The sequence below is a fragment of the Streptomyces sp. TP-A0356 genome, assembly GCF_001417775.1.
Classification (GTDB): Bacteria; Actinomycetota; Actinomycetes; order Streptomycetales; family Streptomycetaceae; genus Streptomyces.
This window is the reverse complement of sequence record NZ_BBZJ01000022.1, coordinates 1-57,671: the sequence shown is the minus strand read 5'-3', so window position 1 is coordinate 57,671 and position 57,671 is coordinate 1. Positions and strand designations below refer to the sequence as shown.

Annotated in this window: 49 protein-coding genes (1 of these 49 running past the window's edge); 35 read left to right on the top strand and 14 right to left on the bottom strand. The window is 71.0% G+C overall.

What is annotated here, in order from left to right; genetic code table 11:
- The 5 genes in view from ASC56_RS23140 to ASC56_RS23120 are tightly spaced (at most 37 nt apart) and all read left to right on the top strand, a layout consistent with a single transcriptional unit that may run on beyond the window.
- Positions 1-873: the 3' portion of a spermidine/putrescine ABC transporter substrate-binding protein gene (locus ASC56_RS23140; protein WP_055493438.1), read on the top strand. The gene continues 375 nt to the left of window position 1, outside the view; only the last 873 of its 1,248 coding nucleotides appear in the window; the start codon falls outside the window, past its left edge; the stop codon is at positions 871-873.
- A gap of 5 nt (positions 874-878) precedes the next feature.
- Positions 879-2,039, top strand: coding sequence for an ABC transporter ATP-binding protein (locus tag ASC56_RS23135; RefSeq protein WP_055493636.1), 1,161 nt, complete (start codon positions 879-881; stop codon positions 2,037-2,039).
- A complete protein-coding gene (locus tag ASC56_RS23130) occupies positions 2,039-2,962 on the top strand; it encodes an ABC transporter permease (protein ID WP_055493437.1) in 924 nt (307 codons plus the stop codon). The genes ASC56_RS23135 and ASC56_RS23130 overlap by 1 nt, the downstream gene beginning before the upstream one ends.
- A complete protein-coding gene (locus ASC56_RS23125) occupies positions 2,963-3,763 on the top strand; it encodes an ABC transporter permease (protein WP_055493436.1) in 801 nt (266 codons plus the stop codon).
- Positions 3,764-3,800: 37 nt separating this feature from the next.
- Positions 3,801-5,219, top strand: a complete 1,419-nt coding sequence (locus ASC56_RS23120; protein ID WP_055493435.1) for an FAD-binding oxidoreductase — start codon at positions 3,801-3,803, stop codon at positions 5,217-5,219.
- Between the two features lie 111 nt (positions 5,220-5,330).
- Here ASC56_RS23120 and ASC56_RS23115 read toward each other — a convergent pair whose 3' ends face one another.
- The 4 genes from ASC56_RS23115 to gabT all read right to left on the bottom strand — a co-directional run bounded on the left by ASC56_RS23115 (position 5,331) and on the right by gabT (position 8,861).
- On the bottom strand, positions 5,331-6,014 hold the full coding sequence (locus ASC56_RS23115) for a phosphatase PAP2 family protein (RefSeq protein ID WP_234377030.1): 684 nt from the start codon (positions 6,012-6,014) through the stop codon (positions 5,331-5,333).
- A gap of 112 nt (positions 6,015-6,126) precedes the next feature.
- Entirely contained in the window at positions 6,127-6,486 is a 360-nt protein-coding gene (locus ASC56_RS23110) for a DUF3618 domain-containing protein (protein ID WP_055493434.1), read from the bottom strand.
- Entirely contained in the window at positions 6,483-6,920 is a 438-nt protein-coding gene (locus ASC56_RS23105) for a phage holin family protein (protein ID WP_199836049.1), read from the bottom strand. The genes ASC56_RS23110 and ASC56_RS23105 overlap by 4 nt, the downstream gene beginning before the upstream one ends.
- Before the next feature lie 606 nt (positions 6,921-7,526).
- Positions 7,527-8,861 carry a 4-aminobutyrate--2-oxoglutarate transaminase gene (gene gabT / locus ASC56_RS23100; RefSeq protein WP_055493433.1) on the bottom strand — a complete coding sequence of 445 codons (1,335 nt, stop codon included), beginning with the start codon at positions 8,859-8,861 and terminating at the stop codon, positions 7,527-7,529.
- Positions 8,862-9,168: 307 nt separating this feature from the next.
- Between gabT and ASC56_RS23095 the strand changes: the two genes are divergently transcribed.
- The 4 genes from ASC56_RS23095 to ASC56_RS23080 all read left to right on the top strand — a co-directional run bounded on the left by ASC56_RS23095 (position 9,169) and on the right by ASC56_RS23080 (position 15,638).
- Positions 9,169-11,295: a hypothetical protein gene (locus ASC56_RS23095; RefSeq protein ID WP_055493432.1), complete on the top strand. Its 2,127-nt coding sequence runs from the start codon at positions 9,169-9,171 to the stop codon at positions 11,293-11,295.
- Between the two features lie 174 nt (positions 11,296-11,469).
- The gene (locus tag ASC56_RS23090; RefSeq protein WP_055493431.1) at positions 11,470-13,137 is read left to right on the top strand and encodes a PucR family transcriptional regulator; all 1,668 of its coding nucleotides are present in this window, start codon (positions 11,470-11,472) and stop codon (positions 13,135-13,137) included.
- A 208-nt stretch (positions 13,138-13,345) separates the two neighbouring features.
- The gene (locus ASC56_RS23085) at positions 13,346-14,791 is read left to right on the top strand and encodes an aldehyde dehydrogenase family protein (protein ID WP_055493430.1); all 1,446 of its coding nucleotides are present in this window, start codon (positions 13,346-13,348) and stop codon (positions 14,789-14,791) included.
- A gap of 184 nt (positions 14,792-14,975) precedes the next feature.
- Complete coding sequence (locus tag ASC56_RS23080) at positions 14,976-15,638, top strand: class I SAM-dependent methyltransferase (protein WP_055493429.1); 663 nt, start codon at positions 14,976-14,978, stop codon at positions 15,636-15,638.
- Positions 15,639-15,743: 105 nt separating this feature from the next.
- On the opposite strand, the gene ASC56_RS23075 is transcribed toward ASC56_RS23080, so the two are convergent.
- Entirely contained in the window at positions 15,744-16,931 is a 1,188-nt protein-coding gene (locus ASC56_RS23075; RefSeq protein WP_055493428.1) for a hypothetical protein, read from the bottom strand.
- Between the two features lie 522 nt (positions 16,932-17,453).
- On the opposite strand from ASC56_RS23075, the gene ASC56_RS23070 reads away from it, so the two are divergent.
- Positions 17,454-19,394: an acyl-CoA dehydrogenase family protein gene (locus tag ASC56_RS23070; RefSeq protein ID WP_055493427.1), complete on the top strand. Its 1,941-nt coding sequence runs from the start codon at positions 17,454-17,456 to the stop codon at positions 19,392-19,394.
- 52 nt (positions 19,395-19,446) lie between these two features.
- Here the strand turns inward: ASC56_RS23070 and ASC56_RS23065 are convergent, their stop codons facing one another.
- Complete coding sequence (locus ASC56_RS23065) at positions 19,447-19,899, bottom strand: lamin tail domain-containing protein (RefSeq protein ID WP_055493426.1); 453 nt, start codon at positions 19,897-19,899, stop codon at positions 19,447-19,449.
- Between the two features lie 199 nt (positions 19,900-20,098).
- On the opposite strand from ASC56_RS23065, the gene dxr reads away from it, so the two are divergent.
- The 3 genes from dxr (at position 20,099) to ispG (ending at position 23,983) form a co-directional block, all read left to right on the top strand.
- Complete coding sequence (gene dxr, locus ASC56_RS23060) at positions 20,099-21,355, top strand: 1-deoxy-D-xylulose-5-phosphate reductoisomerase (protein ID WP_055493425.1); 1,257 nt, start codon at positions 20,099-20,101, stop codon at positions 21,353-21,355.
- Positions 21,352-22,656 carry an RIP metalloprotease gene (locus ASC56_RS23055; protein WP_055493424.1) on the top strand — a complete coding sequence of 435 codons (1,305 nt, stop codon included), beginning with the start codon at positions 21,352-21,354 and terminating at the stop codon, positions 22,654-22,656. Before dxr ends, ASC56_RS23055 begins: the two co-directional genes overlap by 4 nt.
- Before the next feature lie 169 nt (positions 22,657-22,825).
- Positions 22,826-23,983, top strand: a complete 1,158-nt coding sequence (gene ispG / locus ASC56_RS23050) for a flavodoxin-dependent (E)-4-hydroxy-3-methylbut-2-enyl-diphosphate synthase (RefSeq protein WP_055493423.1) — start codon at positions 22,826-22,828, stop codon at positions 23,981-23,983.
- A 46-nt stretch (positions 23,984-24,029) separates the two neighbouring features.
- On the opposite strand, the gene ASC56_RS23045 is transcribed toward ispG, so the two are convergent.
- Positions 24,030-24,482, bottom strand: coding sequence for an ATP-binding protein (locus tag ASC56_RS23045; RefSeq protein ID WP_079102665.1), 453 nt, complete (start codon positions 24,480-24,482; stop codon positions 24,030-24,032).
- A gap of 136 nt (positions 24,483-24,618) precedes the next feature.
- Here ASC56_RS23045 and ASC56_RS23040 point away from each other — a divergent pair, with 136 nt between their 5' ends.
- The 5 genes from ASC56_RS23040 (at position 24,619) to ASC56_RS23020 (ending at position 29,062) form a co-directional block, all read left to right on the top strand.
- A complete protein-coding gene (locus tag ASC56_RS23040) occupies positions 24,619-25,428 on the top strand; it encodes a helix-turn-helix transcriptional regulator (RefSeq protein WP_055493422.1) in 810 nt (269 codons plus the stop codon).
- Entirely contained in the window at positions 25,425-25,682 is a 258-nt protein-coding gene (locus ASC56_RS23035) for a DUF397 domain-containing protein (protein ID WP_055493421.1), read from the top strand. The genes ASC56_RS23040 and ASC56_RS23035 overlap by 4 nt, the downstream gene beginning before the upstream one ends.
- Before the next feature lie 92 nt (positions 25,683-25,774).
- Positions 25,775-26,623, top strand: coding sequence for a GNAT family N-acetyltransferase (locus ASC56_RS23030; protein ID WP_055493632.1), 849 nt, complete (start codon positions 25,775-25,777; stop codon positions 26,621-26,623).
- A gap of 97 nt (positions 26,624-26,720) precedes the next feature.
- Positions 26,721-27,290 carry a GNAT family N-acetyltransferase gene (locus ASC56_RS23025; protein ID WP_055493420.1) on the top strand — a complete coding sequence of 190 codons (570 nt, stop codon included), beginning with the start codon at positions 26,721-26,723 and terminating at the stop codon, positions 27,288-27,290.
- 71 nt (positions 27,291-27,361) lie between these two features.
- Complete coding sequence (locus ASC56_RS23020; RefSeq protein WP_055493419.1) at positions 27,362-29,062, top strand: proline--tRNA ligase; 1,701 nt, start codon at positions 27,362-27,364, stop codon at positions 29,060-29,062.
- A gap of 97 nt (positions 29,063-29,159) precedes the next feature.
- On the opposite strand, the gene ASC56_RS23015 is transcribed toward ASC56_RS23020, so the two are convergent.
- Genes ASC56_RS23015 through ASC56_RS23005 form a run of 3 tightly spaced genes read right to left on the bottom strand, consistent with a single transcriptional unit; the run spans position 29,160 to position 31,124 of the window.
- A complete protein-coding gene (locus ASC56_RS23015) occupies positions 29,160-30,062 on the bottom strand; it encodes an aminoglycoside phosphotransferase family protein (RefSeq protein ID WP_055493418.1) in 903 nt (300 codons plus the stop codon).
- Between the two features lie 55 nt (positions 30,063-30,117).
- Entirely contained in the window at positions 30,118-30,603 is a 486-nt protein-coding gene (locus ASC56_RS23010; RefSeq protein ID WP_234377029.1) for a ferritin-like domain-containing protein, read from the bottom strand.
- Complete coding sequence (locus tag ASC56_RS23005) at positions 30,600-31,124, bottom strand: hypothetical protein (RefSeq protein ID WP_199836048.1); 525 nt, start codon at positions 31,122-31,124, stop codon at positions 30,600-30,602. Before ASC56_RS23005 ends, ASC56_RS23010 begins: the two co-directional genes overlap by 4 nt.
- Before the next feature lie 238 nt (positions 31,125-31,362).
- Between ASC56_RS23005 and rimP the strand changes: the two genes are divergently transcribed.
- From rimP to ASC56_RS22960, 8 genes are all read left to right on the top strand, one after another.
- On the top strand, positions 31,363-31,872 hold the full coding sequence (rimP, locus tag ASC56_RS23000; protein ID WP_055493417.1) for a ribosome maturation factor RimP: 510 nt from the start codon (positions 31,363-31,365) through the stop codon (positions 31,870-31,872).
- A 2-nt stretch (positions 31,873-31,874) separates the two neighbouring features.
- Entirely contained in the window at positions 31,875-32,870 is a 996-nt protein-coding gene (nusA, locus tag ASC56_RS22995; protein WP_055493416.1) for a transcription termination factor NusA, read from the top strand.
- A gap of 127 nt (positions 32,871-32,997) precedes the next feature.
- The gene (locus ASC56_RS38315; protein WP_079102664.1) at positions 32,998-33,309 is read left to right on the top strand and encodes a YlxR family protein; all 312 of its coding nucleotides are present in this window, start codon (positions 32,998-33,000) and stop codon (positions 33,307-33,309) included.
- 147 nt (positions 33,310-33,456) lie between these two features.
- Positions 33,457-36,519, top strand: a complete 3,063-nt coding sequence (gene infB / locus ASC56_RS38310) for a translation initiation factor IF-2 (protein ID WP_079102663.1) — start codon at positions 33,457-33,459, stop codon at positions 36,517-36,519.
- Positions 36,520-36,797: 278 nt separating this feature from the next.
- Positions 36,798-37,091 carry a DUF503 domain-containing protein gene (locus ASC56_RS22975; RefSeq protein ID WP_055493412.1) on the top strand — a complete coding sequence of 98 codons (294 nt, stop codon included), beginning with the start codon at positions 36,798-36,800 and terminating at the stop codon, positions 37,089-37,091.
- 38 nt (positions 37,092-37,129) lie between these two features.
- The gene (gene rbfA / locus ASC56_RS22970; RefSeq protein WP_055493411.1) at positions 37,130-37,582 is read left to right on the top strand and encodes a 30S ribosome-binding factor RbfA; all 453 of its coding nucleotides are present in this window, start codon (positions 37,130-37,132) and stop codon (positions 37,580-37,582) included.
- Entirely contained in the window at positions 37,579-38,484 is a 906-nt protein-coding gene (gene truB, locus ASC56_RS22965) for a tRNA pseudouridine(55) synthase TruB (protein ID WP_055493410.1), read from the top strand. Before rbfA ends, truB begins: the two co-directional genes overlap by 4 nt.
- A 481-nt stretch (positions 38,485-38,965) precedes the next feature.
- Complete coding sequence (locus ASC56_RS22960; protein ID WP_055493409.1) at positions 38,966-39,919, top strand: bifunctional riboflavin kinase/FAD synthetase; 954 nt, start codon at positions 38,966-38,968, stop codon at positions 39,917-39,919.
- 103 nt (positions 39,920-40,022) lie between these two features.
- Here the strand turns inward: ASC56_RS22960 and ASC56_RS22955 are convergent, their stop codons facing one another.
- Entirely contained in the window at positions 40,023-43,334 is a 3,312-nt protein-coding gene (locus ASC56_RS22955) for an SCO5717 family growth-regulating ATPase (RefSeq protein ID WP_055493408.1), read from the bottom strand.
- A 418-nt stretch (positions 43,335-43,752) separates the two neighbouring features.
- Positions 43,753-44,058: a DUF397 domain-containing protein gene (locus tag ASC56_RS22950; RefSeq protein ID WP_055493407.1), complete on the bottom strand. Its 306-nt coding sequence runs from the start codon at positions 44,056-44,058 to the stop codon at positions 43,753-43,755.
- Positions 44,059-44,582: 524 nt separating this feature from the next.
- Between ASC56_RS22950 and ASC56_RS22945 the strand changes: the two genes are divergently transcribed.
- The 6 genes from ASC56_RS22945 (at position 44,583) to ASC56_RS22920 (ending at position 52,077) form a co-directional block, all read left to right on the top strand.
- Positions 44,583-46,088, top strand: a complete 1,506-nt coding sequence (locus ASC56_RS22945; RefSeq protein ID WP_234377028.1) for a PQQ-binding-like beta-propeller repeat protein — start codon at positions 44,583-44,585, stop codon at positions 46,086-46,088.
- A gap of 492 nt (positions 46,089-46,580) precedes the next feature.
- A complete protein-coding gene (gene rpsO, locus ASC56_RS22940; protein ID WP_030177470.1) occupies positions 46,581-46,868 on the top strand; it encodes a 30S ribosomal protein S15 in 288 nt (95 codons plus the stop codon).
- A gap of 323 nt (positions 46,869-47,191) precedes the next feature.
- On the top strand, positions 47,192-49,429 hold the full coding sequence (locus tag ASC56_RS22935) for a polyribonucleotide nucleotidyltransferase (RefSeq protein ID WP_055493406.1): 2,238 nt from the start codon (positions 47,192-47,194) through the stop codon (positions 49,427-49,429).
- On the top strand, positions 49,426-50,805 hold the full coding sequence (locus tag ASC56_RS22930; protein ID WP_055493405.1) for a pitrilysin family protein: 1,380 nt from the start codon (positions 49,426-49,428) through the stop codon (positions 50,803-50,805). The genes ASC56_RS22935 and ASC56_RS22930 overlap by 4 nt, the downstream gene beginning before the upstream one ends.
- A 61-nt stretch (positions 50,806-50,866) precedes the next feature.
- Positions 50,867-51,619 (top strand): 4-hydroxy-tetrahydrodipicolinate reductase, encoded by a 753-nt coding sequence (gene dapB, locus ASC56_RS22925; RefSeq protein WP_055493404.1) that lies wholly within the window; start codon positions 50,867-50,869, stop codon positions 51,617-51,619.
- A 5-nt stretch (positions 51,620-51,624) separates the two neighbouring features.
- The gene (locus tag ASC56_RS22920; protein ID WP_055493403.1) at positions 51,625-52,077 is read left to right on the top strand and encodes a hypothetical protein; all 453 of its coding nucleotides are present in this window, start codon (positions 51,625-51,627) and stop codon (positions 52,075-52,077) included.
- Positions 52,078-52,629: 552 nt separating this feature from the next.
- Here ASC56_RS22920 and ASC56_RS22915 read toward each other — a convergent pair.
- Complete coding sequence (locus ASC56_RS22915) at positions 52,630-53,187, bottom strand: hypothetical protein (protein WP_055493402.1); 558 nt, start codon at positions 53,185-53,187, stop codon at positions 52,630-52,632.
- A gap of 122 nt (positions 53,188-53,309) precedes the next feature.
- The gene (locus ASC56_RS22910) at positions 53,310-53,546 is read right to left on the bottom strand and encodes a hypothetical protein (RefSeq protein WP_055493401.1); all 237 of its coding nucleotides are present in this window, start codon (positions 53,544-53,546) and stop codon (positions 53,310-53,312) included.
- A 243-nt stretch (positions 53,547-53,789) separates the two neighbouring features.
- On the opposite strand from ASC56_RS22910, the gene thyX reads away from it, so the two are divergent.
- From thyX to ASC56_RS22895, 3 genes are all read left to right on the top strand, one after another.
- Positions 53,790-54,530, top strand: coding sequence for an FAD-dependent thymidylate synthase (thyX, locus tag ASC56_RS22905; RefSeq protein WP_055493628.1), 741 nt, complete (start codon positions 53,790-53,792; stop codon positions 54,528-54,530).
- A gap of 212 nt (positions 54,531-54,742) precedes the next feature.
- Entirely contained in the window at positions 54,743-55,642 is a 900-nt protein-coding gene (gene dapA / locus ASC56_RS22900) for a 4-hydroxy-tetrahydrodipicolinate synthase (protein WP_055493400.1), read from the top strand.
- Positions 55,643-55,768: 126 nt separating this feature from the next.
- A complete protein-coding gene (locus ASC56_RS22895) occupies positions 55,769-57,454 on the top strand; it encodes a ribonuclease J (RefSeq protein ID WP_055493399.1) in 1,686 nt (561 codons plus the stop codon).
- Positions 57,455-57,671: the final 217 nt, after the last annotated feature.

The following is a 57,671-nucleotide window of genomic DNA, read 5'->3' as shown; positions in this document are numbered from 1 at the left end:
AAGCCGCAGCTCGCGGCGGGTCAGGACACCGGCCGGGACATCATCGTCCTCACCGACTGGCTGGCCGCGCGGGTGATCCGCCTGGGATGGGCGCAGAAGCTGGACCCGGCGAACCTGCCGCACGCCTTCGCCAACCTGTCCGACCAGTTCCGCGCCCCGGACTGGGACCCGGGGCGGGCCTACTCGTACCCGTGGCAGGGTGTCTCGACCGTCATCGCCTACAACAAGAAGGCGCTGAACGGCATCGAGGTGAAGTCGATCTCCGATCTGCTCGACAACCCCGGGCTCAAGGGCCGTGTCGGCTTCCTGTCGGAGATGCGCGACAGCATCGGCATGACGCTGCTCGACATGGGCAAGGACCCGGCCAAGTTCACCGGTGACGACTTCGACGCGGTGATCGCCCGCCTCCAGAAGGCCGTCGACAAGGGGCAGATCCGCCGCTTCACCGGCAACGACTACACGTCCGACCTCTCCAAGGGCGACCTGGCCGCCTGCGTCGCCTGGGGCGGCGACGTCGTCCAGCTCAAGGCGGACAACCCCGACATCGACTACGTCATCCCGGAAGCCGGCTACATGACGTCCACGGACAACATGCTCATCCCCAACAAGGCGCGCCACAAGGCCAACGCGGAGCGGCTCATCGACTTCTACTACGAGCCGAAGCCGGCCGCCGAGCTCTCCGCGTACATCAACTACGTCTGTCCCGTCAACGGAGGGCAGGAAGAGCTGGCGAAGATCGACAAGGCGGCGGCGGACAATCCGTTGATCGTTCCCACCAAGGCCATGGCAGCCAGGACCCACTCCTTCCGCGCGCTGAGCGAGAAGGAAGACGCGGCCTACGAAGAGAAGTTCGCGAAGCTCACAGGGGCGTGACGAAGATGACGACAGACAACAGCGGCGACGTCCGCCTCTCCGGGATCAGCAAGACCTACGGCTCCTTCACCGCCGTACATCCGCTCGACCTGACCGTGCCGCAGGGCTCCTTCTTCGCCCTCCTCGGTGCCTCCGGCTGCGGCAAGACCACCACCCTGCGCATGATCGCCGGTCTGGAGGAACCTTCCTCCGGTACCGTCCGCCTCGGCGACCAGGACGTGACGCACCTGCCCCCGTACAAACGGCCGGTGAACACGGTGTTCCAGTCCTACGCCCTCTTCCCGCACCTCGACATCTTCGAGAACGTCGCCTTCGGGCTGCGCCGCCGCGGTGTCAAGTCGGTGAAGAAGCAGGTCGAGGAGATGCTCGACCTGGTGCAGCTGGGCGAGCAGGCGCGCAAGAAGCCGCACCAGCTCTCCGGCGGTCAGCAGCAGCGCGTCGCCGTGGCCCGCGCGCTGATCAACCACCCCAAGGTGCTCCTCCTCGACGAGCCGCTCGGCGCCCTCGACCTCAAGCTGCGCCGTCAGATGCAGCTGGAGCTCAAGCGGATCCAGACCGAGGTCGGCATCACCTTCATCCATGTCACGCACGACCAGGAGGAGGCCATGACGATGGCCGACACGGTCGCCGTGATGAACGCGGGCCGCGTCGAGCAACTCGGCTCGCCCACCGATCTGTACGAGAACCCGCGGACGACGTTCGTGGCCAACTTCCTCGGCACGTCGAACCTGATCGAGGCCGAGGTCGACTCCACGAGCGGCGACGAGATCGTCCTCAGGGCGGGCGGCGCCAAGCTCACCCTTCCCGAGGCGCGATGTTCCGCCCCGGCCACGGCGGGCGGCAAGGTGCTGGTCGGCGTCCGCCCGGAGAAGATCTCCCTCACGCACGCCGACGACGCGGGTGAGATACCGGAGGGCCGCAACCGCATCACGGGCGTGATCGCCGACTCCAGCTTCATCGGCGTCTCCACGCAGTACGTCATCGACAGCCCTGTCTGCCCCGAGTTCGAGGTCTACGCGCAGAACATCGACCGCGACACCCGGCTCGTCCCCGGCACCGAGGTGGTCCTGCACTGGAACCCGGCCCACACCTTCGGCCTGGACGCGGCGCAGGACATCGACGCCGGCGTGGAGAGCGTGGAGCCGGAAGAAGGGGTCGCCGCCTGATGGCCGCCGTCACCGAGGCGCCACCCCTGGCGCCGGCCCCGGACACCAAGCCCCCGCGCAAGCGGGGCCGCTGGACGCCGTACTGGCTGCTGCTGCCCGGCATCCTCTGGCTGATCGTCTTCTTCGCGCTGCCGATGATCTACCAGGCCTCCACGTCCGTGCAGACGGGCTCCCTGGAGCAGGGCTACAAGGTCACCTGGCACTTCGCGACCTACTGGGACGCGCTGTCCCAGTACTGGCCGCAGTTCCTGCGGTCGGTCCTCTACGCGGCCGCCGCGACGCTGCTGTGCCTGGTCCTCGGCTATCCGCTCGCGTATCTGATCGCGTTCCGCGCGGGCCGCTGGCGGAACCTCATCATGATCCTGGTGATCGCGCCGTTCTTCACCAGCTTCCTGATCCGTACGCTGGCCTGGAAGACGATCCTCGCCGACAACGGCCCGGTGGTCGGTGCCCTGGGCACGCTGCACGTCCTGGACGTCACCAACTGGCTCGGCTGGACCGCCGGCGACCGCGTCCTGGCCACACCGCTCGCGGTGGTGTGCGGACTGACGTACAACTTCCTGCCGTTCATGATCCTGCCGCTGTACACCTCGCTGGAGCGCATCGACCCACGGCTCCACGAGGCGGCGGGCGACCTGTACGCCAAGCCCATGACGACCTTCCGGAAGGTCACCTTCCCGCTGTCGATGCCGGGCGTGGTCTCCGGCACCCTGCTGACCTTCATCCCGGCCGCCGGTGACTACGTCAACGCCGATCTGCTCGGCTCCACCGACACCCGCATGGTCGGCAACGTCATCCAGACGCAGTTCCTGCGGATCCTCGACTATCCGACGGCGGCGGCACTCTCCTTCATCCTGATGGCCGCGATCCTCATCATGGTCACGCTCTACATCCGCAAGTCCGGCACGGAGGATCTGGTTTAAATGGCCTTCGTCAACTGGCTCAAGCGCCATCTCGTCGTCATCGCGGGACTGCTGACGCTCGGATATCTTCTGCTGCCGAACGTGATCGTCACGGTGTTCTCCTTCAACAAGCCGAAGGGGCGCTTCAATTACGAGTGGCAGCAGTTCTCGCTGGACGCCTGGAAGCAGCCGTGCGGTGTCGCCGACATGTGCGGTTCGCTCTCCATCAGCCTCCAGATCGCGGTCTGGGCGACGATCGGCGCCACCGCTCTCGGCACGATGATCGCCTTCGCGCTGGTGCGCTACCGCTTCCGCGCGCGGGGCGCCGTGAACTCGCTGATCTTCCTGCCCATGGCGATGCCCGAGGTCGTCATGGCGGCCTCGCTGCTCACCCTGTTCCTCAACATGGGCGCCCAGCTGGGCTTCTGGACGATCCTCATCGCCCACATCATGTTCTGCCTCAGCTTCGTCGTGACGGCCGTCAAGGCGCGTGTGATGTCGATGGACCCGAGGCTGGAGCAGGCCGCGCAGGACCTTTACGCCGGCCCGTTCCAGACCTTCGTACGGGTCACCCTGCCGATCGCGGCACCCGGAATCGCCGCGGGCGCGCTGCTCGCCTTCGCGCTCTCCTTCGACGATTTCATCATCACCAATTTCAACGCGGGCTCGACCGTCACCTTCCCCATGTTCGTCTGGGGTTCGGCGCAGCGCGGCACCCCCGTCCAGATCAATGTCATCGGCACGGCCATGTTCATCGTCGCCGTACTGTTCGTCCTGGCCTCCATGGCCATCGGCAATCGCAGAGATCGCCACAAGGCGTGAGCCGCACGGTGTAATGCACTTGTAGGGAGTTGAAATCATGGCCCCAAGCGCCATGACCCGTTGGATCAAGTCTCTTTCCGAAGCACAGCCGGCCCCCTACTGGCTGGAAGACCCCGGCAAACCCCACCCCGAGCCCGCTCTCACCGGCGCCGAGACCTGCGAGCTGCTCGTCGTGGGCGGCGGCTACAGCGGACTGTGGACCGCGCTCATCGCCAAGGAGCGCGACCCGCGGCGGGATGTGGTGCTGGTGGAGGGCCGAGAGGCGGGCTGGGCCGCCTCGGGTCGCAACGGCGGGTTCTGCGCCGCCTCCCTCACCCACGGCCTGGCCAACGGCCTCACCCGCTGGCCGGGTGAGATCCACAAGCTGCAGGAGCTGGGCGCCCGCAACCTCGACGAGATCGAGAAGGCGGTCGCCCGCCACTCCCTGGACTGCGACTTCGAGCGCACCGGCGAGATCGACGTCGCCACCGAGACGTACCAGGCGTGCGAGCTGCGTGACTGGTACGCGGAGATGGAACGCCGGGGCCTCGCCGAGGGCACCGAGTTCCTGGACGCGGAAGCGGTGCGGGAACAGGTCGACTCGCCGACCTTCCTCGCCGGACTGTACGACCGCCGGGGCGTGGCCATGCTCCACCCGGCCAAGCTGGCCTGGGGCCTGAAGCGCGCCTGTGTCCAGCTCGGCGTCCGGGTCTACGAGCACACGCCCGCGCTCACCCTGAAGCCGTACGGCGCCGGCCTCGCCGTACGCACCCCCTACGGCGAGGTCCGCGCCCGCCAGGTCGCCCTCGGCACCAACATCTTTCCCAATCTGCTGCGGCGCGTGCGCTCGTACACCGTCCCGGTCTACGACTACGCGCTGATGACCGAGCCGCTCAGCGCCGACCAGCTGGCGTCGATCGGCTGGCAGAACCGCCAGGGACTCGGGGACTCGGCCAACCAGTTCCACTACTTCCGGCTGTCGGCCGACAACCGCATCCTGTGGGGCGGCTACGACGCGATCTACCCGTACGGCGGCCGGGTGCGCGCCGAATACGACGACCGCCCGGAGACGTACGCCAAACTCGCCGGGCACTTCTTCACCTGCTTCCCGCAGCTGGAGGGCGTCCGCTTCACCCACGCGTGGGGCGGCGCGATCGACACCTGCTCGCGCTTCTCGGCGTTCTTCGGTACGGCTCACCAGGGCAAGGTGGCGTACGCGGCCGGGTACACGGGGCTGGGGGTGGGGGCCACCCGCTTCGGCGCGGAGGTGATGCTCGACCTGCTGGCGGGGGAGCGCACCGAGCGGACCGAGCTGGAGATGGTGCGCAAGAAGCCGCTGCCGTTCCCGCCGGAGCCCTTCGCCTGGACGGGCATCGCGCTCACCAGGTGGTCGCTCGCCCGGGCCGACGCCCACGGCGGGCGGCGCAACTTCTGGCTGAAGACGATGGACCGGCTGGGACTGGGCTTCGACAGCTGACACCGGACAGCGGACAGCGGACAGCGGACAGCGGACAGCGGACAGCTGTCAGCGGACCGGACCGGAGCGGCACATGACCTGACAGGGGACCGGGCCTGATGACACGGTCGGTCAACTGGGACCGGTACGGCGGCTGGGAGTTCCGGAGGACGTTCGGCGGCTGCTTCGGCTGAGGAAGAGCCGCAGCGAGGAGAGCAGCACCCCGCACAGACACCAGCTCGCCAGCACGTCCAGGGGCCAGTGGTAGCCATGGCGGACCAGGCCGTAGGCGACCACGAGATTCAGGACGAGACAGACGACGAGGAGCCCGCGGCGGGCCTGGGGGGTGCGCAGCCAGGGCAACAGGACCAGGGCCGCCGCACCGTAGGCGATGGCGGCCGTGGCCGTGTGCCCCGAGGGGTAGAAGCCCGTGACCGGGCCCATGACCGGTGGGCCCGGCCGGGCGATCGCATCCTTGAGCGGCACGATCAGCGCCGGGAGGCCCGCCATGAGGACCGCCGCCGCGGCGGACGGCAGCCACCACCGGTCCGCATCGGCGCGCCGCGCACGCCAGGCCGCCCAGACCAGGGCCACCGCCAGGACCGGGACGGCGACGGCGATGTCCCCCAGGTCGGCGAGGACTCCGGAGACCCGGTCCGGATGGACCACGGCCCGCCCCAACCGCTCGTCCAGCCGCAGGAGCGGACCCTGGGCGACGACCTGCCAGGTGATCACGAGGAAGGTGATCAGAGGGGCGGTGACCAGGACGAAGGAGAGACCCGCGAGGTCCGGCGAGCGGGCCGGCCACCCGGGCACGGGGGACCTGCGGTCGTGCGCGGCAGGCGCGTGCCCTGAGTGCGGCTCTCGGGAGGTCGACACGGGGGACAGCTTGGCAGGACGACCCGCCCGGAGCGGTCGCGGGTCCGGCTCAGCCCTTCTTGCGGCGGGACGCCAGCCATACGACGGCGACGCCCGCGGTGGCCAGCAGCAACACCGTGCGGTTGCCGCGCGCCGCCCGGCCCGCCTGGGCCGCCGTGTCCTTGACCGGGTCGGGCAGCCTGTCCTGCACCTGGTGCGCGGCGTCGGCGGCCATGGCCCTCAACTCCCCGGCCTTGACGGCGGCCTGCTGCCTGACCTCGGCTGTCTTCTCCTGGACCCGCGCCTTGACATCGGTCCTGGCGGCCAGGGCCTCGACCGTCTGCCCGAGCTCGTGGCGGGTCTGTTGGACCTGCTCCCGCAGCTCGGCGGGGCTGGAAGCGGTCTGCTCGTCGTGCGGCGGCTGGGTCATCGGTGTGCGCTCTCCTTGATCTCGGCCACGTCGGCCTTGACGTTTGCGATGGTCTCCTCAGGCGCGGGCGGGGCGGCCCGGCCGACCTGCTTCTTGCCGCTCATGGCCATCACCGCGGCGATCACGCCCAGCACGGCGGTGACGATCAGGGCCGCGGCCCACACCGGCAACGGCACCGCCAAGGCCGCGATCGCGGTGGCCACCAGGGCCTCCAGGGCCAGGAAGCCGACCACTCCGGCACCGCCGAACAGCCCGCCGCCCTTGCCGTAGCGCCTGCCCTTCTCCTTCATCTCCGCCTGCGCGAGCCTCATCTCACCGCGCACCAGCTCCGTCAGCTGCCGCGAGGCGCGCGTGACCAGCTCGCTCACCGGCTCCTGGTCCGCGCCGTACGCAGTCCGGTCGGGACCGGTGTACGGCTGTTGTGCACTCGACATGACGATCACCTCCTGTCTCCTCGATCCGCGCCGACCGTGCCTGCCGCGCCACGGCGCGCGGAGCGAAGGGGGGCGCGGACGGGCGAGCGGCGTTGCCGGGACGGGTCTCCCACGCGGCGGCATTCATGCCGGCGGTGTCGTCGTTGGCTCGACATCGTCCTCAGGCACCCGGAAAACACAGACCGGCCGCCTCGGAACAGGGGGGGTGGTTCCGAGGCGGCCGGTCGGATCGGTGTGCCGCCCGCCCCGGGGGGTCTGGGGCGTGCGGACGTCCGATCAGGAGATCCGAAGCCGGAGGCTCCGGGTGTGTGCGCGAGGCACGACCAGGTCGAAGCTGGGGAGGCCTCGGCCGGGTGTCACCCACAGTCCCCTGTGGGTGGGTGTATCTCTCATCCGCGTAGAACCTACGGCAGGAAAAACAGCTCCGACAGCCGGAATCGGGTCCCGCCATCCACCTCGCACACCTTCTTCACACCCTCTGACCTCCGTCGTCCCAGCCCCGGAATCCCGGTGGGTGAAAGGGCTGGGACGGGTGGGGCTCCAGGGGTCTGAACCCTGTGGCTCAGCTGCGGTTCTGCCATGTCCCGGCTGTGGTTTCCCGCTGGTTCAGATCCGCGCGAACGCCTGCTCGATGATGTCCAGACCCTCGTTCAGCAGGTCCTGGCCGATGACGAGCGGGGGCAGGAAGCGCAGCACGTTGCCGTAGGTGCCACAGGTCAGGACCAGCAGGCCCTCCTGGTGGCAGGCCTTGGCGAGCGCGGCGGTCGCCTCCGGGTTCGGCTCCTTGGTGGCGCGGTCCTTGACCAGCTCGATCGCGATCATCGCGCCACGGCCGCGGATGTCACCGATGAGGTCGAACTTCTCGGCCATCGCCGTGAGGCGGGCCTTCATCGTCTCCTCGATCTCCTTCGCCCGGGCGTTGAGGTCGAGCTCCTTCATCGTCTCGATCGCGCCGAGCGCGCCCGCGCAGGCGACCGGGTTGCCGCCGTAGGTACCGCCCAGGCCGCCCGCGTGCGCGGCGTCCATGATCTCGGCGCGGCCGGTGACCGCGGCGAGCGGCAGACCGCCGGCGATGCCCTTGGCCGTGGTGATCAGGTCCGGGACGATGCCCTCGTCCTCGCACGCGAACCACTGACCGGTGCGGCAGAAGCCGGACTGGATCTCGTCGGCGACGAAGACGATGCCGTTGTCGGCGGCGAACTGGCGGATCGCGGGCAGGAAGCCCTTGGCCGGCTCGATGAAGCCGCCCTCGCCGAGCACCGGCTCGATGATGATCGCGGCCACGTTGTCCGCGCCGACCTGCTTGGTGATCTGGTCGATGGCCTGCGCGGCGGCCTCCGGGCCGGCGTTCTCCGGACCGGTCGGCCAGCGGTAGGCGTAGGCGACCGGCACGCGGTAGACCTCGGGCGCGAACGGGCCGAAGCCGTGCTTGTACGGCATGTTCTTGGCGGTCAGGGCCATCGTCAGGTTCGTCCGGCCGTGGTAGCCGTGGTCGAAGACGACGACCGCCTGGCGCTTGGTGTAGGCACGGGCGATCTTGACGGCGTTCTCGACGGCCTCGGCACCCGAGTTGAACAGCGCGGACTTCTTGGCGTGGTCACCCGGCGTGAGCTCGGCCAGCGCCTCGGCGACGGCCACATAGCCCTCGTACGGCGTGACCATGAAACAGGTGTGCGTGAAGTCCTGCAGCTGCGCCGAGGCACGGCGCACGACGGCCTCGGCGGAGGCGCCCACGGACGTCACCGCGATGCCGGAGCCGAAGTCGATCAGACGGTTGCCGTCGACGTCCTCGATGATCCCGCCGCCCGCGCGCGCGGTGAAGACAGGCAGCACGGAGCCCACGCCCTGCGCGACCACGGCGGTACGGCGGGCCTGCAGCTCCTGCGACTTCGGGCCGGGGATGGCGGTGACGACGCGGCGCTCCTGCGGAAGTGCGGTCATGGGGGGCTCCCTGGTGATCGTGCGAACCGAACCGGAGGCACCGGCGCACCGGCGGTGCGGCGGACCCAGCTCCGGGAGGGGGGTGATTTTCGGACGCTTGCCTTCTTTCCTCGCAGGCTAGATCGGCTCGGGGAGGCTGGGCATGCTCCATGTGGGTGCCTTGGACGTGCACGCTTGTCCGCAGTGGACATAGCGCGGCGGGACGCGTCACCGTGGGCCCGGCCGCGTATGCGGTGAACTCCCCTTGCGGGGGCGTTAGATTGACTCGCTGATGGTGCACGGAGCGGCTGGTCAGGGGGCAGGGGCGATGAACAGCGACGGGACGCAGGACGCATGGGTCGCACGGGCTGATCCCGTGCCGCGTCCGGCGGGGCCGCCGGACAGCTCCGCGGTGCCGCCGATGCCCACGGTGGCGCCCGGGACGCCCCCGCTGCCGGACGGCTCCGCGTTCCTGGCCTGGGTGCGGGCGCCGCGGCCACAGGCGGCACCCGGCGTGTGGCGCCTCGGGCACCGGCCGCGGCCCGAGCAGGAGCCCGAGCGGACGCCCACGCGGCAGCTGCTCAGCGGGGCGTTGATCGCGTTCCTGGTGGGCTGGCTGATCTGGTCGCTGCTGTGGAACGGCTATCTCGGCGGCTGGTGGGTCGTGCCCCTGGAGCTGTTCACCCCCGACTCCTGGCGCCACAGCAACGACCGCATCGGCAACGCCTTCCTCTGGTACGGCTACTACACGGTCATCGCGCTCACCATCATGATCGTCGTCGGCCGGCTCGGCCGCTGGGGCGAGGTCTGGCGGCGCTTCGGACTGCCCGCCTGGCGCCGCGCCGCCCCCGTGAACGAGCGGCCCCCGGCGCCCGAGGACGACCCCGCCCAGTGGAACCAGCTCCGCGCCGCCGGTGCCCAGGACGCCGCCGACCGGCTCGCCCGAGAGGCGGGCGCCGGGCTCATGCGCGACGTCGACCACGCCCGTATCGCCCGCGCCTGGCAGGGCGTGCTCAGCGGCCGCCACGACCTGGCCACCTTCACCGGCGCGGTCCTCCGGGACGGTGCCGCCGCCTGTCTGCACCCCTCGGGGGAGCGTGATCTGCCCGCCCGGCTCGCCCGGCACGACCTGATCACCGGGCAGGTACGTCTCGGCAGCACCGTCGACGACCCCCGCAACCCCTACGCGTACCGCGGTGCCGGACTCGCCCTCGGCCCCGACCTGCTGGGCACCTCCCTGGTCGCCGTCGGACCCGCCGGCAGCGGGAAGACCAGCTCGCTCGTGTGGCCGCTCGCCGAGTCGCTGTGCCTGCACGCCCTCGCCGGGCGGGCGGCCGTGGTCGTCGTCGGCGCGGCCGGTGCCGGACTCGGTCCGGCGGACGCCTACGACGTCGTCGTACGCATCGGGCATCCCGAATCGGTGTACGACCTCGACCTGTACGGCGGGACCACCGACCCGGACGAGGCGGCGGCGGTCCTCGCCGAGGCGCTGGTGGGCGACCTCGCCGATCCGCACCCCGGGGCGGACAGCCGCCGCTCCACCACCGTGCTCGCCCAGCTCCTCGGGCCGTACCGGGCCGTCCACGGCCGCTTCCCGTCCGTACCGGAGCTGCGCCGGCTGCTCGACGGCGCGCCCGGCCCGCTCGCCGCGCTGCGCAAGGCCCTGCAGGACACCGGGCAGGACTCGCTGCTGCGCGAACTCGACGCGCGCGAGCGGCAGTCGGGGCACCCAGGCGACGTGGGCGGCGTCCTCGCCGACCGGGTGGCGCTGCTCGACCGGCCCGCCTTCGCACCGTTCTTCGACACCTCCGGGAAGTCCCGGCCCTTCTCGCTGCGCGCCTTCGACCACCCGGTGCGGGTGCGGATCGACCTGCCCGAGCGCGGCCATGCCGACGCCTCGCGGATCCTCGCGCGGCTGGTGCTCGCGCAGTTCACGGCCAGCGTCTCGACGCGCGAGGACCGGTCGCTGTTCGCCTGCCTGGTGCTCGACGACGCGACCGGAGTCGTGACCCCCGAGGCCGTCCGGGGCATCCAGCGGCTGCGGTCCGTGAACGCGGGAGCCGTCCTGACCCTGCGCACCCTCGACGACGTGCCCCGGCCGTTGCGTGGACCCCTCCTCGGCGCCACCGGGTGCCGGATGGCGCTGTCCGGGCTCACCCCCTGGGACGGGCAGGACTTCGCCGAGGTGTGGGGCAAGGAGTGGACCGAGACCCGGGACGTCACCGACCGGCAGATCATCGCGGAGACCCCGGCGGGCAAGGCCCTGCACATGCTGCGGCGGGTGATCACCGGGCATGCGCCGACCGCGCGTGCCGTGACGGTCCGGCAGGTCGAGCGCGAGCGGTGGTCCGCGTCGGAGCTGGCGCACGCGGTGCCGCCGGGGCACGCGGTGCTCTCGCTGACGAACGTGAAGGGCGAGCACGCGCCCCCGCTCCTCGTGGACCTGCGTGGCTGAGGCCACCCCTCAGGTTGTCCGGAGATCGGCGCACCAGCGACCGTACGGTGAGGCAGAATCGACATAGGTCGTTCATACGCGGCGGCCAAAGAATCACAGAGATCACACAGATCACACAGTCCGTGGGCCTCACGGATTCCGTGAAGAACCCGTCCGTGCAGACCTGAAGGCCTCATGCCCCCCACGCTCGCCTCGCTCGTCCACCACTCCGCGCTCAAGCTGACCGTGCGCGCGGGCGAGGATCGCCTGGACGTTCCCGTCCGCTGGGCGCACGTCAGCGAGCTCGCCGACCCCGTGCCCTACATGGAGGGCGGGGAACTGCTGCTGATCACCGCGCTGAAGCTGGACGCCGAGGACCCCGAGGCCATGCGCCGCTATGTCAAGCGGCTGGTGGGCGCGGGCGTGGTCGGGCTCGGTTTCGCCATCGGGGTGAACTACGACGAGATACCGAAGGCGCTCGTGGACGCGGCGCGGGAGGAGGGCCTCCCGCTCCTGGAGGTACCCCGGCGCACGCCCTTCCTCGCCATCAGCAAGGCCGTCTCCGCCGCCATCGCGGCCGACCAGTACCGGGCCGTGACCGCCGGGTTCGCCGCGCAGCGCGAGCTGACCCGGCAGGCGCTCAACGAAGGCCCCGAGGGCCTGCTGGCCGCGCTCGCCGGGCAGGTCGACGGCTGGGCGGCGCTGTACGACGCGTCCGGCGCCGTCGTCGCCGCCGCGCCCGAGTGGGCGGCCCGGCGTGCCGCGCGGCTCACCGCCGACGTGGAGCGGTTGCGGGAGCGGCCCGCGCCGGCCAGCTCCGTGGTCGGCGGACCGAGCGGCGAGGACCGGGTCGAACTGCACTCCCTGGGCACCGGGCGGCGCCCGCGCGCGGCGCTCGCCGTGGGCACGGCGGCGGCGCTGGGCACCGCAGAGCGCTACGCGGTCCACTCCGCCATCGCCCTGCTGACCCTCACGACCGAGCGGTCCCGGTCCCTGCACGCCGCCGAGCAGCGGATCGGCGCGGCCGTACTGCGCATGCTGCTCGCCGGGGAGCCGGACCATGCGCGGGCGGTGGCCGGGGACCTGTACGGCGAGCTCCTCGACGCGCCCTTCCGGCTGATCGTCGCCGAGTCGGCGTCCGCGTCGGCGGCCAGGGCGCACGCCGACGGTCACGCGCGCGTGGCGCCCGCGCCGCAGACCGCGGCGGCCCTCGCCGCGGCCGACACGAACGGCGATCCGCTGGACGGCCTCGCCGAGACCGTGGAGTCCGCCGCCGCCCGCTCCGGCGAGGCCGTGCTCGTCGTACCCGACGGGGAGCGGCTGGTGGTGCTCGCCGCGGACGGGGGTGCGGCCGTCGCCGCGTGCCAGGAGTACGCGCCTGCCGTGCAGGCGGCGCGGGCCGCGACGCGGGAGCAGTCGGCCGACGAGGGGGACGAGCTGGTGGTGGGGCTGTCGGCGCCCGCCGGGCCGATCGCCGCGGCGGCCGCCTACAAGCAGGCCGAACAGGCGCTGTCGGTGGCCCGGCGGCGCGGCCGCTCGCTGGTCGAGCACGAGGAGCTGGCGGCCGGGTCGGTCCTGCCGCTGCTCGCGGACGACGCGGTGCGCGCCTTCGCGGACGGCCTGCTGCGCGCCCTGCGGGAGCACGACGCCACCGGGCGGGGCGATCTGGTCGCCTCGCTGCGGGCCTGGCTGTCGCGGCACGGCCAGTGGGACGCGGCGGCCGCGGACCTCGGCGTCCACCGCCATACGCTGCGCTACCGGATGCGGCGGGTCGAGGAGATCCTGGGACGCTCGCTCGACGACCCGGACGTACGGATGGAACTCTGGCTGGCCCTCAAGGCCACGGCCGCGGCGGGGGAGTGAGAGCGCCGAGGGCGTCGCGCACAGCACTTCGGCGGCGGTACGGGTGCCTGGCCCGGAGCGGCTGTCCTCCTGCCGTCGTTCTGCTGTACATCCCGTACTGTCCCCGCACCGCAGTGCTCCTCCCGGGACAAACGCCCCTTCGCCACCCCGGCCCTACCGTGGACCACGAACTTCAGGAACACCCAACCTCGGAAGGGCCGGACCCGACATGACCTCCACCCACGCCTTCTGGCTGGCCGGCCGCCAGGCCACCGGTGAGACCACCTTCGACGTCACCTCGCCGTGGGACGGCCGGCTCGTCGGCCAGGTCAGCGTCCCCACCGAGGCCCAGGTCGAGGAGGCCGTGGCCGCCGCGTACGCCGTGCGGGACGAGTTCGCCGCCACCCCGGCCCACGTCCGCGCCGCGGCCCTCGACCACGTCTCCAAGCGGCTGGTGGAGCGCACCGAGGAGATCGCCCAGCTCATCTCCGCCGAGAACGGCAAGCCCATCAAGTGGGCCCGCGGCGAGGTCGGCCGTGCCGTGTCGGTGTTCCGGTTCGCGGCCGAGGAGGCCCGCCGCTTCAACGGCGGCGAGGCCCAGCGCCTCGACACCGACCAGGGCGGCCAGGGCCGGCTGGCGCTGACCCGCCGCTTCCCGAAGGGCGTCGTCCTCGGCATCGCGCCGTTCAACTTCCCGCTGAACCTGTGCGCCCACAAGGTCGCCCCGGCCATCGCCGCCGGCGCCCCGATCATCCTGAAGCCGGCGCCCGCCACCCCGCTGTCCGGCCTGATCCTCGGCGACCTGCTCGCCGAGACCGAGCTGCCCGCCGGTTCCTGGTCGATCCTCCCCGTCACCAACGACCGTATGCCCGCCCTGGTACAGGACGAGCGTCTGCCGGTCATCTCCTTCACCGGCTCCGAGAAGGTCGGCTACGCGATCATGGACTCGGTGCCGCGCAAGCACTGCACCCTGGAGCTGGGCGGCAACGGCGCGGCCGTCGTCCTCGCCGACTACGTGAGCGACGAGGACCTGGACTGGGTCGCGAACCGCATCGCCACCTTCTCCAACTACCAGGGCGGCCAGTCCTGCATCTCCGTGCAGCGCGTGATCGCCGACGCCTCGGTCTACGACCGGCTGCTGCCGCGCATCGTGGCCGCCGTCGAGGCCCAGGTCACCGGCGACCCCTCCGACCCCGCGACCGAGGTCGGCCCGCTGGTCAGCGAGGACGCCGCCCAGCGCGTCGAGTCGTGGGTCGACGAGGCCGTGGCCGCGGGCGCCACGCTGCTGACCGGTGGCAAGCGGGACGGCGCCTCGTACGCGCCGACCGTCCTCACCGACGTACCGGCCGATGTCACCCTCTCCTGCGAGGAGGTCTTCGGACCCGTCCTCACCGTGCAGAAGGTGGACGGCGAGACGGAGGCCTTCGCCGCGGTCAACGACTCCAAGTACGGCCTCCAGGCGGGCGTGTTCACGCACGACCTCCAGGCCGCCTTCCGCGCGCACCGCGCCCTGGAGGTGGGCGGTGTCGTGATCGGCGACGTGCCCTCCTACCGTGCCGACCAGATGCCGTACGGCGGCACCAAGCAGTCCGGTGTCGGGCGCGAGGGCGTGCGGTACGCCATGGACGACTACACCTACGAGCGCGTCCTGGTCCTGACGGGCCTCGCCCTCTGACCTCACCCCCGGACCGACGGCCGGAGCCCACTGTGCGGGGGCTCCGGCCGTCGGCGTAGGGCCCGTCGAAGAGTGCCGAGAGCCCACCGAGCAGGAGTGGCACGACTTCCGGCAACGAACAGGCGGGAGGGAAGATCGTGATTTCTCCCGGCCCGCCTCGGCGCCGGGAACTACTGTCGCGAGCATGGTCGAACACGATGCCCTCAGTGCCACCAGCCAGGCCTACGACGCAGCTGCCGTCCTGTATGCACAGCTGTTCCGCGACGAGCTGCGTGACATGCCTTTGGACCGTGCGATCTTGAGTGCCTTTGCCGAGGTCGTGCGTGCGAGCGGGGACGGTCAGGTCGCGGACCTGGGCTGTGGACCTGGCCATATCACGGCTCATCTGGACGAGTTGGGGCTGGCGGCGTTCGGCGTCGATGCCTCCTCCGAGATGATCAGGTTGGCTCGAGGGGCATATCCGGCCCTGCGGTTCGACGTGGGCTCCATGGCCGCGCTGAACATCGCCGACGGCGTGCTGGGCGGCGTACTCTCACGTTGGTCCATCATCCACACTCCGCCGCGAGAACTTCCCGCCATCCTGGCGGAGTTCCACCGCGTGCTGGCGCCTGGCGGCCATCTTCTGGTCGGCTTCTGGGCCAGCGACGATCCGTCTCACCCGACGCAGGTCTTCGATCACACAGTCGCGCCGGCCTATCGGTGGTCGCCCGATCACCTCGCCGCGATGCTGCGCGAGTCCGGGTTGGCCGAGGTGGCCCGGATGGTTCGCGAGCCTCGGCCCACGGACCGGCGCCAGTTCCAGGGGATTCACCTGCTCGCCCGTAAAGCCGAGGCGGAGGCTGTCTGACCGTACTCATGACCGCATCCAACCTGCCGGACGGGGAGCCGCCAGGCTCCACGCGGCGACTCGTGATCAGGTCAACAGCTCGAACTCCGGCTCCGGAGCCGGGCGTCAGCCGGGAGCCTCGCTCGGCCGCGCGGCGTCACCGGCCGTACCGCTCCGCTCGCTGGGCCGGTAGCCGTACGCCGCTTCCCGTACCGCCAGGTCGTTCTCCAGCGCGGCGCCCAGCGCGCCCCCCAGTGTGGCCAGGGACGTCACCGCCCAGGCGATCCGCAGATAGTTGGCCGCACCGGCAGGGTGGTGCAACTGGGCCTCGATGACCTTCGGGGGGATGAGGGCCCCGGCGCACACACTGGTGATGACCAGCAGCGCCAGGTACAGGGTCAGCACACCGAGCAGGACGGTCAGCACCGTCGCCAGATTGATCAGGGCCACCCGCTCCCGCACGGCGGGTGACGGCGAGGGGCTGCGCTCCCACAGCCGGTGGGCCACGATCAGGGTGCCGCCGATGGCCAGCACCGAACCCAGGGCGAGCACTGTCATGCGGGGCGCGTTCATGCTGTCGGCGATCAGCCAGATGGGTGGCGAGGTCATGCCGAAGGCGCCCACGCCCAGCGCGGCCACCAGGGAGCGGGAGAGGCCGGCGATCAGCCGCCACGGCCGGTTCGCCCGGACCATCCCCAGCAGCAGCCGCAGGTTGCCCTGGCCCGCGGCCGTCAGGAAGCGCACGGTCTCCTCGTCCTGGACGTAGGCCCGGCCGACCGGTGACGTCAGCTCCTCCAGCTCACGCACCCGGGCCCGGAGCCGTCTGCGCCCGCGGCGCCCGCCGGCCGGCCGATGCCGCCGGTCCTGGCTCTGCCCCTGTGTGACCAACTGGTCCAGGATGCTCGAGGTCGCCTCGATGACCCGCTCATACAGCGCCATGGCACCCAGCGCGGGCACCGAGACGACCCCCACTCCCAGCGTCACGCTCGCATGCGCGGTGACCGGACGCCGTCCCACGTGCAGGGGCAGATCCGTCAGGCACACCGCGAATCGCCAGCCCTCCTCGAACATCACGTCCCGGGCCAGCTGGATCAGATCGACACCGGCCCCGACCACCGATCCCGCGCGCGGATCGGGGCGCGCCACCACCTCCCACTCCACCGTGGGGAAGCGCTCCCGCAACCGGGCCGCGAGGGACTGGGCGACGTCCTCGGCCAGGTCCGATGCCAGTCCGGGGGCCGCGATCAGCCCGACGACGAACCTGTCCCGCGAGGGCTGCGGCCCACCGGACGGGTGTTCCCGCGCAGCGCTCACCCGCCGTACCCCCTCCGCCGCCCGTGGCCGGACGCCGCCCAGTGGCGTCCCCGCCGGGGCGCCGGGCGGGGGGCCGACGGCCCGGCGGATGCCTCACACGTCACCCGCACCATTGTCGGCCACCCGATTCGGGGCCGCCATCGCTGGGGCGAGGGCGCCGAGCCCCGACCACCGGGACTCCCCGCCGGTCGGCGAGCCGTCCGAGCGGCGCCCGGGGCGGTGGCTCACTCGGTGGCTCACTCGGCGATCGGCGGCTTCGCCCCGTCCCGCAGGAACAGCGGAATAACAGGGCGCGGGCCCCGGCGTTCGGGTGGTAGCCGAACTCTGGCATCGGCTGAGGACGAATCCCGCCCGGTCGCTGCGCGAGGACTGGTGGCCTCGCCCCGAATGGGGTACCAACGATCGAGTAGCACCGGTCAGTAACGTACGCCCGCAAGATCGCCGTACGGCACTCTTGGTCGTTGTACGGCATCTTGATCGGTATACGCCCCATTGGACCCGATTCGCGGCGAGGTGAGCCTCATGTCCGCACCAACAGCCCCCACTCCCAAGCCAACCGTCACCGAGCGTGAGGCCCGTCAGGTCGCGGAGGCCGCGCGCGAGCAGGACTGGCGCAAGCCCAGCTTCGCCAAGGAACTCTTCCTCGGGCGCTTCCGGCTCGACCTGATCCACCCCCACCCCCAGCCCGCGGACGAGCACGTCCAGCGCGGCGAGGAGTTCCTCGCCAAGCTGCGGGACTTCTGCGAGACGCAGATCGACCCCGCCCGCATCGAGCGCGAGGCACGGATCCCCGACGAGACGATCAACGGGCTCAAGGAGCTCGGCGCTCTCGGCATGAAGATCGACACCAAGTACGGCGGCCTCGGCCTCACCCAGGTGTACTACAACAAGGCGCTCGCTCTGGTCGGCTCCGCGAGCCCCGCGATCGGGGCGCTGCTGTCCGCGCATCAGTCGATCGGCGTACCGCAGCCGCTCAAACTCTTCGGCACCCAGGAACAGAAGGACACGTTCCTGCCGCGCTGCGCCCGCACCGACATCTCCGCGTTCCTGCTCACCGAGCCGGACGTGGGCTCCGACCCGGCCCGTCTGGCCACCACGGCCGTACCGGACGGCGACGACTACGTGCTCGACGGGGTCAAGCTGTGGACCACCAACGGCGTGGTCGCCGATCTGCTCGTCGTCATGGCGCGCGTCCCGAAGTCCGACGGCCACAAGGGCGGCATCACGGCGTTCGTCGTCGAGTCGGCGTCGGAGGGCGTCACCGTCGAGAACCGCAACGCCTTCATGGGCCTGCGCGGCCTGGAGAACGGCGTCACCCGCTTCCATCGGGTCCGTGTCCCGGCCGCCAACCGCATCGGCCCGGAGGGCGCGGGTCTGAAGATCGCGCTCACCACGCTGAACACCGGCCGCCTGTCCCTGCCCGCGATGTGCGTGGGCGCGGGCAAGTGGTGTCTGAAGATCGCCCGCGAATGGTCGGGGGCCCGTGAGCAGTGGGGCAAGCCCGTCGCGCTGCACGAGGCGGTCGGCTCGAAGATCTCCTTCATCGCGGCCACGACCTTCGCCCTGGAGGCCGTCGTCGACCTGTCGTCGCAGATGGCCGACGAGGACCGCAACGACATCCGCATCGAGGCCGCCCTCGCCAAGCTGTACGGCTCCGAGATGGGCTGGCTGATGGCCGACGAGCTGGTCCAGATCCGCGGCGGCCGTGGCTTCGAGACGGCGGAGTCCCTCAGGGCCCGCGGCGAACGGGCGGTGCCGGCCGAGCAGATGCTGCGCGACCTGCGCATCAACCGCATCTTCGAGGGCTCCACGGAGATCATGCATCTGCTGATCGCGCGCGAGGCGGTGGACGCCCACCTGTCCGTGGCCGGTGACCTCATCGACCCGGACAAGTCCCTGGCCGACAAGGCGAGGGCGGGGGCCAACGCCGGTGTCTTCTACGCCAAGTGGCTGCCGAAGCTGGTCGCCGGACAGGGGCAGATCCCGGGGGCGTACGGAGAGTTCCACCAGGGAGTCGACCTCTCCCCGCATCTGCGGTTCGTCGAGCGCAGCGCCCGCAAGCTCGCCCGCTCCACCTTCTACGCCATGTCCCGCTGGCAGGGCCGCATGGAGACCAAGCAGGGCTTCCTGGGCCGGATCGTGGACATCGGCGCCGAGCTCTTCGCGATGAGCGCGGCCTGTGTACGCGCCGAGCACCTGCGCAGGACCGGGGACCACGGGCGCGAGGCGTACCAGCTCGCCGACGCCTTCTGCAGTCAGTCCCGCATCCGCGTCGACGAGCTGTTCGGCCGCCTGTGGAGCAACACCGACGACCTCGACCGCAAGGTGGTCAAGGGCGTGCTGTCCGGCACCTACGAATGGCTGGAGGACGGTGTCGTCGATCCGTCCGGCGAGGGCCCCTGGATCGCGGACGCGACCCCGGGTCCGAGTCGACGGGAGAACGTCCACCGCCCGATCCGCTGACCCGTCGGGCGGGGTGGATGTCCGCTGTGGTGCGGACGTTCACCCCGCTCGCTCAGCAGTACTTGTCGCTGCCGTCCCGCCTGGTCCACGAGCAGGAGGAGACCTTGGCGCCGTTCGGCTTCGTGAGCGTCGCGGTGTCGCCCGTGTTGTTCCACACGTAGGCCCGGCGGTTCTGGTACAGGTCCGTCGCCGTGTTCGTGCCCCGGCCGGTGTGCACCTTGATCAGCTTGTGCGCGCCGATCTTCACGTTGGGGAACGTGTACTTGTGGTTCGAGGTGTCCTTCAGGATCCAGCCCTTCAGCGCGACCGCCGAGGAACCGTTGTTCCTGATCTGCACCCACTCGGCGTTCAGGCTCTTGTTCGAGCGGTCGTCCTTGCCGGGGCTGTCGAACCAGACGTGATAGATGGTCACCCCGCCGGCAGCCTGCGCCGGAGTGGCCAGGAAGGCCGTGGCCGTCAGGGCCACGGTGCCCGCGAGCGCGGGCAGGGCAGCACGTATGCGCATGGAGATCCCCCCAAGGATGTCTTCCACCGGCCGGTCGTCCGCCGACCCGGAGGCAGTGTTATCACATGAGCTTCACGCGGGCTTCACGAAAGGTGGATCCTCTTCGAACGGTGGCGTGCGCCGCCGGGCGCCCGTTCTGTTCGGAGCTCTGAGGGGGCGCCCTGTCCGCCCCGGGGTGCGGTACGGCAACAATGGAGGGATGAGCGACAGTCCAGCCCCTCTTGCCGACCCCCATCTCGTCTTCGACCCCGTGGACGGAGCGCGGGACGTCGTGATCCTCGGCTCCACCGGCTCGATCGGCACCCAGGCCATCGACCTCGTGCTGCGCAACCGCGACCGGTTCAAGGTCACCGGGCTCTCCGCCAACGGCGGCCGGGTCGGACTGCTCGCCGAGCAGGCCCACCGCCTGCGCGTGCGCACGGTGGCGGTCGCGCGCGAGGACGTCGTACCGGCCCTGATCGAGGCGCTCACGGCGCAGTACGGCCCCGGAGAACCCCTCCCCGAGATCCTCGCCGGACCCGAGGCGGCCACCCGTCTCGCCGCCTCCGACTGCCATACGGTCCTGAACGGCATCACCGGTTCCATCGGCCTCGCGCCCACCCTCGCCGCCCTGGAGGCGGGCCGTACGCTCGCGCTCGCCAACAAGGAGTCGCTCATCGTCGGCGGTCCCCTGGTCAAGGCCCTGGCCAAGCCCGGCCAGATCATCCCGGTGGACTCCGAGCACGCCGCGCTCTTCCAGGCCCTGGCCTGCGGCACCCGTGCCGACGTGCGCAAACTCGTCGTCACCGCCTCCGGTGGCCCCTTCCGCGGCCGGACGAAGGCGGAGCTGGCGGACGTCACGCCCGAGGACGCGCTCGCCCATCCCACCTGGGCCATGGGCCCGGTCATCACGATCAACTCCGCGACCCTGGTCAACAAGGGGCTGGAAGTGATCGAGGCCCATCTGCTGTACGACATTCCCTTCGATCGCATTGAGGTCGTCGTGCACCCGCAGTCGTATGTCCACTCGATGGTGGAGTTCACGGATGGATCGACGCTGGCGCAGGCGACGCCCCCCGACATGCGGGGGCCGATCGCCATCGGACTCGGCTGGCCCGAGCGGGTGCCCGACGCGGCGCCCGCCTTCGCCTGGAACAAGGCCTCGACCTGGGAGTTCTTCCCGCTCGACAACGAGGCGTTCCCGTCGGTGGGGCTCGCCCGACATGTGGGAGAGCTCGCGGGCACGGCCCCGGCGGTGTTCAATGCCGCCAATGAGGAGTGCGTGGACGCGTTCCTGAACGGCACCCTGCCGTTCAACGGGATCATCGATACGGTCACACGGGTGGTGGAGGAACACGGCACCCCTCGTACGGGAACTTCCCTGACCGTCGCGGACGTCCTCGAAGCGGAGACCTGGGCGCGCGCCCGGGCGAGGGAACTGACAGCACAGACGGCAACCGCGGAGGCTCGTGCATGACGACCTTGATGATGATTCTCGGCATAGTCGTCTTCGTGGTCGGCCTGCTGATCTCCATCGCCTGGCACGAGCTGGGGCATCTGTCCACGGCCAAGCTCTTCGGCATCCGGGTTCCGCAGTACATGGTCGGCTTCGGCCCGACCATCTGGTCGCGGAAGAAGGGCGAGACCGAGTACGGCATCAAGGCGGTCCCGCTCGGCGGCTACATCCGCATGATCGGTATGTTCCCGCCGGGCCCGGACGGCCGGATCGAGGCCCGCTCCACCTCGCCCTGGCGCGGGATGATCGAGGACGCCCGGGCGCAGTCCTTCGAGGAGCTGCAGCCCGGTGACGAGGACCGCCTCTTCTACACGCGCAAGCCGTGGAAGCGGGTCATCGTCATGTTCGCGGGCCCCTTCATGAACCTGATCCTCGCCCTGGTGGTCTTCGTCGGCGTGATGATGACCTTCGGTGTCCAGACCCAGACCACCACGGTCGGCAAGGTCTCCGACTGCGTCATCCAGCAGAGCGAGAACCGCACGAAATGCGCGAAGGACGACCCGGCCGCGCCCGCCCAGGCCGCCGGGCTCAAGCCGGGCGACAAGATCCTCGCGTTCGACGGCACCCAGGTGAAGGACTGGTCCACCCTCCAGTCCGACATCCGCGCCCACCCCGGCAAGGACGTCACGATCACCGTCGACCGCAAGGGTCAGCGGGTCGACCTGCACGCCCACCTGATCAAGAACCAGGTCAGCAAGACGGACGGCAAGGGCGGCTACGTCGAGGGCAAGTACGTGTACGCCGGCTTCCTCGGCTTCACCCCCGCCACCGGCATCGTCCAGCAGTCCTTGGGTCAGTCCGTGCAGCGCATGGGCGACATGATGCAGAACGGCGTCCAGTCGCTGGTCTCCCTGCCGGGCAAGATCCCCGCCCTGTGGGACGCGGCCTTCGGCAACGCCCCGCGCCAGCCGGACTCGCCGATGGGCGTGGTCGGCGCCGCCCGGGTGGGCGGCGAGGTGTTCACCCTGAACATCCCGCCGTCGCAGCAGATCGCGATGATGCTGCTGCTCGTCGCGGGCTTCAACCTGTCCCTGTTCCTGTTCAACATGCTCCCGCTGCTCCCGCTCGACGGCGGGCACATCGCGGGCGCCCTGTGGGAGTCGCTGCGCCGCTCCATGGCCAAGGTGCTGCGCCGCCCCGACCCGGGCCCCTTCGATGTGGCGAAGCTGATGCCGGTGGCGTACGTGGTGGCCGGGATCTTCGTCTGCTTCACCCTCCTGGTGCTGATCGCGGACGTGGTTAACCCGGTGAAAATCTCGTAGCCACCCGTGGTTGGCGGCGGCCGGGGAGACTCGCTTCCAGGCCGCCGCCCATCGGGTGTGTCCCCGGACGGTGATGCATCGGCGTCCGATTCGGTGCCGTAGTCTCGAAGCCTGGGAGCCCGTCGTTCCGGGTCCGGATCCTGATCCACAACTTGGGGTTGCACAGCAGATGACTGCGATTTCACTCGGCATGCCGTCCGTTCCGACCAAGCTCGCCGAGCGCCGGAAGAGCCGGCAGATCCAGGTCGGGACCGTTGCGGTGGGCGGAGACGCCCCGGTGTCCGTGCAGTCGATGACGACGACGCGTACGTCGGACATCGGCGCGACGCTCCAGCAGATCGCGGAGCTGACGGCCTCGGGCTGCCAGATCGTCCGGGTGGCCTGCCCGACGCAGGACGACGCGGACGCCCTCGCGACCATCGCGCAGAAGTCCCAGATCCCGGTGATCGCGGACATCCACTTCCAGCCCAAGTACGTCTTCGCCGCGATCGAGGCCGGCTGCGCGGCCGTCCGCGTCAACCCGGGCAACATCAAGCAGTTCGACGACAAGGTCAAGGAGATCGCGAAGGCGGCCAAGGACCACGGCACCCCGATCCGGATCGGCGTCAACGCGGGCTCGCTGGACAGTCGCCTGCTGCAGAAGTACGGCAAGGCCACCCCCGAGGCGCTCGTCGAGTCCGCCCTGTGGGAGGCGTCCCTCTTCGAGGAGCACGACTTCCGCGACATCAAGATCTCGGTCAAGCACAACGACCCGGTCGTGATGGTCGAGGCGTACCGCCAGCTCGCCGCCCAGTGCGACTACCCGCTGCACCTGGGTGTCACCGAGGCCGGCCCCGCCTTCCAGGGCACCATCAAGTCGGCCGTCGCCTTCGGCGCGCTGCTCTCGCAGGGCATCGGCGACACCATCCGCGTCTCCCTCTCCGCCCCGCCGGTGGAGGAGGTCAAGGTCGGCATCCAGATCCTGGAGTCGCTGAACCTGCGCCAGCGCGGCCTGGAGATCGTCTCCTGCCCGTCCTGCGGTCGCGCCCAGGTCGATGTCTACAAGCTGGCCGAAGAGGTCACGGCGGGCCTGACCGGCATGGAGGTCCCGCTGCGGGTCGCGGTCATGGGCTGTGTCGTGAACGGCCCCGGCGAGGCCCGCGAGGCGGACCTCGGCGTGGCCTCCGGCAACGGCAAGGGCCAGATCTTCGTCAAGGGCGAGGTCATCAAGACCGTCCCCGAGTCGAAGATCGTGGAGACCCTCATCGAAGAGGCGATGAAGCTCGCCGAGCAGATGGAGAAGGACGGCGTGGCCTCCGGCGAGCCGTCCGTCTCGGTCGCGGACTGACGTTTCGCGTACGTCCCGGAGTCCCGTCACCCTCGGGTGGCGGGACTCACTCGTTCTCGTGTACTTCCGCCCATACGCATTTGCCCGGGCTGCGCGGCTCGACGCCCCACCGGCAGGCCAGCGCCTCGACCAGCAGCAGCCCACGCCCGCACTCGTCGTCCGCCGGGTCCCGCGGCAGCCGGAGCTCGGGCAGCCGCTCGGTACGGGTGTCGGACACCTCGAGCCTGAGTGCCTCCGCCGTCTCGGTGAGCCGGAGGCGGAAGTCCCGTCCCTGCACATGACCATGCCGTACGGCGTTGGCGGCCAGCTCGGCGGCGATCAGGGTGACGGTCTCGTTGAGGGCGCTGTCGTAGGGGTGGCCCCATGCGTCGAGCCGATGGGAGACCAGACGCCGGGCGAGCCGGGCGCCCCGGGGGCTGGAGGTGAAACGCATGTCGAACGTGTGCGCGGACTGGGTGCGCCTCGGCATATGCCGGTCGGAAGGAGTTGCGGACTTCATGCCGCATACGGTCGCGCACGCTGCGTAGCGTTGAACAGCGGCTGAGCCGGGACCGTCGTGCGTTGTACGCGGTCGGGGCGTGTCTGTACGCGGGGTGAGCCGTAACCGACGGCCATGGGGGAGCGGTGAGGGGTGCATGAGCGACGAGCAGGCGACGGGCGTACCGCACATCTTCGGACGGCAGTTGAAGAGGCTGCGAACGTGGGCGGGAATGGGGCGCGCCGAACTGGGCTCCCGGACGGGGTACTCGGAGTCGACCATCGCCTCGTTCGAGCAGGGCAGGCGGATTCCGTCGAGGGAGTTCATCGCACGGGCGGATGCAGTGCTCGGGGGGCGCGGGGTACTTCTGGAGATGGTCGAGGAGTTGGAGCGAGCGCAGTATCCGGCGTTCTTCCGGGATGCGGCGAAGTTGGAGAAGGAGGCCGTCGAGTGGCATGTGTACGATGCGCGAGTCGTCAACGGCCTGTTGCAGACGGAGGATTACGCCCGGGCGGTGTTCACCATGGCCCGGCCTTTGCTGGACGAAGAGACGGTCGAGCAGCGAGTGGCTGCCCGACTGGCCCGGCAGGACTTCTTCTCAAGGAAGCCGCTTCCCATCACCAGCTTTGTCATCGAGGAGTCCGTCCTGCGTGGGCGCCTCGGCGGACGGGCCGTCACGCGGGGGCAGTTGGAGCAGATTCTGCTCGTCGGCCAGTTGCGCAACGTGGCGATCCAGGTCATGCCGACCGACCGTGAAGAACATGCCGCGCTCACTGGTCCCTTCACCTTGATCGAGACGACGAAAGGACGCAGGATCGCATACGTGGAGGCGTACAAGCACAGTCGCCTCTTCACCGATCGTGGGACTGTCAGGGAACTGGAGGAGAAGTACAGCCTTCTGCGCGCCCAGGCCCTGACACCAAGCGAATCGCTGGCTTTCGTAGAGAAGTTGCTGGGAGAGACATGAACGCCCAAGAACCGTCCGAGCTGATGTGGTTCAAGAGCAGCTACAGCGACGACCAGGGAGGCCAGTGCGTAGAAGTCGCCCTCACCTGGCGCAAGTCCAGCTACAGCAGCGGCGAAGGAGGCCAGTGCGTGGAGGTCGCCCCCTGCCCCACCTCCGTCCACGTCCGCGACTCCAAGTACGCCCCCGGCACCGGCCCCACACTCACCCTCCCCTCCGCCGCCTGGGAGGCCTTCATAGGGTTCGCTTCCCAGTGACGAGGCACTTACCGGGCGCTACCGGGCGGCGCCGCACCAGCACGCCAGGTACAGTGCGGAGATCAGCAGACCCCAGGGTGAGGCTCCCGTACGTGTTGACGCAGACCACCACCCGGGTCCTCGAACCGAGTGACCTGGACGCCGCGCTCGCCGTCCTCGACCGCGAGCCGGTCGCGAACGCCTTCGTGACGTCCCGGGTCCAGGTCGCGGGCCTCGACCCCTGGCGCCTGGGCGGCGAGATGTGGGGCTGGTACGAGGACGGCCTGCTGACGTCGCTGTGCTACGCGGGCGCCAACCTCGTCCCGATCTGCGCGACCCCCCGGGCCGTACGGGCCTTCGCCGACCGTGCCCGGCGCGGGGGCCGCCGCTGCTCCTCCATCGTCGGCCCCTGCGAAGCCACCGCCCAGCTGTGGCGGCTGCTGGAGCCGAGCTGGGGCCCGGCCCGCGAGGTCCGCCCCCACCAGCCGCTCATGGTCACCGACCACATGCCCGCCGACATAGCCCCGGATCCGTACGTCCGCCGCATCCGCAAGGACGAGATGGAGACGATCATGCCGGCGTGCGTGGCGATGTTCACCGAGGAGGTCGGCGTCTCGCCCCTGGCAGGCGACGGCGGGCTGCTCTACCAGGCCCGGGTCGCCGAACTCGTCGGCTCCGGCCGCTCGTTCGCCCGCGTCGACGAGAGCGGCAAGGTCGTCTTCAAGGCGGAGATCGGCGCGGCGACACCGCACGCCTGCCAGATCCAGGGCGTCTGGGTCGCGCCCGAATACCGGGGCCAGGGCCTCGCGGCCCCCGGCATGGCGGCGATCCTGCGCTATGCGCTGGCGGACGTGGCACCGGTGGTGAGCCTGTACGTCAACGACTTCAACACCCCCGCCAGGCGGACCTACCAGAGGGTGGGCTTCCAGGAGGTCGGGGCGTTCATGAGCGTGCTGTTCTGAGAACCGCGCACCCCGGCAGAACCGCGGGGAACTGCGCGATGGACCGCCGACGACCTGCACCCGAAAGTCGTCGCGTACCCCCCTGTAGGCTCCGGGCATGCTGCGCTTTCCGGGTCACGGTCACCGCGACCACGAGGACGTCGTGATCGGCCCCCTGGACCTGTCCGCCCACGTCGACGAGGCGCTCGCCGTACAGGCCGTCGCGTTCGGGCTCGCGGCCGACGAGATCGCCGTACGCCGCCAGATCGTGGTGCGGCACATGACCTACCCGGGAGCCCGCGCGCTGGGCGCCACGGCCGCCGACGGACGGCTCGTCGGATTCGTCTACGGCATGCCCAACGACCGTACGCACTGGTGGTCCACCGTCGTCCAGCCGTATCTGCGGGCCCAGGGCCACGACGCCTGGCTCGACGACTCCTTCGTGATCACCGAGCTGCACGTCCACCCGCGGTACCAGAACCGGGGCATCGGCCGCGCCCTGATCACCACCATCACGGACGGCGCCGATGAACCGCGCTCGATCCTGTCGGCGATCGACACGGACAGTCCGGCCCGGGGCCTGTACCGCTCGCTGGGCTATGTGGACCTGGCGCGGCAGGTGCTCTTCCCGAGCGCGCCCAAGCCGTACGCCGTGATGGGCGCCACGCTGCCCCTGCGCAGGCGTTAACGATTACCGCCCGCACAGGCTGCCCGGCTAACCTCCTAGCCATCACCCTTTCGCAGCAGGAGTCGAGAATCATGGCGAACGCACCGGTCCAGCGCATGTCCCAGTTGATGGCGAAGACGCTGCGCGACGACCCGGCGGACGCCGAGGTCCTCAGCCACAAGCTGCTGGTACGCGCCGGCTACGTCCGCCGCACCGCCGCCGGGGTGTGGACCTGGCTGCCGCTCGGCAAGAAGGTCCTCGCCAACGTGGAGCGGATCGTCCGCGAGGAGATGGACGCGATCGGCGCCCAGGAGGTGCTGCTGCCCGCCCTGCTGCCCCGCGAGCCGTACGAGGCGACCGGCCGCTGGGACGAGTACGGCGCCGAGCTGTTCCGCCTCAAGGACCGCAAGGGCGGCGACTACCTGCTGGGCCCGACCCACGAGGAGATCTTCACCCTGCTCGTGAAGGACCAGGCGTCCTCGTACAAGGACCTGCCGGTGATCCTCTACCAGATCCAGAACAAGTTTCGGGACGAGGCCCGGCCGCGCGCGGGCATCCTGCGCGGCCGTGAGTTCCTGATGAAGGACTCGTACTCCTTCGACCTGGAGGACGAGGGCCTCGCCCAGTCGTACGCCCTGCACCGCCAGGCCTACCAGCGCGTCTTCGACCGCCTCGGCCTCGACTACCGGATCTGCGCCGCGATGGCGGGCGCGATGGGCGGCTCCAAGTCGGAGGAGTTCCTGGCCCCGGCCGAGGCCGGCGAGGACACCTTCGCCGACTGCCCGAACTGCGAGTTCGCCGCCAACACCGAGGCGGTCACGTACGGGCTGAAGCCGGTCGACGCCGCGGACGTGCCCGCACTGGAGGAGATCCCGACCCCCGACACCCCGACCATCGAGACCCTCGCCGCCTCGCTCGGCGTCCCGGCCTCCGCCACCCTGAAGAACCTCCTGGTCAAGGTCGGCGGCGAGATCGTCGCCGTCGGCGTCCCCGGCGACCGCGAGGTCGACATGGGCAAGGTCGAGGCGCACTTCGCCCCGGTGGCCGTGGAGCTGGTCACCGCCGAGGACTTCGAGGGCCGCGCGGACCTGGTCCGCGGCTATGTGGGTCCGCAGGGCCTGGAGAAGGTCAAGTACATCGCCGATCCGCGCGTGGCCCCCGGCACCTCCTGGATCACCGGTGCCAACAAGGAGGGCATGCACGCCAAGAACGTGGTCGCGGGCCGTGACTTCGAGGTCGACGCGTACGTGGACGTCGTGGTGGTGCAGGACGGCGACCCGTGCCCCAACTGCGGCACCGGCCTCAAGCTGGACCGCGCCATCGAGATCGGCCACATCTTCCAGCTGGGCCGCAAGTACACCGACGCCCTCAAGCTCGACGTCCTCGGCCAGAACGGCAAGCCGGTCCGCGTGACCATGGGCTCCTACGGCATCGGCGTCTCCCGCGCGGTCGCCGCGCTCGCCGAGCAGACCGCCGACGAGCAGGGCCTGTGCTGGCCCAAGGAGGTGGCCCCGGCCGACGTCCACGTGGTGGCGGCGGGCAAGGCGCTCCAGACCGAGCTGGCCCTCGACATCTCCCAGAAGCTGGCCGCGGCCGGAGTCCGCGTGCTGGTGGACGACCGGGCCGGTGTCTCTCCGGGCGTGAAGTTCACGGACGCGGAGCTGATCGGTGTGCCGCAGATCCTGGTGGCGGGCCGCCGCTCCGCCGAGGGCGTCCTGGAGCTGAAGGACCGCAGGACCGGCGAGCGCGAGGAGCTCACCGTGGACGAGGCGATCGCCCGCCTGACGGCCTGACCCCGGTCCCCGCGACGGCCGCCGGACACGGACCGGCGGCCGTCGGGTGCTCTCCACGGCGCGGGGCGAGCTCACGGCGAGCCAGGTGTACTCGGCCCTAGAGCCAGCTCGCGAACTCCAGCAGCAGTTCCGAATCCTGCGTGCGGCCGACCCGGCGGGCCCGCATCCCGGACTCCACCGCCCGGAACAGCGTCCAGCCGCGCAGCCGCTGCTGGTCGAGGTCCAGCGACTCCGCGAGCCGCTTCACCCGGCGGCGGGTGGTCGACGGGCCCGAGGAGGTCGCGACCAGGTCCTCCACCCGGTCGCGCACCAGCCGCGCCAGGTCGAAGGCGCACTCGCCGACCACCGGGTCGGGGCCCGCGGCCAGCCACGGCATCCGCTCCCCGGCGAGCACCTTGCTCTGCCGGAAGGTGCCGTGCAGCAGTCGCCGCTCGGGCGGGGCGGCCAGCAGTTCCTCTCGGGCCGCCAGCGCCGCCTCGACCAGCGGCGCCGCCTCGGGCTCGGCCTCCGCGCCCGCCCGCATCGCCTCGGCCTGCCGCCCCGTCCGTGCCTCCACCGTCTCGAAGGAGTGCCCGGCGGGGGGCTCCACCCACAGCCGCCGCAGGGTGCCCGCCGCCTCCAGCAGGGCCTTGGCCTCCGGCAGCGAGCGCACCGACATCTCCGGATGCAGGCGCTCCAGCAGCAGCGCACCCCGCTCGGCGTCCGCGTCCAGCAGTCGCACGGCCCCGAAGCCGTTCCAGTGCGTGAGCGCCGCCCGCTCGCTCTCCGGCCGGGCCCATGGCGGCACCATCTTCAGCACGGCGGGTGTCCCGTCCGCCCGCCGCACCAACAGGACGAGGCTGCTGCGGCCGCCCGGCGCCTGCACCCGCTCCACGGTCAACTCGCGTAGATCAACGGCCTGTCGGACCAGTTCGGGGAGCCTGTCCAGCCACTCGGCGCCACCGTCCCGCTGCGTCTCGCCGAGCGCCCGCACGAGACGCTGCGGCGGTTCGAAAGCCATGCGCGAGTTGTTCCTTTCCAGGGTCGGCTTCGCACGCCTGCGGTGCGCGTACGCCTCAGGTCCGCTGTGTCGCCGACGCGGTGGGGGCGGCCGCCGCCCGCTCGGCGAGACCAGGGAAGGCTACGCTCTCGCCGCTCCAGCGCACCGCCCGCACCGCCGCTTCCCGCAGCGCCCCGGCGGCGAAGCGCCGCCGCTCGCCCGTCGAGGCCCGCACAAGATCGGAGTACACCCCGGCCACCCGCTCCTCCAGCTCGGCGGCGAGGCGTACGGCGGCGGCGGAGTCCGGGACGGAGAACGGCAGCGCGTACGCGGCCGCGGCGGCGTCCGGCGTGGCCCCGTGGTCCCTGACGGCCCGGGCCAGCTCGTCCCGCCGGGCGCGGTGGGCGTCGTACGCGGCCCGTGCCTCCTTCCGTCGGGCCTGGTCGATCCGCCCGCCGACGACGCCGTAGCCGTAGACCGCGGCGTGCTCGGCGCGCAGGGTCGCCTGGAGCGCGGCGAGTTCGCCGCTCACGGGCTCGGACGTGCTGCTGATCGTGCTCACTTCTGCCCCTCCGTCAGCAGGTACACGTGCGCGGCCCCGGCCGCCGCCACGGACGCCATCAGCCGCGCCAGCTCGCCCGGCACGTCGAGCAGTGCCTTGGCCCGCCGGTCCGCCACGGTCCGCTCGGCGGCGGCCAGGCCCGCGAGGGCGGACCTGGGGTCCGCCGGCACGGGGGACGCCGACGGCGAGGTGGACGGCGAGACCGAGGGTGACGCGGGGGGTGACGCGGAGGTGCCGGAGCCGCCGCCGAACACCTGTGCGTGCCGGACCACCTCCGCCCGCAGCGGCCGCAGCCGGGCCGCCAGCGCCGGGTGCGCGTCGATCACGGCCGCGTACCGCTCGGCCAGCGCCTCGCTGTCGCGGGCGGCACGCGCGCGTACCCGGTCGGCGGCCGAGAGGCCCCCGACCGTGGTCGTGGAGTCCAGGGCGCCGGAGCAGCCGGCGAGCAGCGCGGCACCCGCGGTCGAGGCGAGCAGGCTCCTTCTGCGCAGGGCGGCGCGCGGGTGCGGGGGGAACGGCACGGCAGACGTCCTCGATGACCTGGTACGAACGGGATGGGCGGCCAGGGAGTGTCGTGCGGACCCTCGCCCGCGATCACCGTACCCGTGTGCCGCCCCGGCCCTCGCCATCGGCTCGGCCGTTCGCAGGCCCGCCCGGGTGGCGGCGCAGGTGGACGGCAACACCCTTCGGGACCGGATACCCTTTGACCTGACACACGACCCATCCCACAACAGCACACGCGGCCGAGGAGTCACCCGGATGAGCACCACCCAGAGCGAGAGGCTGCGAGAACTGCTGGAACCGCTCGTCACTTCCCAGGGACTCGATCTCGAGGAGATCGCGGTGGACTCGGTCGGACGCAAGCGGGTGCTGCGCGTCGTCGTCGACTCCGACACCGGTGCCGACCTGGACCAGATCGCCGATGTGAGCCGTGAGCTCTCGGCGAAGCTCGACGAGACGGACGCGATGGGCGAGGGCGAGTACACCCTCGAGGTCGGAACCCCGGGCGCGGAGCGCCTCCTCGAGGACCACCGGCACTATGTGCGGGCCGAGGGACGGCTCGTGAAGTTCCAGCTGGCCGAGGGCGGCGAGCTGGTGGCCAGGATCCTGCAGGTCGACGACGAAGGCCTCGACCTGGAAGTGCCCGGGGTGAAGGGCCGCAAGGCCACCACCCGCAGACTCGGCTTCCCGGACATCGCCAGGGCGCGGGTCCAGGTCGAGTTCAGCCGCAAGGACGAGAAGGCCACCGAGAAGGAAGAGGAGGCGTAGCCGTGGACATCGACATGAGTGCCCTGCGTGGCTTGGTACGGGAGAAGGAGATCTCCTTCGACCTGCTGGTCGAGGCGATCGAGGCGGCCCTCCTCATCGCCTACCACCGCACCGAGGGAAGCCGCCGCCACGCGCGCGTGGAGCTCAACCGGGAGACCGGCCATGTGACCGTGTGGGCGAAGGAGGACCCCGAGGACCTGGAGGAGGGGCAGGAGCCGCGCGAGTTCGACGACACCCCGTCGGGCTTCGGCCGTATCGCCGCCACCACCGCCAAGCAGGTCATCCTGCAGCGTCTGCGGGACGCCGAGGACGACGCGACCCTCGGCGAGTACGCGGGCCGCGAGGGCGACATCGTCACCGGTGTGGTCCAGCAGGGCCGCGACCCGAAGAACGTGCTCGTGGACATCGGCAAGCTGGAGGCGATCCTGCCGGTCCAGGAGCAGGTGCCGGGCGAGACGTACGAGCACGGCAAGCGGATCCGGTCGTACGTCGTCCGGGTGGCGAAGGGTGTGCGCGGCCCGTCCGTCACCCTGTCGCGCACCCACCCCAATCTGGTGAAGAAGCTCTTCGCGCTGGAGGTACCGGAGATCGCCGACGGCTCCGTCGAGATCGCCGCGATCGCACGCGAGGCCGGTCACCGTACGAAGATCGCGGTGCGGTCCACCCGATCGGGTCTGAACGCCAAGGGCGCCTGCATCGGCCCCATGGGCGGCCGTGTGCGCAATGTCATGGGCGAGCTGAACGGCGAGAAGATCGACATCGTCGACTGGTCGGACGATCCGGCCGAGATGGTGGCGAACGCGCTGTCGCCGGCCCGCGTCTCCAAGGTGGAGGTCGTGGACCTCGCGGCCCGTTCCGCGCGGGTGACGGTCCCCGACTACCAGCTGTCTCTGGCGATCGGCAAGGAAGGGCAGAACGCCCGTCTGGCGGCCCGGCTGACCGGCTGGCGGATCGACATCCGGCCCGACACCGAGCAGCCCGTCGGCAAGCCGGACTGAGGACTGTGACCTCGGCGGGGAATAGATCCCGGCCGTGTGCCGCTGAGAACACGACAGTTTGATGCGCAGCAACTGTTCGATTCTTGCCCCAAAGGGGTGAGGTCGCTGCGGGGAGGTAGACTTAAGCGTGTCTGGCCGGACGCATGCCCGCGCATGCCCTGAGCGCACCTGTGTGGGGTGCCGGGAGCGAGCGGCCAAGATCGAACTACTGCGTACCGTGGTGGTCGAGGACGTCTGCGTCCCCGATCCTCGCGGTACGCTTCCCGGCCGGGGTGCGTATGTACACCCGGCCCTGGCCTGTCTCGACCTGGCGGTGCGCCGCCGGGCGTTCCCGCGGGCGCTGCGCGTCCCGGGACCGCTCGACATAAAGGCGTTGCGCCGGCATGTCGAGCGGGCGGAAGGTTGCCGGCAGCACCTTGCCGAGCAGGCAACACCGTAAGACGTGCCGTACGGAGAACCCCGTGCGGCCTGGTACCTCGCGAGTCGAAAGCAGGTCGAGATTGCGATGAGCACTCGATGAGTACGCGATGAGTACGCCCATGAACTAGCGACGGTCCGGCCGCAACCCGGACCTCAAAGGAGCGAAGTGGCTAAGGTCCGGGTCTACGAACTCGCCAAGGAGTTCGGTGTGGAGAGCAAGGTCGTCATGGCCAAGCTCCAGGAACTCGGTGAATTCGTCCGTTCGGCGTCCTCGACTATCGAGGCGCCCGTAGTACGCAAGCTGACTGACGCCTTGCAGCAGGGCAACGGCGGTGGCGCGAAGCCCACCGGCCCCCGCAAGGCCTCCCCGGCGAAGCCGGCCGCGCCCTCCCCGGCGCAGGCCGCGCGTCCGGCTGCCCCGCGCCCGGCGGCGCCCAAGCCTCCGGCGGCCGAGCGGCCCGCGGCCCCGACCTCGGGTCCGCGTCCGACGCCGGGTCCGAAGCCCGCGCCGCGACCCGCTCCGGCGACCCCGGCCCCGGGTGCGCCCGAGTTCACGGCACCGCCGGCGACTCCGGCTGCCCAGACTCCGCGCCCGGCTGCCCAGGCCCCGCGCCCGGGTGCCCGTCCCGGCCCCGGCGCCCCCAAGCCCGGTGCTCGGCCGGGCGCGCCCGGCCAGGGGCAGGGCCAGGGTGGCGCTCAGGGTGCGCGTCCCGGCGGTGCGCGTCCCGGTGCTCCGGGTCAGCGATCGGGTGCCCGTCCGGCGGGTCCCCGCCCGGGCAACAACCCCTTCACGTCCGGTGGCTCGACCGGTATGGCGCGCCCCCAGGCGCCCCGGCCGGGCGGTGCCCCGCGTCCGCAGGGTGCGGGCCAGGGTGGCCCCCGTCCGCAGGGTGCGGCCGGCGGCGGCCCGCGTCCGCAGGCTCCGGGCGGCTCCCGGCCGACTCCGGGCGGTATGCCCCGTCCGCAGGGCGGCGGTCCGCGTCCCGGCGGCGGTCCCGCCGGTCCGCGTCCGAACCCCGGCATGATGCCGCAGCGTCCCGCTGCCGGCCCGCGCCCGGGGCCCGGCGGCGGCCGTGGCCCGGCCGGTGCCGGTCGTCCCGGCGGCGGCGGTCGTCCCGGCGGTGGCGGCGGCTTCGCCGGCCGTCCCGGTGGTGGCGGCGGCGGTCGTCCCGGTGCCGGCGGTGGTTTCGCCGGTCGTCCCGGTGGTGGCGGCGCTCCCGGTGCCGGCGGTGGTTTCGCCGGTGGCGGCGGTGGCCGTCCCGGCTTCGGCGGTCGTCCCGGTGGTCCCGGCGGCCGTGGTGGCACGCAGGGTGCGTTCGGCCGTCCCGGCGGTCCGGCGCGTCGTGGCCGCAAGTCGAAGCGGCAGCGCCGTCAGGAGTACGAGGCCATGCAGGCCCCGTCGGTCGGCGGTGTGATGCTGCCTCGCGGCGGTGGCGAGACCATTCGCCTGTCGCGCGGTGCGTCGCTCACCGACTTCGCGGAGAAGATCAACGCCAACCCGGCGTCGCTCGTCGCGGTCATGATGAACCTGGGCGAGATGGTCACGGCCACGCAGTCCGTCTCCGACGAGACGCTGCAGCTCCTGGCCGGCGAGATGAACTACACGGTTCAGATCGTCAGCCCGGAGGAGGAGGACCGCGAGCTGCTCGAGTCCTTCGACCTGGAGTTCGGTGAGGACGAGGGCGACGAGGAGGACCTGGTGGTCCGCCCGCCGGTCGTCACCGTCATGGGCCACGTCGACCACGGCAAGACCCGCCTGCTCGACGCCATCCGCAAGACGAACGTCATCGCGGGCGAGGCCGGCGGCATCACCCAGCACATCGGTGCCTACCAGGTCGCGACCGAGGTCAACGGCGAGGGCCGGGCGATCACCTTCATCGACACCCCGGGTCACGAGGCGTTCACCGCCATGCGTGCCCGTGGTGCGAAGTCGACCGACATCGCGATCCTCGTGGTGGCGGCCAACGACGGTGTGATGCCGCAGACGGTCGAGGCGCTGAACCACGCCAAGGCGGCCGAGGTGCCGATCGTGGTCGCGGTCAACAAGATCGACGTCGAGGGCGCGGACCCGACCAAGGTGCGCGGTCAGCTGACCGAGTACGGCCTGGTGGCCGAGGAGTACGGCGGCGACACGATGTTCGTCGACATCTCCGCCAAGCAGGGTCTGCACATCGACAGCCTCCTGGAGGCGGTCGTCCTGACCGCCGACGCCGCTCTGGACCTCCGGGCCAACCCGAACCAGGACGCGCAGGGCATCTCGATCGAGTCCCGTCTCGACCGCGGCCGCGGTGCCGTGGCGACGGTCCTCGTCCAGCGAGGCACGCTGCGGGTCGGCGACACGATGGTGGTCGGCGACGCGTATGGCCGCGTCCGGGCGATGCTCGACGACAACGGCAACAACGTGGCCGAGGCAGGCCCGTCGACGCCGGTGCAGGTCCTGGGTCTGACCAACGTCCCGGGTGCCGGCGACAACTTCATCGTGGTCGAGGAGGACCGTACGGCCCGCCAGATCGCGGAGAAGCGCGCCGCCCGCGAGCGGAACGCGGCGTTCGCCAAGCGCACGCGCCGTGTGTCCCTCGAGGACCTGGACAAGGTGCTCAAGGCCGGCGAGGTCCAGCAGCTGAACCTGATCATCAAGGGTGACGCTTCTGGTTCGGTCGAGGCACTGGAGTCCTCCCTGCTCCAGCTGGACGTCGGCGAGGAGGTCGACATCCGGGTGCTGCACCGCGGCGTCGGTGCGGTCACGGAGTCGGACATCGACCTGGCGATGGGCTCGGACGCCATCGTGATCGGCTTCAACGTGCGCGCGGCGGGCCGTGCGGCGCAGATGGCCGAGCGCGAGGGCGTGGACGTCCGGTACTACTCGGTCATCTACCAGGCGATCGAGGAGATCGAGGCGGCCCTCAAGGGCATGCTCAAGCCGGAGTTCGAGGAGGTCGAGCTCGGTACGGCGGAGATCCGCGAGGTCTTCAAGTCGTCCAAGCTGGGCAACATCGCGGGTGTTCTCATCCGCTCCGGCGAGGTCAGGCGGAACACCAAGGCCCGCCTCATCCGCGACGGCAAGGTGGTCGCGGAGAACCTCACCATCGAGGGTCTGCGTCGCTTCAAGGACGACGTCACCGAGATCCGCGAAGGCTTCGAGGGTGGTATCAACCTCGGAAACTTCAACGACATCAAGGTCGACGACGTCATCGCGACGTACGAGATGCGCGAGAAGCCGCGCGCCTGACGGCGGGCTCGGCCGAAGCGTGAGGTCGGCCGGCGGGGACATCTCCCCGTCGGCCGCCCTTGCCGTCCTGGGGGCTGCCGCCCCCAGGCTCCGGCTTCGGCCGAAACGGCCTCGTCCTCGGGCACCGGACGGGCTGGTCGTGCGCAGACTTGCCGGGGCCGCCCCCCGCGGAAAACCCCGTCGAGCGCTTCGGGCGTTCGTTGTACGGTTTTCGTGTCCCTGCCCATACCGACGGCGGGGCCATCGATCCCGTACCGGCGGGTCATCCGGGTACACACATGTATGTGGGGACTCTGTCCTTCGACCTGCTCCTCGGCGACGTACGTTCGCTGAAGGAGAAGCGCTCCGTCGTCCGCCCGATCGTCGCCGAGCTCCAGCGGAAGTACGCGGTGAGCGCCGCCGAGGTGGACCATCTGAACCTCCATCGGCGGGCCGTGATCGGGCTCGCGATGGTCTCCGGCGACGCCGGACATGTGACGGACGTACTGGACCGGTGCGAACGGCTGGTCGCCGGGCGCCCCGAGGTGGAACTGCTGTCCGTGCGACGGCGCTTCCACGGCGACGACGACTGACCGAAGAACACAGACAGGAAAGAACGGGAGACGGACCAGTGGCCGACAACGCGCGGGCTAAGAGGCTGGCGGACCTCATCCGAGAGGTGGTGGCCCAGAAGCTGCAGCGCGGGATCAAGGACCCGCGGCTCGGCTCGCACGTCACCATCACGGACACCCGGGTCACGGGTGATCTGCGGGAGGCGACCGTCTTCTACACGGTGTACGGGGACGAGGAGGAGCGGAAGGCCGCGGCCGCCGGACTGGAGAGCGCCAAGGGCATCCTGCGCTCCGAGGTCGGACGGGCTGCGGGCGTGAAGTTCACGCCGACCCTCACCTTCGTCGCGGACGCCCTCCCGGACACCGCCCGGACGATCGAGAACCTCCTCGACAAGGCGCGCGCCTCCGACGCGAAGGTACGCGAGGCGGCGACGGGCGCCGCGTACGCCGGTGACGCCGACCCGTACCGCAAGCCCGGCTCCGAGGACGAGACGGACGACACCGCAGAATGACCCGGCAGCACACCACGCCCGACGGCCTCGTCATCGTCGACAAGCCGTCGGGCTTCACTTCGCACGACGTCGTCGCCAAGATGCGGGGGATCGCGAAGACGCGGCGCGTCGGCCACGCGGGCACCCTCGACCCGATGGCGACCGGCGTGCTCGTCCTCGGCGTGGAGAAGGCCACCAAGCTCCTCGGGCACCTCGCCCTCACCGAGAAGGAGTACGTGGGAACCATCCGGCTGGGGCAGAACACCGTCACGGACGACGCCGAGGGGGAGGTCACCTCCTCCATCGACGCCTCCCAGGTCACCCGCGAGGCCATCGACGCCGGGGTGGCCAAGCTCACCGGCGACATCCTGCAGGTGCCGTCCAAGGTCAGCGCCATCAAGATCGACGGCGTGCGGTCGTACAAGCGAGCGCGGGAGGGTGAGGACTTCGAGATCCCCGCCCGGCCGGTCAGGGTCTCCTCCTTCGCGGTGTACGACGTCCGCGACGCCGTCGCCGAGAACGGCACCCCGGTCCGGGACCTGCTGGTGTCCGTGGTCTGCTCGTCCGGCACGTACATCCGGGCCCTCGCCCGCGATCTGGGCGCCGACCTCGGCGTCGGCGGCCACCTCACCGCCCTGCGCCGCACCCGCGTCGGACCCTACAAGCTGGACTCGGCCCGCACCCTGGACCAACTCCAGGAGGAGCTGACCGTGATGCCGATCGCCGACGCCGCCGCGGCCGCGTTCCCCCGCTGGGACGTCGACGCCAAGCGGGCCCGGCTGCTCACGAACGGTGTGCGCCTGGAGATGCCCGACGAGTACGTGGGTGTCGGCCCGGTGGCCGTCTTCGCCCCGGAGGGCCGGTTCCTCGCACTCGTGGAGGATCTGCGGGGCAAGGCCAAGAGCCTGGCCGTCTTCGGCTGACGTCCTGCCCGTGGAGCGGCGATCACGGGTTCGAGCCGCCGCTCCACGGTCCCCCCTTGGTTCCCCCTCACAGAGGTGTATCCATCCCCTCTCTCCTATTCACCCCAATGAGCAGGCGCTCGGAGTGAACCGAGGGAGCGGAAAGGGGCGCGTTCGCGGCAAGATCTGTTCCGCTGATCACCATCGGCCCACCGTCGGATCCAGGCACCGGGGGGAGGTTCGAGGGTCGTACAGGCGCACGAGTGAGTACTGGACGCGCTGCTGCGCGCGGTGAGTGGGCCGTCCTGCCCGGCCCGAGCACCCGGGCATGATCGAGAACCTCGTGGGCCCCCGGGTGCCCGCCTGACCGCCGCGGCCCCCGGGGGCCGCGTGCTGCCCGTCACAGCCTCCATGCCGATGCAAGCGGAGGGCACCCGGCATGGCACCCTTAGACCTGCGTATGAGGCAGACACGGACACGGGTTCGACGAGGAGCGGTCACAGTGCAGCGCTGGCGTGGCTTGGAGGACATCCCCGAGGACTGGGGGCGCAGCGTCGTCACCATCGGCTCCTACGACGGAGTCCACCGCGGACACCAGCTGATCATCCGGCATGCCGTGGAACGCGCCCGTGAGCTGGGCGTTCCCTCGGTCGTCGTGACCTTCGACCCGCACCCCAGCGAGGTCGTACGCCCCGGCAGTCACCCGCCGCTGCTCGCCCCGCACCACCGCCGCGCCGAACTGATGGCGGAGCTGGGGGTCGACGCGGTCCTCATCCTCCCCTTCACCACCGAGTTCTCCCGGCTCTCGCCGGCCGACTTCGTGGTCAAGGTCCTGGTGGACAAGCTGCACGCCAAGGCCGTGGTCGAGGGCCCGAACTTCCGCTTCGGCCACAGGGCCGCCGGGAACGTGGACTTCCTCGCCGAGCAGGGCAAGACGTACGACTTCGACGTCGAGGTCGTGGACCTCTACGTGTGCGGAGAGGCGGGCGGCGGCGAACCCTTCTCCTCCACCCTCACCCGGCGGCTGATCGCCGAGGGCGATGTCGAGGGAGCGCGCGAGATCCTCGGGCGTCCGCACCGGGTCGAGGGCGTGGTGGTGCGCGGCGCCCAGCGCGGCCGGGAGATGGGCTTCCCGACCGCCAACGTCGAGACCCTGCCGCACACCGCGATCCCGGCCGATGGCGTCTACGCGGGCTGGCTGCACGTCGGCGGCGAGGCGATGCCGGCCGCGATCTCCGTCGGCACGAACCCGCAGTTCGACGGCACCGAGCGGACCGTGGAGGCGTACGCCATCGACCGGGTGGGACTGGACCTCTACGGCCTCCACGTCGCCGTCGACTTCCTCGCGTTCGTCCGTGGCCAGGCCAGGTTCGAGTCGCTGGACGCCCTGCTGGAGCAGATGGCGCAGGACGTGAAGCGCTGCCGGGAGCTGATCGCGGCGCACGAAGCCGGGTGAGTCCGGGCATCCCGGCACTCGTACGACAGCGGGGCGGCCCACGCCATCAGGCGCGGGCCGCCCCGCTGTGCGCGGGCATGCCTCCCTGGGGGAGGCCGGCCGTCTACCGCTCGGGCGACGGCGGGGGCGGGGGCGGGGCCTGACCCGGGTACGGCTGCGGCGGGTAGGGCTGCTGGGCCGGCGGGTAGGGCTGTCCGGATGCGGGCTGTGGCTGTGCGGCCTGGTCCGGCTGCGGGTACCCCTGGGCGGGATGCTGCGGCTGCGGCGGGACCTGGCCGGGCGCGGGCTGCCCCGGGATCTGCTGACCGGGGATCTGCTGACCGGGGATCTGTCGACCCGGGAACTGACCCGGTCCGGGCTGTCCGGGGAACTGACCCGGTCCGGGCTGTCCGGGGAACTGACCCGGTCCGGGCTGTCCGGGGAACTGACCCGGTCCGGGCTGTCCGGGGAACTGGCCGGGCACATGCTGACCGGGGATCTGGCCCGGCAGCGGCGGGGCGGCCACCGGGGGCGGGTTGCCGTCCGACGTCCACAGGCCGTGCGACTGCTGGTGCCGCGCGATGTCCTCCGCGACCATCGCGGCCAGCGTGAAGTACGCCTCCCGCACCTTCGGCCGCATCATGTCGAGGTCGACCTCCGCGCCCGCCGCGAGGTGCTCGTCGAACGGCACCACCACGACACCCCGGCACCGCGTCTCGAAGTGCGCGACGATGTCCTCCACCTTGATCATCTTGCCGGTCTCGCGGACCCCGGAGATGACCGTGATGGACCGCGCGACAAGGTCGGCGTACCCGTGCGCCGACAGCCAGTCCAGCGTCGTGCTCGCACTGCTCGCACCGTCGACCGACGGCGTCGAGATGATGATCAGCTGGTCGGCGAGATCGAGCACGCCGCGCATCGCGCTGTACAGCAGGCCCGTTCCTGAGTCGGTCAGGATGATCGGGTACTGCTTGCCGAGCACGTCGATCGCGCGCCGGTAATCCTCGTCGTTGAAGGTCGTGGAGACGGCCGGGTCGACGTCGTTCGCGATGATCTCCAGGCCGGAGGGGGCCTGCGAGGTGAACCGCCGGATGTCCATGTACGAGTTCAGGTACGGGATCGCCTGGACCAGATCGCGGATGGTGGCACCCGTCTCGCGGCGCACCCGGCGGCCGAGCGTACCGGCGTCCGGGTTGGCGTCGATCGCGAGGATCTTGTCCTGGCGCTCGGTGGCGAGCGTGGAGCCCAGCGCGGTGGTGGTGGTCGTCTTGCCCACACCGCCCTTGAGGCTGATGACGGCGATCCGGTAGCACGACAGCACCGGTGTGCGGATCAGGTCCAGCTTCCGCTGCCGCTCGGCCTCCTCCTTCTTGCCACCGAGCTTGAACCGGCCACCGCCACCGGCGGGACGAGTGCTCTTGGCCTTCTGCCGCTTGTTGTTGAGCAGTCGGTCGGAGGACAGCTCCACCGCCGCCGTGTACCCCAGGGGCGCGGCGCCGGGGTTGGTCGGCTGCCGCTGGTCGTGCTGCACCGGCTGCGGCCAGGCGGCACCCACGCGAGGGTCGACCGGGGGCTGCGGCTGGGCAGGGGGTTGCGGGAAGCCGTAACCGCCGGGCTGCGCCGAGGCGTTGGGGGCCGCGGCCTGCGGCGGGAATCCGTACCCGGCCTGGGGCGCGGGGGGCTGCGGAACGGCAGGGCGCGGCGCGGCAGCGGGAACGCCCGGCCGAGGTGCCTGGGCCTCGGGGGCAGGGGAGGGGACAGGAGCGGCCGGGGGCTGCGCCTGCGGGTTCGGTTGCGGTGCCGGCGCGGGGGCCTGGGCGTTCGGCATCGGAGCGGGGGCGCTCGGCTGCGGGAAGCCGTAACCGCCCTGCGCGGGCACGGGCGCGTCGGGCCCCGGGAAGCCGTAACCGGGCTGCGACGCCGGGGTGCTGGACGTCGGGGTGCTGGGCGCCGGGGCAGTGGGGACACCGGGCCCCGGGAAGCCGTAGCCGGCCTGCGGGGGCACCGGGGGAGTGGAGGGCTCGGGTTGGGGGAAGCCGTAGCCCCCCTGCGCGGGCGGCGCAGGCGGCATGGGTGCCGGGGCGTCCGGCTGCGGGAAGCCGTAGCCCGCCCGGGACGCCTCAGACTGCGCGGCATTCTGGGGCCAGGCGGTGGGGGCGGCCTGCGGCGCCTGCGGCTGGAACGGCTGCTGGGGCGGTACGGGCGACTGCGGCTGCTCCTGCGCGGCCGCGGCGGACTGCGCGGCGGGATGCGGCGCGTCGGCAGGCCCGGGCCCGGTGGGCCAGTGCGCCGCCGGACCGGGCGCGGCCGGCTGGTAGGCGGGCGGCAACGGCGGGACCGCGCTCTGCGGCACCGGCGGCGGGGCCCAGCCCAGCGGCGCCTGCGGTGTCCCGGAGGCGTCCGGGGAGGCGGGCGGGGCGGGCGGCGCGTCGAACTCCCCGGGCGCACCGCCCGGGACGGCGTCGGCGGGCTCAGCAGGGACGATGTGGGTGGGCTCGGCGTCGGTGGGGACGGCGTCGGTGGGGACGGCGTCGGTGGGGACGGCGTCGGCGGGCTCGTCCACCCGGGACGCAGCCTCCCCCGTGCTCCCCTCGCGATCGCCGTCGGCGTCCCGGTCCGTCGCGTCGGCGGACGGGGAAGCGGCCTCCGCCGCCGTCTCGGTCCCCGCCTCCGTCGCATCCGCATCCGAGGCCACGGAATCCCCGGGCGTCTCGTCCCCGGCCTCACCCAGGGCCTGCGGCGCGGGGCCGGAGCCACCGGCGTCGGCCGCCTCGCTCGCGTCCGCGGCGGCGGAGCCCCGCTCGCTCCCGGGGCCGTCGCTCGTGCCGGCCTCCGGGCCGCCACTGTCCCGGGCGTCACCGGAGGCCGTTGCGGCGGCATCCGTCGAGGGCGCGGTCAGTTCGAAGTCGCCCCCGTCATGGGCGCCGTCGTTCGTCTTCTCCGCCTCGGCGGTACCCGGTGCCACGTCCTCGGCCGCCTTGCTCGCGGCGGCGAGCTGCTCGAACTCGTGCTTGAGCGCCACCGGCGAGAGCCGCATCGTGGCGCCGCTGTCCAGCTCTCCGCCCGAGGGCGCGGCGATGGGTGCGTCGGCCGGCGGCGTCCACACGGGAAATCCGTCGCCTGACGCCTCGTCCGGCACGGGGGCCGGCTCTCCGACCGGAGCCGGGGGCACGGGCATGGCACCCTCCGCGGAAGGACCCGGCGGCGCGGGCGGAACCGGGGCCGGCGGCGCGGGCGGGGCCGGGGCGGCCTGAGCCTGCGCGTCCGCGGTCGCCGACGACGTGTCCGACCCCCCGGACGCGTTCTGCGTGTACCAGGCGGGCGGCGCGTAGTCGATGGTGAACTCGCCCGTCACCTCGACGGCGGACTCGGCGTCGGACTGGTCATCGTCGGGTGACGCCCAGCCCCCGCGGATCCCGTTCCGATCGCTGCTCACAGTTCCTCCTGGTGTGGTCGAGCACCCTCATGCCGTGCTGGGGCGACCGCTCTCGTTGTCCGAAGTCGTCCGAAGTCGTCCGAAGTCGTAGGAAGTCGTCCGATTCCGCCCGGCGATCCCCCCGGGGCGCCGACGGCCCGCCACAGGTTCTGGTGTGGCGCCCGGTCCCAGCCTAATCACCACGAGCGTCCCCACGGCAGGCCCGTCCGCCGCTCCGCGTCCGAGCGCCGGGTCTCTCTCTGCCCGTACGTGACGCGCGTACGGGCGAAGGCGGTTCACCAACAGAACGGGACCGATGTACAAACCGGACCAAAGAGCGGAACGAACCGGTCGCAACCACCGCATGACGGACCGTCAAGACGGTCCAGGAGGCTGGACCCCCGCCGACCGCGCACGCGTCGTCACCGCGCAGGAGCGGTCACTGTGCCGCATCCGCATCCAGGCCGCCGTTGTGCGGCGCCGGCTCCAGATCGAACTCGCCGTCGCGCGCCCCGAGCACGAAGGCCCGCCACTCCGCCTCCGTGTACCGCAGCACGGTGTCCGGGTCGAGCGACGACCTCATGGCGACCGCACCCCCCGGCAGATGGGCGATCTCGACCCGCTCCTCGTGTTCCTCCGTTCCCGGCGCGCCGTGCCACTCGACTCCCGAGATGTCGAGGGCGTACAGCTCGTCCTTCTCGCGTTCTTTGCGTTCCTTGACTTCCTTGTCCAGCGCATCGGCCATCGTGGACGGGGTCCCTTCGCGACGTTACGAACGAGCTACCCGCTCACAGTACTTGGGGAGCCCCATGGCCGTCGGTGAGCAAGGCGCGGACCGCCCGGAAGCCCGGACGCCCCGCCGGCCGGCCAACTGCGCCATAGCCCTTTGCAGTTGGAAGTGCCATGTCAAGTGGCTAGAGTGGCACGGCGTACGGCGCGAGTGATGCGGCACGGGCGTTGCGAGGTGTTGCGACCTGCGCAGAGGACGGGGGAGTTGCTGCACATCCTGGTCGCGGGACCCGGACGGGGCCGAGGCCCTGGCTCCGGGTCGCGGCAAAGACACCGTCAAGGGGTCCTCAAGCGCTTCGACGCCGAGCCGAGTGGACAGCGCGGACGCGCTCCCGCGGAAGCTCCATGGCACTTGTGGGGCGCTCCCCGGGGCTCGTCAACCTCATCGGCACCCCCCGTCCCGATCCGATGCGGCTCCCCGACGCTCGCCGTCGCCGGCGTGTACGCGACCGGCGGGTTGTGACCACCGAACCGAAAGGCATGCACGACGTGAGCTTCGGCCCACCGCCCTCGATGTACACCGAGTCCGCCCTCGCGGCGGACGGCGCTCGCACCAGACGACGCAGGCGCGTGCTCGCCGTCGCGGTCTGCGCGCTCGTCGCCGTCCTGGGAGTCGGCGGCTGGCTGATGTGGTACCAGTCGGGCCGCAAGAGCGCGGACACCGGGGTGACGGCGGTGCGGCAGGCGCCGGACGAGATCAGGGAGACGGTCGAGAAGGCCCCGCGTACCCCTGAGGGAGCGGTGGTCATCGAGCACGACGAGGAGCACCTGGAGAAGCACGACACCGATCCCCGTTACGCGCCGGGCACATGGGCGACCCACAAGATCTTCGCCAAGGGCGTCGCCGACACGATCACCGGCTTGCGGATCGGCGTCGGCTCGATGGACGAGAGGGCATGGACCCTCAAGCTGGACGGCCACCTCTGCGCCACCACGTCCCATGTCACCGTGGACGGCCGCACCGCCGTGGTCGTGCAGCCCGCCCAGCCCAAGGGGGCCAAGAACCCGGGCGTCTGCGACGAGGTGCTGTTCTTCGACATCGACACCGGCAGGAAGCTCTGGCGGGCGAAGATCCCCGACGCCGCCGCCGCGTTCGTGACGGACACCAACCTCACGATGACACGGAGCACGGTGGCCGTGGCCTGGGGGCGGGGCTCGGTGGCGTTCGACATGGAGGACGGCAGACAGCTCTGGAAGAGCACGAGCGTCTCCGCGTGCGAGGACAAGGGCTTCGCGGGCGGCCGTGCCCTGCTCGCCGTGCTCCGCTGCGGACAGGAGGGCGACCCCACCTACGAGGTGCAGAAGGTCGACCCCCGTACCGGCCGGACCGTGTGGACGTACAAGATCGCCAAGGGTGTCCAGGCGGTCTACCTGCCCTCGTCCGATCCGCCGGTCCTCGCCGTCGGGGCCGGCGACATCACGGTGACCGATCTGATCACGCTCGACGGCAAGGGCAGGCGCCTCGCCTCGATCTCCATGCACGGGGACCGGTACGACCCCCTGTGCGGTAAGCGGTACGGGGCCTCGTCGTACTTCGGCGACGTGGAGTACTGCGACGGCATGGTCGTGGGACCGACCGAGGTGTTCGTCGCGAGCAAGGACGAGACCGAGGTGGACCAGGCGTCGAACTGGATCATGGCGTTCGACATCAGAACCGGGAAGACCGTGCGCAAGTTCGAGGGGCGTGCGCTGCAGCCCGTCCACCCGCTGAGGATGAGCGGCGACCAACTCCTGGTGTACCGGGGCACGCGGGACTCCATCGGCCCAGCGGCGGTGGTGCTCTGGAATCCGAGCACGGGCAAGGAGACGCCGTTCCTCTTCTTCACCCTCCCGAGTGACGACGACTACACGCTGAGCAGCCCGGAGAACTCGGACATCGTCGTCGAGCAGGGCCGGGTCTTCTTCGCGAAGCGGGAACTGACGGCGGACCTCAAACGCCCCAAGGCCCCCGTGCTGGGGGCCATCGGCATCGGGAGCGCCGAGTAGCGACGAGTAGCGACGAGTAGCGCTGAGTAGCGCCGTGGAGCGCTGAGTAGCGCCGTGGAGCGCGGTGGGCGCGACAGGGCGCGGCGCAGCGCATCGGGCGCGGCGCGCCGCTCTTCACCCCCGACAGCACGCCGCTCCTCGCCGAGACGGACATCCGCTACGAGCACGGCCGTATCCTCTTCGCCGTCCTCCTCGCCGCGACCGCGGTCGCCGGTCCGGCCTCGAAGGACGGTGAGGGGGACGAGCCAGTGGGTCGCCGACGGGTTCGCGAGCAGCGGCTGACGGCCCCGGACCGGCACGTCCGCCCAGGCTGGTACCCTGTGTGACGGCCGTTCGTGTACGCGCCGCCGGACCCCGCCGAGGCCCCGCAAGGGCCGACCGAGGGATCTGGAGGCCGCGCCCAGCGGATCCCCGCCTACCGAGTCGTGGAAGCTCCCCTGAGAAGAAGACCAGGGGCACTCGGTGGCACTCAGAAGACTACGAGGAGTACGCGTGTCGCTCGACGCCGCTACGAAGAAGCAGATCATCGGCGAATTCGGTACCAAGGAGGGTGACACCGGCTCTCCCGAGGTCCAGGTCGCGCTGCTGTCCCGCCGCATCTCCGACCTGACCGAGCACCTCAAGACCCACAAGCACGACCACCACTCCCGCCGTGGTCTGCTGATCCTGGTCGGTCAGCGTCGCCGCCTGCTGCAGTACCTGGCCAAGAAGGACATCCAGCGCTTCCGTGCGCTGGTCGACCGCCTCGGCATCCGCCGCGGTGCGGCGGGCGCCAAGTAAGACGCCGTGAGGGGAGCGGTTCCCGGGACAAGGGGGCCGCTCCCTTTGCTGTACGTGCGGACTGTCACCGCCACTTTGTAGTGTGGTAGCACAACGCCGTACGTATGACACCGTGCAAGGAGTGCCTGGGCGTACCGGGTGCTCGCACACCACCGAACGAGGAGAAGCGCACCTCGCCGCCGCCGGTCCTCGGTAGTGGCCCCCGGGGGAAGCGAGCCCCGGGTGCTTCGATCGAAGACCGGCCCGCACCAGATGGAGCGCTTCTCCGCCACCGTCCCCCTGCCACACGGGCAGCGAGGGACGAAGACGAGGAGAAAACGCTAGTGGAGAACGAGACCCACTACGCCGAGGCCGTCATCGACAACGGCTCCTTCGGCACCCGCACCGTCCGCTTCGAGACGGGCCGCCTGGCCAAGCAGGCCGCCGGCTCCGCCGTTGCGTACCTGGACGACGACACCATGGTGCTGTCGGCCACCACCGCCTCCAAGAACCCCAAGGACCAGCTCGACTTCTTCCCCCTGACGGTGGACGTCGAGGAGCGGATGTACGCCGCCGGCAAGATCCCCGGCAGCTTCTTCCGCCGTGAGGGCCGTCCCTCCGAGGACGCCATCCTCACCTGCCGCCTCATCGACCGCCCGCTGCGTCCCTCCTTCAAGAAGGGCCTGCGCAACGAGATCCAGGTCGTCGCCACGATCATGGCGCTCAACCCCGACCACCTGTACGACGTCGTGGCGATCAACGCCGCGTCCGCGTCCACGCAGCTGGCCGGTCTGCCCTTCTCCGGCCCGATCGGCGGCGTCCGCGTCGCGCTGATCAACGGCCAGTGGGTCGCCTTCCCGACGCACAGTGAGCTGGAGGACGCCGTCTTCGACATGGTCGTCGCGGGCCGCGTCCTGGAGGACGGCGACGTCGCGATCATGATGGTCGAGGCCGAGGCCACCGACAAGACCATCCAGCTGGTCAAGGGAGGTGCCGAGGCGCCGACCGAGGAGGTCGTCGCCGCCGGTCTGGAGGCCGCGAAGCCCTTCATCAAGGTGCTGTGCAAGGCCCAGGCCGACCTCGCCGCGAAGGCCGCCAAGCCGACCGCCGAGTTCCCGATCTTCCTCGACTACCAGGACGACATCCTGGAGGCGCTGTCCGCCGCGGTCCGCCCCGAGCTGGCCCAGGCGCTCACCATCGCCGGCAAGCAGGAGCGCGAGGCGGAGCTCGACCGCGTCAAGCAGCTCGCCGCCGAGAAGCTCCTGCCGGAGTTCGAGGGCCGCGAGAAGGAGATCTCCGCCGCGTACCGCGCGCTGACCAAGCAGCTGGTCCGCGAGCGCGTCATCAAGGAGAAGAAGCGCATCGACGGCCGCGGTGTCACCGACATCCGGACCCTCGCGGCCGAGGTCGAGGCGATTCCGCGGGTGCACGGTTCGGCCCTGTTCGAGCGTGGCGAGACCCAGATCCTGGGCGTCACCACGCTGAACATGCTGCGCATGGAGCAGCAGCTCGACACCCTCTCCCCGGTGACGCGCAAGCGCTACATGCACAACTACAACTTCCCGCCGTACTCCACGGGTGAGACCGGCCGTGTCGGCTCCCCGAAGCGCCGCGAGATCGGCCACGGCGCCCTCGCCGAGCGCGCCCTGGTCCCGGTCCTGCCCTCGCGCGAGGAGTTCCCCTACGCGATCCGTCAGGTCTCCGAGGCCCTCGGCTCCAACGGCTCGACGTCCATGGGCTCGGTCTGCGCCTCCACCATGTCCCTGCTGAACGCCGGTGTGCCGCTGAAGGCCCCGGTCGCCGGTATCGCCATGGGCTTGATCTCCCAGGAGATCGAGGGCGAGACGCACTACGTGACGCTGACCGACATCCTCGGCGCCGAGGACGCGTTCGGCGACATGGACTTCAAGGTCGCCGGCACCAAGGAGTTCGTGACCGCCCTCCAGCTCGACACCAAGCTGGACGGCATCCCGGCCTCCGTGCTCGCCGCGGCCCTGAAGCAGGCCCGTGACGCCCGCCTCCACATCCTCGACGTGATGATGGAGGCCATCGACCGGCCCGACGAGATGTCCCCGCACGCCCCGCGGATCATCACCGTCAAGATTCCGGTCGACAAGATCGGCGAGGTCATCGGCCCCAAGGGCAAGATGATCAACCAGATCCAGGAGGACACCGGCGCCGAGATCACGATCGAGGACGACGGCACGATCTACATCGGTGCCGCCGACGGCCCGTCCGCCGAGGCCGCCCGCGCCACGATCAACAGCATCGCCAACCCGACCATGCCGGAGGTCGGCGAGCGCTACCTGGGCACGGTCGTGAAGACGACCACCTTCGGTGCGTTCGTCTCGCTGCTTCCGGGCAAGGACGGCCTGCTGCACATCTCGCAGATCCGCAAGCTCGCCGGCGGCAAGCGCGTGGAGAACGTCGAGGACGTGGTCGGCGTGGGCCAGAAGGTCCAGGTCGAGATCGCCGAGATCGACTCCCGCGGCAAGCTCTCCCTCATCCCCGTGGTCGAGGGGGAGGCCGAGGCCGACGGCGGCTCCGCCGCGGACGAGACGAAGGACGACACCGACAAGTGACGTCCCGTGGCTTCAAGGCGACGGCCCGCACCTCTTCGGAGGCGCGGGCCGTCGCCCGTACCCAAACCTTGATCAAGGGCGCGAACGGCATCGGCACCGTCCGCAAGACCACCCTCCCCGGAGGTCTGCGCGTCGTCACCGAGACGCTGCCCTCCGTGCGCTCCGCCACCTTCGGCATCTGGGCGCACGTGGGCTCGCGCGACGAGACGCCGTCGCTGAACGGCGCCACGCACTATCTGGAGCACCTGCTCTTCAAGGGCACGCAGCGCAGGAGCGCCCTCGACATCTCCTCCGCGATCGACGCGGTCGGCGGTGAGATGAACGCGTTCACGGCGAAGGAGTACACGTGCTACTACGCGCGCGTGCTCGACACCGACCTGCCGCTCGCCATCGACGTCGTCTGCGACATGCTCACCGGCTCGCTCATCCTCGAAGAAGACGTCGACGTCGAGCGCGGCGCGATCCTCGAGGAGATCGCGATGACGGAGGACGACCCGGGCGACTGTGTGCACGATCTGTTCGCGCACACCATGTTCGGCGACAACCCGCTCGGCCGCCCCGTCCTCGGCACCGTCGACACCGTCAACGCGCTGTCCGCCGACCGCATCCGCCGCTTCTACCGGAAGCACTACGACCCCACCCACCTGGTGGTCGCGTGCGCCGGCAACATCGACCACAACAAGGTCGTACGTCAGGTGCGTGCCGCCTTCGAGAAGGGCGGCGCCCTCACCCGGGCGGACGCCACGCCCATCGCCCCGCGCGACGGCCGCCGGGTGATCCGCACGGCCGGCCGTGTCGAGCTGCTGGGCCGCAAGACCGAACAGGCTCATGTCGTCCTCGGCATGCCCGGTCTGGCCCGCACCGACGAGCGCCGCTGGGCCCTCGGCGTGCTGAACACCGCGCTCGGCGGCGGCATGTCCTCCCGCCTCTTCCAGGAGGTCCGGGAGAAGCGGGGCCTCGCGTACAGCGTGTACTCGTACACGTCCGGCTTCGCCGACTGCGGCCTGTTCGGTGTGTACGCGGGCTGCCGTCCCAGCCAGGTGCACGACGTGCTCAAGATCTGCCGCGACGAGCTCGACCGCGTCGCCGAGCACGGCCTGTCCGACGACGAGATCGCCCGTGCCATCGGCCAGCTCCGGGGGTCCACGGTCCTCGGGCTGGAGGACACGGGCGCGCTGATGAACCGTATCGGCAAGAGTGAGCTGTGCTGGGGCGACCAGATGTCCGTCGACGACATGCTGGCCCGGATAGCGGCGGTGACCCCGGACGACGTCCGGTCCGTGGCCCGGGAGATCCTGGGACAGCGGCCCTCGCTGTCGGTCATCGGCCCGCTCAAGGACAAGCAGGCGTCCCGTCTGCACGACGCGGTCGCGTAAGCCTCCACAAGCTCGACGAGCTCGACAAGTTCGATCCACGTTCGACCAAGGAATCAGGAACATGAGCAAGCTGCGCGTGGCGGTCCTCGGCGCCAAGGGCCGGATCGGTGCGGAGGCGGTACGAGCCGTCGAAGCCGCCGAGGACATGGAGCTGGTCGCCGCCCTCGGCAGGGGCGACAGGCTGGAGACCCTCGTCGAGACGGGCGCCCAGGTGGCGGTGGAACTCACCACCCCGGCGTCCGTGATGGGCAACCTCGACTTCTGCGTACGGCACGGCATCCACGCCGTGGTCGGTACGACCGGCTGGACCGACGAGCGCCTGGGGCAGCTGAGGGGCTGGCTGGCCCAGTCCCCGGAGACGGGCGTCCTGATCGCCCCGAACTTCTCCATCGGCGCGGTGCTGACCATGAAGTTCGCCGAGGTGGCCGCCCCGTACTTCGAGTCCGTCGAGGTCGTCGAGCTGCACCACCCGAACAAGGTGGACGCCCCCAGCGGCACCGCCACGCGGACCGCCCAGCTCATCGCCGCGGCGCGGGAGAAGGCGGGCAGCGCCCCGCAGCCCGACGCCACGGTGACCGCCCTGGACGGCGCCCGCGGCGCGAACGTGGACGGGGTGCCGGTGCACGCCGTACGCCTGCGGGGTCTGCTCGCCCACCAGGAGGTGCTGCTCGGCGGGGAGGGCGAGACCCTCACCATCCGCCATGACTCGCTGCACCACAGCAGCTTCATGCCGGGCATCCTGCTCGGTGTGCGCCGCGTCGTGTCCACTCCGGGCCTCACCTTCGGCCTGGAGCACTTCCTCGACCTGAAGTAGCCGACATGCGCGCGAAGATCACCTACGCCGTCACGGCCGCGGTCCTGGTCGTCTACTTCGTCCTGGTCGGCAGCCGTGGTGTGCTCCTGATCCAGAACGGCACCCCGGTCACCGTCACCTTCGGCGTCGCGGTGCTGATCCTGCCGGTCATCGGTGTCTGGTTCCTGTGGAAGAACACGCAGTTCGTCCGCAACGCCAACCGGCTGGCCGCCGAGCTGGACGCCGAGGGCGGTCTGCCCGTGGACGAGCTGAGGCGCACCGCGAGCGGCCGGATCGACCGTGACTCGGCCGACGAGGTGTTCGCCAGGCGCAAGGCGGAGACGGAGGCGGCCCCGGACGACTGGCGCAGCTGGTTCCGGCTGGCCGTCGCCTACCACGACGCCCGCGACACGCCGCGCGCCCGCAAGGCGATGCAACGGGCGATCGCCCTGCACGACGGCAAACCGTCCCAGGCCTGACCCGCCCGAGGCCCGCCGGGCATGGCCACCACCGACCGGCAGGCCACCACTCTGGCCCTGGCCCACGCCCTGTCCGCCGCGGAGCGGCTCGTGCCCTGGTGGTGCCCGGGGCGCGTGCTGTCCGAGGCGGGCGCGGGCTTCGTGCCGAGGGGGCGTCCGCATTCGGGTGTGTGCTGTCGGGGGTGCTTGTCGGGCCCGCGCATGGGGGTGTCCGGCATCCGGGCCGGTGCGCTTGTCAGGCCTGCGCAGGGTGCGCGTCCTTTGGGCTTGTACGGGCGGAGGCCTGCCCGGGCGCGTGCTGCCCGAGGCCTGCCCGGGCGCGTGCTGCCCTAGGCGGCCGCGGGCCGGTGCCGCGCGGGGTGTCTGCATCGGGCTCGTGTCGGGCGAGGCGCCCAGGGCAGGTCCGCGCGTGCCAGATGCGCCCTCCGCGTCTGCCCCGTGCGAGGGGGCCCGTGCGTGCGCGACGTGGTCGGCCGAGCCGTGCAGGAGGCCATGCAGCGTGCAGAAGGGGCCGCCCCGTACTCCGCGGGTCGGCCCCTGCGCCGTGGCGCGTCAGCCCCGGCCGTACTCCGCGGCCCACGCCTCGACCGTGTCCGCCGCCCGGTCGAAGGCCACCGGACGCGCCAGGAAGTCGGCGCCGTGCGTGGTCAGCAGCGGCGGCACGTCCTCGGGCGCCCGGTCCTTGCGTACGAGGATCAGCGCCTGCCCCTGCACCGTGCGCGGCAACCCGAGCCAGCGCACCGGCTGCTGGACCGTCCGTACCGCGACGACCCGCTCCCAGGGCGCCGTCCCGGTGCCGAAGAAGCCCACCCGGCGCAGCCCGCGCGCGCTCACCCAGACACCCATGCGCAGCAGCCGCAGCGCCCCGGCGATGACGACCAGCCCGATGCCGAGGACCATGCCCGCGCCCTGCATCGTGCCGGTGAACGCGATGATGACCGCGGCGAACAGCACATACGAGGCGAGCAGCAGCAGAAGCGCGGCCGCACCCACCCGCCAGGGGCCGGGCCGGTAGGGGCGCCGCCAGCGATGGCGGTCGTCGTACGGCAGCGGGAGGTCGTCCGCTGCCTGGTCGAAAGCACGGTCGGCCGTCAGGAAGGGCAGGGGCACGGCTGATCCTCACTCGGTCCATGGGGCTGTGCCCGGTGAGGCTACCGAGCCGTGTCCTCGCTCACCACCCTCGGGGGGCCAAGGGGGTGCCGTCTGCGCCCGGTCGGGCGCCCGGAGAGCGGTCAGTGCCCGTTGGAGGCCACGGAGTGCTGCGTGGCAGCGGGCGACGTGTGGGACATCGAAGGCATGCCTATGACCAGGGCGCCGACGAGCCCCGCGACGATGGTGAGCCCCATCAGCCAGCGCCCGGCCATCTGGCCGGCGGAGGCGCGCTCACGCGGCGGGGGAGCGACATTGCTGCGGAAGGAGTCGGCTTCGGCGAGGAAGGCGAACGGTACGGGCTCGCGCCGACGGAACATGGTGAGCGCTTCTCCTCTGGGGGCTCGTGCGGACCCGGGATCCGGGCGGGGTCATGACGACCGTGTGACCACGGATCGCTGTCACAATCACAGACGAGCCAGAGTCGCGGAAGGTGCCCAGTTTCGCCGATTTCCTCAAGTTCGCCGACGAATGTCGTGGACCGGCACCGAACGCCCCGTTGTCAGTGCCGGGCCGTAGAGTGGGCGCCGCCCGAGCTTGTGATGGGAAGGACCTTCTACGCCGTGACCGACACCCCCGCCGACGACCTCAAGCCCAGCTTCCGCAGCGACGTCACCGTCGAGCTGGTCAAGCACAGCGCGGCCGACTCGGACGTGCTGTGGGCCGCCCGCGTCTCCACCGCCGGCGAGCAGTCCCTGGACGAGCTGAAGAAGGACCCGGAGCGCTCCAAGGGCCTGATCAACTACCTGATGCGGGACCGGCACGGCAGCCCCTTCGAGCACAACTCGATGACGTTCTTCATCACCGCCCCGATCTTCGTCTTCCGCGAGTTCATGCGGCACCGCGTGGGCTGGTCGTACAACGAGGAGAGCGGGCGCTACCGAGAGCTCCAGCCGGTCTTCTACGTCCCGGACGAGTCCCGCAAGCTGGTGCAGGAGGGCCGCCCCGGCAAGTACCGCTTCGTCGAGGGCAGCGAGGCGCAGCAGGAGCTGGTCGGCCGCGTCATGGAGGACGCGTACGTGCACGCGTACGAGGCGTACCAGGAGATGCTCGCCGCCGGCGTCGCCCGCGAGGTCGCCCGCTCGGTGCTCCCGGTCGGCCTGTTCTCCTCGATGTACGCGACCTGCAACGCCCGCTCACTGATGCACTTCCTCGGCCTGCGCACCCAGCACGAGCTGGCCAAGGTGCCCTCCTTCCCGCAGCGGGAGATCGAGATGGTCGGCGAGAAGATGGAGGCGGAGTGGGCCAGGCTCATGCCGCTCACGTACGCCGCCTTCAATGCCAACGGCCGCGTGGCGCCCTGACGCGCACACTCCTTTCCCGGGCAGAGACACATGTGCGATCAGCCGAGCGAAGTGTCCGTATTGCGGCATTTCGAGAAGTTCATCTAGCCTGATCAAACGGACCCGGCACTGCTTGAACCCCCGAGCAGGCAGTGCCGGGCTCCACCTTTGTCCGGACTTTTGCCGCCCCCCGAGGGCAGACCGCACCCGGGGCAGCGAGTAGCGTGTTACCCATGGCTCCGACCTCCACTCCGCAGATCCCCTTCGGGCGGATCCTCACCGCCATGGTCACGCCCTTCACGGCGGACGGCGCACTCGACCTCGACGGCGCGCAGCGGCTTGCCACCCACCTGGTGGACGCAGGCAACGACGGCCTGATCATCAACGGCACCACCGGCGAGTCCCCCACCACCAGCGACGCGGAGAAATCGGATCTCGTACGAGCCGTGCTGGAAGCGGTCGGCGACCGTGCCCACGTCGTCGCCGGAGTCGGCACGAACGACACCCACCACAGCATCGAACTGGCGCGCGCGGCGCAGAGGGCCGGCGCGCACGGCCTGCTGACCGTCACGCCGTACTACAACAAGCCCCCGCAGGAGGGCCTCTACCGGCACTTCACGGCCATCGCCGACGCCACCGAGCTGCCGGTCATGCTCTACGACATCCCGGGCCGCAGCGGCGTCCCGATCAACACCGAGACCCTCGTCCGCCTGGCGGAGCACCCGCGGATCGTCGCCAACAAGGACGCCAAGGGGGACCTCGGCCGCGCCAGCTGGGCCATCGCCCAGTCCGGCCTGGCCTGGTACTCCGGCGACGACATGCTCAACCTGCCCCTGCTCTCCGTCGGCGCCGTCGGCTTCGTCTCCGTCGTCGGCCACGTCGTCACGCCGGAGCTGCGGGCCATGGCCGAGGCATACACGAGCGGCGACGTCCAGAAGGCGCTGGAGATCCACCAGAAGCTGCTTCCGGTCTTCACCGGCATGTTCCGCACCCAGGGCGTCATGACCACCAAGGCCGCGCTCGCCCTCCAGGGCCTGCCCGCCGGACCGCTGCGTCCGCCCATGGTCGAGCTCTCGGCCGAGGAGATCGCCCAGCTCAAGATCGATCTTGTCGCCGGCGGGGTACAGCTCTGACAAAGACTTCACAACTGAATAGGCAGGACACAAGTGCCTGCAGCCCACACCAACAACTGCTTTTGCACGAACGTCATGCGCGCCGCGTGCCCTCAGGTACGTGGCGTGCGTGGTGAGGAGAGTCTTTTGAGTCATCCGCATCCTGAACTCGGCCCGCCCCCGCCGCTCCCCGAAGGCGGCCTGCGGGTCACCCCGCTCGGCGGCCTCGGCGAGATCGGCCGGAACATGACGGTCTTCGAGTACGGCGGTCGCCTGCTGATCGTCGACTGCGGAGTGCTCTTCCCCGAAGAGGAGCAGCCCGGAATCGACCTGATCCTGCCGGACTTCTCGTCGATCCGGGACCGTCTCGACGACGTCGAGGGCATCGTCCTCACGCACGGACACGAGGACCACATCGGCGGTGTCCCCTTCCTGCTGCGCGAGAAGCCCGACATCCCGCTGATCGGCTCCAAGCTGACCCTCGCCCTCATCGAGGCAAAGCTCCAGGAGCACCGCATCCGTCCGTACACGCTCGAGGTCGCGGAGGGCCAGCGCGAACGGATCGGCCCCTACGACTGCGAGTTCGTCGCCGTCAACCACTCCATCCCGGACGCCCTCGCGGTCGCCATCCGCACCCCGGCCGGCATGGTGGTCCACACGGGCGACTTCAAGATGGACCAGCTGCCGCTGGACAACCGTCTGACAGACCTCCACTCGTTCGCGCGGCTGAGCGAGGAAGGCATCGACCTCCTCCTCTCCGACTCCACCAACGCCGAGGTCCCGGGGTTCACCCCGCACGAGCGCGACATCTCCAACGTCCTGCGCCAGGTCTTCGCGAGCGCCCGCAAGCGGATCATCGTGGCGAGCTTCGCCAGCCACGTCCATCGCATCCAGCAGATCCTGGACGCGGCACACGAGTACGGGCGCCGGGTCGCCTTCGTCGGCCGCTCCATGGTCCGCAACATGGGTATCGCACGGGACCTGGGTTACCTGAAGGTGCCACCGGGCCTGGTGGTGGACGTCAAGACGCTGGACGACCTGCCGGACAGCGAGGTGGTGCTGATCTGCACGGGTTCCCAGGGCGAGCCGATGGCGGCGCTGTCGCGGATGGCGAACCGGGACCACCAGATCCGCATCGTCCCGGGCGACACGGTGATCCTGGCGTCGTCACTGATCCCCGGCAACGAGAACGCCGTGTACCGAGTGATCAACGGCCTGACCCGCTGGGGCGCGAACGTCGTGCACAAGGGCAACGCCAAGGTGCACGTCTCGGGCCACGCGTCCGCGGGCGAGCTGCTGTACTTCTACAACATCTGCCGCCCGAAGAACCTGATGCCGGTCCACGGCGAATGGCGCCACCTGCGGGCGAACGCCGAACTGGGCGCGCTCACGGGCGTGCCGCACGACCGGATCGTCATCGCCGAGGACGGCATCGCCGTCGATCTCGTCGAGGGCAAGGCGAAGATCTCCGGCAAGGTCCAGGCGGGATACGTCTACGTCGACGGCCTGTCGGTCGGCGACGTCGGCGAGCCGGCGCTCAAGGACCGCAAGATCCTCGGCGAGGAGGGCATCATCTCGGTCTTCGTGGTGGTGGACTCCTCGACGGGCAAGATCACCGGTGGCCCCCATGTCCACGCCCGTGGCTCGGGCATCGACGACTCGGCCTTCAACGAGGTGATCCCGAAGGTCACGGAGGTCCTGGAGCGGTCGGCGCAGGACGGGGTCGTCGAACCCCACCAGCTGCAACAGCTGATCCGTCGGACCCTGGGCAAGTGGGTCTCGGACACCTATCGGCGCAGGCCGATGATCCTGCCTGTGGTGGTTGAGGTCTGACGGACCGTCAAGGCCGCACGCGGGTGAAGCCGGAGCGGGGCGCCTCGATTTGCATCGGGGCGCCCCGCTCCAGTACGTTTACGGCTCCGCCAGCGGGGCACCCGGCGCAACCGAGCGTCCGGAACCGGCCTCAGCGGGGCGGAAATTCCGACTCAGAATCTCTGATAAAGTCGGGAGCGCCGGAAAGGGAAACGCGAGAGCGGGAACCTGGAAAGCA

What these genes read in the sequence shown, in the direction of transcription:
- ASC56_RS23135 (WP_055493636.1), top strand. Translation starts at nt 879, where the DNA reads ATGACGACAGACAACAGCGGCGACGTCCGCCTCTCCGGGATCAGCAAG.
- ASC56_RS23130 (WP_055493437.1), top strand. Translation starts at nt 2,039, where the DNA reads ATGGCCGCCGTCACCGAGGCGCCACCCCTGGCGCCGGCCCCGGACACC.
- ASC56_RS23125 (WP_055493436.1), top strand. Translation starts at nt 2,963, where the DNA reads ATGGCCTTCGTCAACTGGCTCAAGCGCCATCTCGTCGTCATCGCGGGA.
- ASC56_RS23120 (WP_055493435.1), top strand. Translation starts at nt 3,801, where the DNA reads ATGGCCCCAAGCGCCATGACCCGTTGGATCAAGTCTCTTTCCGAAGCA.
- ASC56_RS23110 (WP_055493434.1), bottom strand. Translation starts at nt 6,486, where the DNA reads ATGACCCAGCCGCCGCACGACGAGCAGACCGCTTCCAGCCCCGCCGAG.
- ASC56_RS23105 (WP_199836049.1), bottom strand. Translation starts at nt 6,920, where the DNA reads ATGTCGAGTGCACAACAGCCGTACACCGGTCCCGACCGGACTGCGTAC.
- gabT (WP_055493433.1), bottom strand. Translation starts at nt 8,861, where the DNA reads ATGACCGCACTTCCGCAGGAGCGCCGCGTCGTCACCGCCATCCCCGGC.
- ASC56_RS23095 (WP_055493432.1), top strand. Translation starts at nt 9,169, where the DNA reads ATGAACAGCGACGGGACGCAGGACGCATGGGTCGCACGGGCTGATCCC.
- ASC56_RS23090 (WP_055493431.1), top strand. Translation starts at nt 11,470, where the DNA reads ATGCCCCCCACGCTCGCCTCGCTCGTCCACCACTCCGCGCTCAAGCTG.
- ASC56_RS23085 (WP_055493430.1), top strand. Translation starts at nt 13,346, where the DNA reads ATGACCTCCACCCACGCCTTCTGGCTGGCCGGCCGCCAGGCCACCGGT.
- ASC56_RS23080 (WP_055493429.1), top strand. Translation starts at nt 14,976, where the DNA reads ATGGTCGAACACGATGCCCTCAGTGCCACCAGCCAGGCCTACGACGCA.
- ASC56_RS23070 (WP_055493427.1), top strand. Translation starts at nt 17,454, where the DNA reads ATGTCCGCACCAACAGCCCCCACTCCCAAGCCAACCGTCACCGAGCGT.
- ASC56_RS23065 (WP_055493426.1), bottom strand. Translation starts at nt 19,899, where the DNA reads ATGCGCATACGTGCTGCCCTGCCCGCGCTCGCGGGCACCGTGGCCCTG.
- dxr (WP_055493425.1), top strand. Translation starts at nt 20,099, where the DNA reads ATGAGCGACAGTCCAGCCCCTCTTGCCGACCCCCATCTCGTCTTCGAC.
- ASC56_RS23055 (WP_055493424.1), top strand. Translation starts at nt 21,352, where the DNA reads ATGACGACCTTGATGATGATTCTCGGCATAGTCGTCTTCGTGGTCGGC.
- ispG (WP_055493423.1), top strand. Translation starts at nt 22,826, where the DNA reads ATGACTGCGATTTCACTCGGCATGCCGTCCGTTCCGACCAAGCTCGCC.
- ASC56_RS23045 (WP_079102665.1), bottom strand. Translation starts at nt 24,482, where the DNA reads ATGAAGTCCGCAACTCCTTCCGACCGGCATATGCCGAGGCGCACCCAG.
- ASC56_RS23040 (WP_055493422.1), top strand. Translation starts at nt 24,619, where the DNA reads ATGAGCGACGAGCAGGCGACGGGCGTACCGCACATCTTCGGACGGCAG.
- ASC56_RS23035 (WP_055493421.1), top strand. Translation starts at nt 25,425, where the DNA reads ATGAACGCCCAAGAACCGTCCGAGCTGATGTGGTTCAAGAGCAGCTAC.
- ASC56_RS23025 (WP_055493420.1), top strand. Translation starts at nt 26,721, where the DNA reads ATGCTGCGCTTTCCGGGTCACGGTCACCGCGACCACGAGGACGTCGTG.
- ASC56_RS23020 (WP_055493419.1), top strand. Translation starts at nt 27,362, where the DNA reads ATGGCGAACGCACCGGTCCAGCGCATGTCCCAGTTGATGGCGAAGACG.
- ASC56_RS23015 (WP_055493418.1), bottom strand. Translation starts at nt 30,062, where the DNA reads ATGGCTTTCGAACCGCCGCAGCGTCTCGTGCGGGCGCTCGGCGAGACG.
- rimP (WP_055493417.1), top strand. Translation starts at nt 31,363, where the DNA reads ATGAGCACCACCCAGAGCGAGAGGCTGCGAGAACTGCTGGAACCGCTC.
- ASC56_RS22975 (WP_055493412.1), top strand. Translation starts at nt 36,798, where the DNA reads ATGTATGTGGGGACTCTGTCCTTCGACCTGCTCCTCGGCGACGTACGT.
- truB (WP_055493410.1), top strand. Translation starts at nt 37,579, where the DNA reads ATGACCCGGCAGCACACCACGCCCGACGGCCTCGTCATCGTCGACAAG.
- ASC56_RS22950 (WP_055493407.1), bottom strand. Translation starts at nt 44,058, where the DNA reads ATGGCCGATGCGCTGGACAAGGAAGTCAAGGAACGCAAAGAACGCGAG.
- ASC56_RS22945 (WP_234377028.1), top strand. Translation starts at nt 44,583, where the DNA reads ATGCACGACGTGAGCTTCGGCCCACCGCCCTCGATGTACACCGAGTCC.
- dapB (WP_055493404.1), top strand. Translation starts at nt 50,867, where the DNA reads ATGAGCAAGCTGCGCGTGGCGGTCCTCGGCGCCAAGGGCCGGATCGGT.
- ASC56_RS22920 (WP_055493403.1), top strand. Translation starts at nt 51,625, where the DNA reads ATGCGCGCGAAGATCACCTACGCCGTCACGGCCGCGGTCCTGGTCGTC.
- ASC56_RS22910 (WP_055493401.1), bottom strand. Translation starts at nt 53,546, where the DNA reads ATGTTCCGTCGGCGCGAGCCCGTACCGTTCGCCTTCCTCGCCGAAGCC.
- dapA (WP_055493400.1), top strand. Translation starts at nt 54,743, where the DNA reads ATGGCTCCGACCTCCACTCCGCAGATCCCCTTCGGGCGGATCCTCACC.